The sequence below is a fragment of the Candidatus Pelagibacter sp. genome, assembly GCF_052049855.1.
In the GTDB taxonomy this organism is placed as follows: domain Bacteria; phylum Pseudomonadota; class Alphaproteobacteria; order Pelagibacterales; family Pelagibacteraceae; genus Pelagibacter.
On record NZ_JBNGZE010000002.1, the window covers coordinates 283047 to 337656 of the forward strand.

70 protein-coding genes and 5 tRNA genes (2 of these 75 only partly in view) are annotated in these 54610 nt (G+C 30.3%); 22 read left to right on the forward strand and 53 right to left on the reverse strand.

Translation table 11 applies throughout. The annotated features are described in order from the left end of the window. The 3 genes in view from topA to ACTT9X_RS03600 are tightly spaced (at most 7 nt apart) and all read left to right on the forward strand, a layout consistent with a single transcriptional unit that may run on beyond the window. Positions 1-1498, forward strand: partial view of a type I DNA topoisomerase gene (gene topA, locus ACTT9X_RS03590; RefSeq protein WP_440934314.1) — the 3' portion only. It extends 1088 nt beyond the left edge of the window; only the last 1498 of its 2586 coding nucleotides appear in the window; its start codon lies off the left edge, out of view; its stop codon occupies positions 1496-1498. Beyond that, a complete protein-coding gene (locus ACTT9X_RS03595) occupies positions 1495-1746 on the forward strand; it encodes a hypothetical protein (RefSeq protein ID WP_440934315.1) in 252 nt (83 codons plus the stop codon). The genes topA and ACTT9X_RS03595 overlap by 4 nt, the downstream gene beginning before the upstream one ends. A gap of 7 nt (positions 1747-1753) precedes the next feature. Further along, positions 1754-2215 carry a RidA family protein gene (locus ACTT9X_RS03600; protein ID WP_440934316.1) on the forward strand — a complete coding sequence of 154 codons (462 nt, stop codon included), beginning with the start codon at positions 1754-1756 and terminating at the stop codon, positions 2213-2215. Between the two features lies 1 nt (position 2216). Here ACTT9X_RS03600 and ACTT9X_RS03605 read toward each other — a convergent pair whose 3' ends face one another. Both ACTT9X_RS03605 and ACTT9X_RS03610 read right to left on the reverse strand, forming a co-directional pair. Then, the gene (locus tag ACTT9X_RS03605) at positions 2217-3515 is read right to left on the reverse strand and encodes a UDP-glucose dehydrogenase family protein (protein ID WP_440934317.1); all 1299 of its coding nucleotides are present in this window, start codon (positions 3513-3515) and stop codon (positions 2217-2219) included. Next, on the reverse strand, positions 3512-4327 hold the full coding sequence (locus ACTT9X_RS03610; protein WP_440934318.1) for a sugar phosphate nucleotidyltransferase: 816 nt from the start codon (positions 4325-4327) through the stop codon (positions 3512-3514). Before ACTT9X_RS03610 ends, ACTT9X_RS03605 begins: the two co-directional genes overlap by 4 nt. A 4-nt stretch (positions 4328-4331) precedes the next feature. Between ACTT9X_RS03610 and panC the strand changes: the two genes are divergently transcribed. After that, complete coding sequence (gene panC, locus ACTT9X_RS03615; protein ID WP_440934319.1) at positions 4332-5177, forward strand: pantoate--beta-alanine ligase; 846 nt, start codon at positions 4332-4334, stop codon at positions 5175-5177. Between the two features lie 2 nt (positions 5178-5179). Here panC and mgtE read toward each other — a convergent pair whose 3' ends face one another. Beyond that, complete coding sequence (gene mgtE / locus ACTT9X_RS03620; RefSeq protein ID WP_440934320.1) at positions 5180-6553, reverse strand: magnesium transporter; 1374 nt, start codon at positions 6551-6553, stop codon at positions 5180-5182. Between the two features lie 61 nt (positions 6554-6614). On the opposite strand from mgtE, the gene lipB reads away from it, so the two are divergent. Beyond that, entirely contained in the window at positions 6615-7232 is a 618-nt protein-coding gene (lipB, locus tag ACTT9X_RS03625; RefSeq protein ID WP_440934321.1) for a lipoyl(octanoyl) transferase LipB, read from the forward strand. On the opposite strand, the gene ACTT9X_RS03630 is transcribed toward lipB, so the two are convergent. From ACTT9X_RS03630 to ACTT9X_RS03835, 42 genes are all read right to left on the reverse strand, one after another. Then, positions 7210-8127, reverse strand: coding sequence for an RluA family pseudouridine synthase (locus tag ACTT9X_RS03630; protein WP_440934322.1), 918 nt, complete (start codon positions 8125-8127; stop codon positions 7210-7212). The two genes, lipB and ACTT9X_RS03630, sit on opposite strands and share 23 nt — an antisense overlap. Before the next feature lie 10 nt (positions 8128-8137). Continuing rightward, positions 8138-8581, reverse strand: a complete 444-nt coding sequence (rplQ, locus tag ACTT9X_RS03635; RefSeq protein ID WP_440934323.1) for a 50S ribosomal protein L17 — start codon at positions 8579-8581, stop codon at positions 8138-8140. Next, positions 8581-9609, reverse strand: coding sequence for a DNA-directed RNA polymerase subunit alpha (locus ACTT9X_RS03640; RefSeq protein ID WP_440934324.1), 1029 nt, complete (start codon positions 9607-9609; stop codon positions 8581-8583). The genes rplQ and ACTT9X_RS03640 overlap by 1 nt, the downstream gene beginning before the upstream one ends. Continuing rightward, positions 9609-10058 carry a 30S ribosomal protein S11 gene (gene rpsK / locus ACTT9X_RS03645; RefSeq protein WP_440934325.1) on the reverse strand — a complete coding sequence of 150 codons (450 nt, stop codon included), beginning with the start codon at positions 10056-10058 and terminating at the stop codon, positions 9609-9611. Before rpsK ends, ACTT9X_RS03640 begins: the two co-directional genes overlap by 1 nt. 2 nt (positions 10059-10060) lie before the next feature. Then, complete coding sequence (gene rpsM / locus ACTT9X_RS03650) at positions 10061-10444, reverse strand: 30S ribosomal protein S13 (protein WP_440934326.1); 384 nt, start codon at positions 10442-10444, stop codon at positions 10061-10063. 55 nt (positions 10445-10499) lie between these two features. Further along, positions 10500-11063 carry an adenylate kinase gene (locus ACTT9X_RS03655; protein WP_440934327.1) on the reverse strand — a complete coding sequence of 188 codons (564 nt, stop codon included), beginning with the start codon at positions 11061-11063 and terminating at the stop codon, positions 10500-10502. Beyond that, entirely contained in the window at positions 11064-12344 is a 1281-nt protein-coding gene (secY, locus tag ACTT9X_RS03660) for a preprotein translocase subunit SecY (RefSeq protein ID WP_440934328.1), read from the reverse strand. Between the two features lie 9 nt (positions 12345-12353). Further along, on the reverse strand, positions 12354-12806 hold the full coding sequence (gene rplO / locus ACTT9X_RS03665; RefSeq protein ID WP_440934329.1) for a 50S ribosomal protein L15: 453 nt from the start codon (positions 12804-12806) through the stop codon (positions 12354-12356). After that, positions 12806-13321 (reverse strand): 30S ribosomal protein S5, encoded by a 516-nt coding sequence (rpsE, locus tag ACTT9X_RS03670; RefSeq protein WP_023853717.1) that lies wholly within the window; start codon positions 13319-13321, stop codon positions 12806-12808. Before rpsE ends, rplO begins: the two co-directional genes overlap by 1 nt. Positions 13322-13323: 2 nt before the next feature. Then, complete coding sequence (rplR, locus tag ACTT9X_RS03675) at positions 13324-13680, reverse strand: 50S ribosomal protein L18 (RefSeq protein ID WP_440934330.1); 357 nt, start codon at positions 13678-13680, stop codon at positions 13324-13326. After that, positions 13680-14219 (reverse strand): 50S ribosomal protein L6, encoded by a 540-nt coding sequence (gene rplF / locus ACTT9X_RS03680; RefSeq protein ID WP_440934331.1) that lies wholly within the window; start codon positions 14217-14219, stop codon positions 13680-13682. Before rplF ends, rplR begins: the two co-directional genes overlap by 1 nt. After that, the gene (gene rpsH / locus ACTT9X_RS03685) at positions 14219-14614 is read right to left on the reverse strand and encodes a 30S ribosomal protein S8 (protein WP_075485249.1); all 396 of its coding nucleotides are present in this window, start codon (positions 14612-14614) and stop codon (positions 14219-14221) included. The genes rplF and rpsH overlap by 1 nt, the downstream gene beginning before the upstream one ends. Positions 14615-14625: 11 nt before the next feature. Further along, entirely contained in the window at positions 14626-14931 is a 306-nt protein-coding gene (rpsN, locus tag ACTT9X_RS03690) for a 30S ribosomal protein S14 (RefSeq protein ID WP_440934332.1), read from the reverse strand. A gap of 2 nt (positions 14932-14933) precedes the next feature. Next, complete coding sequence (gene rplE / locus ACTT9X_RS03695) at positions 14934-15488, reverse strand: 50S ribosomal protein L5 (RefSeq protein WP_440934333.1); 555 nt, start codon at positions 15486-15488, stop codon at positions 14934-14936. Beyond that, positions 15488-15733 (reverse strand): 50S ribosomal protein L24, encoded by a 246-nt coding sequence (rplX, locus tag ACTT9X_RS03700; protein ID WP_440934334.1) that lies wholly within the window; start codon positions 15731-15733, stop codon positions 15488-15490. Before rplX ends, rplE begins: the two co-directional genes overlap by 1 nt. Then, positions 15733-16101, reverse strand: a complete 369-nt coding sequence (gene rplN, locus ACTT9X_RS03705) for a 50S ribosomal protein L14 (protein WP_023853710.1) — start codon at positions 16099-16101, stop codon at positions 15733-15735. Before rplN ends, rplX begins: the two co-directional genes overlap by 1 nt. Continuing rightward, positions 16101-16337 (reverse strand): 30S ribosomal protein S17, encoded by a 237-nt coding sequence (gene rpsQ, locus ACTT9X_RS03710; RefSeq protein ID WP_440934335.1) that lies wholly within the window; start codon positions 16335-16337, stop codon positions 16101-16103. The genes rplN and rpsQ overlap by 1 nt, the downstream gene beginning before the upstream one ends. Beyond that, positions 16330-16521, reverse strand: coding sequence for a 50S ribosomal protein L29 (rpmC, locus tag ACTT9X_RS03715; RefSeq protein WP_440934336.1), 192 nt, complete (start codon positions 16519-16521; stop codon positions 16330-16332). The genes rpsQ and rpmC overlap by 8 nt, the downstream gene beginning before the upstream one ends. After that, the gene (rplP, locus tag ACTT9X_RS03720) at positions 16521-16931 is read right to left on the reverse strand and encodes a 50S ribosomal protein L16 (protein WP_023853707.1); all 411 of its coding nucleotides are present in this window, start codon (positions 16929-16931) and stop codon (positions 16521-16523) included. The genes rpmC and rplP overlap by 1 nt, the downstream gene beginning before the upstream one ends. Continuing rightward, the gene (gene rpsC / locus ACTT9X_RS03725) at positions 16931-17611 is read right to left on the reverse strand and encodes a 30S ribosomal protein S3 (protein WP_440934337.1); all 681 of its coding nucleotides are present in this window, start codon (positions 17609-17611) and stop codon (positions 16931-16933) included. The genes rplP and rpsC overlap by 1 nt, the downstream gene beginning before the upstream one ends. Continuing rightward, positions 17595-17993 (reverse strand): 50S ribosomal protein L22, encoded by a 399-nt coding sequence (rplV, locus tag ACTT9X_RS03730; RefSeq protein WP_440934338.1) that lies wholly within the window; start codon positions 17991-17993, stop codon positions 17595-17597. Before rplV ends, rpsC begins: the two co-directional genes overlap by 17 nt. A gap of 2 nt (positions 17994-17995) precedes the next feature. Then, positions 17996-18292 (reverse strand): 30S ribosomal protein S19, encoded by a 297-nt coding sequence (gene rpsS, locus ACTT9X_RS03735; RefSeq protein WP_023853704.1) that lies wholly within the window; start codon positions 18290-18292, stop codon positions 17996-17998. Further along, positions 18292-19131, reverse strand: a complete 840-nt coding sequence (gene rplB / locus ACTT9X_RS03740) for a 50S ribosomal protein L2 (protein ID WP_023853703.1) — start codon at positions 19129-19131, stop codon at positions 18292-18294. The genes rpsS and rplB overlap by 1 nt, the downstream gene beginning before the upstream one ends. Before the next feature lie 3 nt (positions 19132-19134). Next, on the reverse strand, positions 19135-19428 hold the full coding sequence (rplW, locus tag ACTT9X_RS03745) for a 50S ribosomal protein L23 (RefSeq protein WP_023853702.1): 294 nt from the start codon (positions 19426-19428) through the stop codon (positions 19135-19137). 1 nt (position 19429) lies between these two features. Continuing rightward, a complete protein-coding gene (gene rplD / locus ACTT9X_RS03750; protein WP_440934339.1) occupies positions 19430-20053 on the reverse strand; it encodes a 50S ribosomal protein L4 in 624 nt (207 codons plus the stop codon). Next, complete coding sequence (gene rplC, locus ACTT9X_RS03755) at positions 20053-20763, reverse strand: 50S ribosomal protein L3 (RefSeq protein ID WP_440926716.1); 711 nt, start codon at positions 20761-20763, stop codon at positions 20053-20055. The genes rplD and rplC overlap by 1 nt, the downstream gene beginning before the upstream one ends. Before the next feature lie 2 nt (positions 20764-20765). Further along, complete coding sequence (gene rpsJ / locus ACTT9X_RS03760; RefSeq protein WP_023853699.1) at positions 20766-21074, reverse strand: 30S ribosomal protein S10; 309 nt, start codon at positions 21072-21074, stop codon at positions 20766-20768. Next, positions 21074-23152, reverse strand: coding sequence for an elongation factor G (fusA, locus tag ACTT9X_RS03765; RefSeq protein ID WP_440934340.1), 2079 nt, complete (start codon positions 23150-23152; stop codon positions 21074-21076). Before fusA ends, rpsJ begins: the two co-directional genes overlap by 1 nt. A 6-nt stretch (positions 23153-23158) precedes the next feature. Beyond that, complete coding sequence (rpsG, locus tag ACTT9X_RS03770; RefSeq protein WP_440934341.1) at positions 23159-23629, reverse strand: 30S ribosomal protein S7; 471 nt, start codon at positions 23627-23629, stop codon at positions 23159-23161. Continuing rightward, on the reverse strand, positions 23629-24000 hold the full coding sequence (gene rpsL / locus ACTT9X_RS03775) for a 30S ribosomal protein S12 (protein ID WP_075485279.1): 372 nt from the start codon (positions 23998-24000) through the stop codon (positions 23629-23631). The genes rpsG and rpsL overlap by 1 nt, the downstream gene beginning before the upstream one ends. Positions 24001-24167: 167 nt before the next feature. Then, positions 24168-28340, reverse strand: coding sequence for a DNA-directed RNA polymerase subunit beta' (gene rpoC, locus ACTT9X_RS03780; protein WP_440934342.1), 4173 nt, complete (start codon positions 28338-28340; stop codon positions 24168-24170). After that, positions 28340-32428 (reverse strand): DNA-directed RNA polymerase subunit beta, encoded by a 4089-nt coding sequence (gene rpoB / locus ACTT9X_RS03785; RefSeq protein WP_440934343.1) that lies wholly within the window; start codon positions 32426-32428, stop codon positions 28340-28342. Before rpoB ends, rpoC begins: the two co-directional genes overlap by 1 nt. A gap of 56 nt (positions 32429-32484) precedes the next feature. Further along, positions 32485-32850, reverse strand: a complete 366-nt coding sequence (gene rplL, locus ACTT9X_RS03790) for a 50S ribosomal protein L7/L12 (RefSeq protein WP_145597943.1) — start codon at positions 32848-32850, stop codon at positions 32485-32487. A 5-nt stretch (positions 32851-32855) separates the two neighbouring features. Continuing rightward, positions 32856-33374, reverse strand: coding sequence for a 50S ribosomal protein L10 (gene rplJ / locus ACTT9X_RS03795; protein WP_440934643.1), 519 nt, complete (start codon positions 33372-33374; stop codon positions 32856-32858). 5 nt (positions 33375-33379) lie between these two features. After that, the gene (gene rplA, locus ACTT9X_RS03800) at positions 33380-34069 is read right to left on the reverse strand and encodes a 50S ribosomal protein L1 (RefSeq protein ID WP_440934344.1); all 690 of its coding nucleotides are present in this window, start codon (positions 34067-34069) and stop codon (positions 33380-33382) included. Then, positions 34069-34494, reverse strand: coding sequence for a 50S ribosomal protein L11 (rplK, locus tag ACTT9X_RS03805; protein ID WP_440934345.1), 426 nt, complete (start codon positions 34492-34494; stop codon positions 34069-34071). Before rplK ends, rplA begins: the two co-directional genes overlap by 1 nt. After that, positions 34494-35024, reverse strand: coding sequence for a transcription termination/antitermination protein NusG (nusG, locus tag ACTT9X_RS03810; protein ID WP_145597949.1), 531 nt, complete (start codon positions 35022-35024; stop codon positions 34494-34496). Before nusG ends, rplK begins: the two co-directional genes overlap by 1 nt. Then, the gene (gene secE / locus ACTT9X_RS03815) at positions 35024-35215 is read right to left on the reverse strand and encodes a preprotein translocase subunit SecE (RefSeq protein ID WP_440934346.1); all 192 of its coding nucleotides are present in this window, start codon (positions 35213-35215) and stop codon (positions 35024-35026) included. The genes nusG and secE overlap by 1 nt, the downstream gene beginning before the upstream one ends. Before the next feature lie 17 nt (positions 35216-35232). After that, positions 35233-35308 (reverse strand) — tRNA-Trp (locus tag ACTT9X_RS03820). A 10-nt stretch (positions 35309-35318) separates the two neighbouring features. Beyond that, complete coding sequence (gene tuf, locus ACTT9X_RS03825) at positions 35319-36509, reverse strand: elongation factor Tu (RefSeq protein ID WP_440934347.1); 1191 nt, start codon at positions 36507-36509, stop codon at positions 35319-35321. 46 nt (positions 36510-36555) lie between these two features. Next, a tRNA-Gly gene (locus tag ACTT9X_RS03830) sits at positions 36556-36629 on the reverse strand. 44 nt (positions 36630-36673) lie between these two features. Then, a tRNA-Tyr gene (locus ACTT9X_RS03835) sits at positions 36674-36759 on the reverse strand. A 129-nt stretch (positions 36760-36888) separates the two neighbouring features. Here ACTT9X_RS03835 and rlmB point away from each other — a divergent pair. From rlmB to ACTT9X_RS03905, 14 genes are all read left to right on the forward strand, one after another. After that, positions 36889-37632 carry a 23S rRNA (guanosine(2251)-2'-O)-methyltransferase RlmB gene (gene rlmB, locus ACTT9X_RS03840; RefSeq protein ID WP_440934348.1) on the forward strand — a complete coding sequence of 248 codons (744 nt, stop codon included), beginning with the start codon at positions 36889-36891 and terminating at the stop codon, positions 37630-37632. Between the two features lie 33 nt (positions 37633-37665). Continuing rightward, positions 37666-37741 (forward strand) — tRNA-Thr (locus ACTT9X_RS03845). A 217-nt stretch (positions 37742-37958) separates the two neighbouring features. Continuing rightward, complete coding sequence (locus tag ACTT9X_RS03850; RefSeq protein ID WP_440934349.1) at positions 37959-39299, forward strand: tyrosine-type recombinase/integrase; 1341 nt, start codon at positions 37959-37961, stop codon at positions 39297-39299. A 33-nt stretch (positions 39300-39332) separates the two neighbouring features. Next, positions 39333-39785, forward strand: coding sequence for a hypothetical protein (locus ACTT9X_RS03855; RefSeq protein WP_440934350.1), 453 nt, complete (start codon positions 39333-39335; stop codon positions 39783-39785). Positions 39786-39866: 81 nt separating this feature from the next. Further along, positions 39867-40301 (forward strand): hypothetical protein, encoded by a 435-nt coding sequence (locus ACTT9X_RS03860; RefSeq protein ID WP_440934351.1) that lies wholly within the window; start codon positions 39867-39869, stop codon positions 40299-40301. After that, complete coding sequence (locus tag ACTT9X_RS03865) at positions 40301-41032, forward strand: hypothetical protein (RefSeq protein ID WP_440934352.1); 732 nt, start codon at positions 40301-40303, stop codon at positions 41030-41032. Before ACTT9X_RS03860 ends, ACTT9X_RS03865 begins: the two co-directional genes overlap by 1 nt. Next, positions 41025-41282, forward strand: a complete 258-nt coding sequence (locus ACTT9X_RS03870) for a hypothetical protein (protein WP_440934353.1) — start codon at positions 41025-41027, stop codon at positions 41280-41282. The genes ACTT9X_RS03865 and ACTT9X_RS03870 overlap by 8 nt, the downstream gene beginning before the upstream one ends. Positions 41283-41461: 179 nt before the next feature. Then, on the forward strand, positions 41462-41671 hold the full coding sequence (locus ACTT9X_RS03875) for a hypothetical protein (protein WP_440934354.1): 210 nt from the start codon (positions 41462-41464) through the stop codon (positions 41669-41671). A 27-nt stretch (positions 41672-41698) separates the two neighbouring features. After that, positions 41699-42286, forward strand: coding sequence for a hypothetical protein (locus ACTT9X_RS03880; protein ID WP_440934355.1), 588 nt, complete (start codon positions 41699-41701; stop codon positions 42284-42286). Beyond that, entirely contained in the window at positions 42286-42579 is a 294-nt protein-coding gene (locus ACTT9X_RS03885; protein WP_440934356.1) for a hypothetical protein, read from the forward strand. Before ACTT9X_RS03880 ends, ACTT9X_RS03885 begins: the two co-directional genes overlap by 1 nt. Further along, entirely contained in the window at positions 42572-42733 is a 162-nt protein-coding gene (locus ACTT9X_RS03890; protein ID WP_440934357.1) for a hypothetical protein, read from the forward strand. The genes ACTT9X_RS03885 and ACTT9X_RS03890 overlap by 8 nt, the downstream gene beginning before the upstream one ends. Then, a complete protein-coding gene (locus ACTT9X_RS03895) occupies positions 42730-44604 on the forward strand; it encodes a DNA polymerase (protein WP_440934358.1) in 1875 nt (624 codons plus the stop codon). Before ACTT9X_RS03890 ends, ACTT9X_RS03895 begins: the two co-directional genes overlap by 4 nt. Before the next feature lie 8 nt (positions 44605-44612). Then, complete coding sequence (locus tag ACTT9X_RS03900; RefSeq protein ID WP_440934359.1) at positions 44613-44972, forward strand: hypothetical protein; 360 nt, start codon at positions 44613-44615, stop codon at positions 44970-44972. A 197-nt stretch (positions 44973-45169) separates the two neighbouring features. Further along, positions 45170-45712 (forward strand): hypothetical protein, encoded by a 543-nt coding sequence (locus ACTT9X_RS03905; RefSeq protein WP_440934360.1) that lies wholly within the window; start codon positions 45170-45172, stop codon positions 45710-45712. 1063 nt (positions 45713-46775) lie between these two features. On the opposite strand, the gene ACTT9X_RS03910 is transcribed toward ACTT9X_RS03905, so the two are convergent. The 6 genes from ACTT9X_RS03910 to ACTT9X_RS03935 form a co-directional block, all read right to left on the reverse strand. Next, a complete protein-coding gene (locus ACTT9X_RS03910; protein WP_440934361.1) occupies positions 46776-47450 on the reverse strand; it encodes a hypothetical protein in 675 nt (224 codons plus the stop codon). Between the two features lie 23 nt (positions 47451-47473). Further along, positions 47474-48538: a CDP-glucose 4,6-dehydratase gene (rfbG, locus tag ACTT9X_RS03915; protein WP_440934362.1), complete on the reverse strand. Its 1065-nt coding sequence runs from the start codon at positions 48536-48538 to the stop codon at positions 47474-47476. Next, positions 48519-48812 (reverse strand): hypothetical protein, encoded by a 294-nt coding sequence (locus tag ACTT9X_RS03920; protein WP_440934363.1) that lies wholly within the window; start codon positions 48810-48812, stop codon positions 48519-48521. The genes rfbG and ACTT9X_RS03920 overlap by 20 nt, the downstream gene beginning before the upstream one ends. Before the next feature lie 124 nt (positions 48813-48936). Then, positions 48937-49389 carry a Gfo/Idh/MocA family oxidoreductase gene (locus tag ACTT9X_RS03925; RefSeq protein ID WP_440934364.1) on the reverse strand — a complete coding sequence of 151 codons (453 nt, stop codon included), beginning with the start codon at positions 49387-49389 and terminating at the stop codon, positions 48937-48939. Further along, complete coding sequence (locus ACTT9X_RS03930; RefSeq protein WP_440934365.1) at positions 49386-50609, reverse strand: methyltransferase domain-containing protein; 1224 nt, start codon at positions 50607-50609, stop codon at positions 49386-49388. Before ACTT9X_RS03930 ends, ACTT9X_RS03925 begins: the two co-directional genes overlap by 4 nt. Then, complete coding sequence (locus tag ACTT9X_RS03935) at positions 50599-51417, reverse strand: DUF4422 domain-containing protein (protein ID WP_440934366.1); 819 nt, start codon at positions 51415-51417, stop codon at positions 50599-50601. The genes ACTT9X_RS03930 and ACTT9X_RS03935 overlap by 11 nt, the downstream gene beginning before the upstream one ends. Before the next feature lie 58 nt (positions 51418-51475). On the opposite strand from ACTT9X_RS03935, the gene ACTT9X_RS03940 reads away from it, so the two are divergent. Next, complete coding sequence (locus tag ACTT9X_RS03940) at positions 51476-52183, forward strand: sugar phosphate nucleotidyltransferase (protein ID WP_440934367.1); 708 nt, start codon at positions 51476-51478, stop codon at positions 52181-52183. A 3-nt stretch (positions 52184-52186) separates the two neighbouring features. Here ACTT9X_RS03940 and ACTT9X_RS03945 read toward each other — a convergent pair whose 3' ends face one another. Then, positions 52187-52957, reverse strand: a complete 771-nt coding sequence (locus ACTT9X_RS03945) for an NAD kinase (RefSeq protein WP_440934368.1) — start codon at positions 52955-52957, stop codon at positions 52187-52189. Between the two features lie 4 nt (positions 52958-52961). Continuing rightward, positions 52962-53047, reverse strand: a tRNA-Leu gene (locus tag ACTT9X_RS03950). 99 nt (positions 53048-53146) lie between these two features. Between ACTT9X_RS03950 and ACTT9X_RS03955 the strand changes: the two genes are divergently transcribed. Together ACTT9X_RS03955 and ACTT9X_RS03960 are read left to right on the forward strand one after the other, a co-directional pair. Next, the gene (locus ACTT9X_RS03955) at positions 53147-53953 is read left to right on the forward strand and encodes an HAD-IIB family hydrolase (protein ID WP_440934369.1); all 807 of its coding nucleotides are present in this window, start codon (positions 53147-53149) and stop codon (positions 53951-53953) included. A gap of 8 nt (positions 53954-53961) precedes the next feature. Beyond that, a protein-coding gene (locus ACTT9X_RS03960) for a glycosyl transferase (protein WP_440934370.1) crosses the window boundary here: on the forward strand, positions 53962-54610 show its 5' portion. The gene runs 572 nt beyond the window's last position; only the first 649 of its 1221 coding nucleotides appear in the window; the start codon lies at positions 53962-53964; the stop codon falls past the right edge of the window.

A 54610-nucleotide genomic window follows, 5' to 3' on the forward strand; every position in this document is an offset into this window, starting at 1 on the left:
AGACTCTATTAAAAAGTATTTAAGCTCTGACCAGCAAAAATTATATTCTTTAATTTGGTCTAGAGCTCTATCGTCTCAAATGGAAACAGCAAAATTTGACAGAAATACAATAACAATTGAATCTGAAGACGGTAAAACTATATGTAAATCAAGTGGATCTGTTTTGAAATTTGATGGATTTTTAAAAGTTTATTCAAATCAGAGCAAAGATGATGATGAGCAAATTTTACCTGAGATGTCAAAAGGACCAATTAATATAGAAGCTCTTATTGATGAACAACATTTTACCCAACCTCCCCCACGTTACTCTGAGGCGAGTTTGGTTAAAAAATTAGAAGAGTTAGGAATTGGAAGACCCTCAACTTATGCAAGTATCATTTCAACAATAGCAAATAGAGGTTATGCTGAAATAGTTAACAAAAGATTTTTTCCAACTGATAGAGGTAAATTAATTTCTGCGTTTTTAGAAAAACTATTTTCAAAGTATGTAGATTATAACTTTACAGCTGGACTAGAAGATCAGCTAGATGAAATAACTTCTGGAAAAGAGAGTTGGTTAAAAGTCTTAGAAATGTTTTGGAAAGATTTTAATAGTAATGTTTCAGAGGTAAAAGAAAAAAGAACTAGAGAGGTTTTAGATCTTTTAAATGAAAGTTTGGGAGCATTGATATTTGACACTGATAAAGAAGGAAAGATAGTTAGAAAATGTCAGTTATGTGACACAGGTTCCCTTAGTTTAAAAAATAGTTTTAGAGGAGGTGCATTTATTGGATGTTCAAATTATCCTGAATGTAAATTTACAAGACCATTATCAAAAACTAAAGCAGCTGCTCAGTCACAATTAGCAGAACCAAAATTTCTAGGAAAACATGAAAATGGGAATGATATTTTTTTAAAAAATGGGAGATTTGGTCCCTATCTTCAGTATGAAAAAGTTCTTGAAGAAAATATTAAAGAAGAAAAACCTAAAAAAAGAAAACAAACTAAAAAAAAGAAAACTGAAGTAAATGAATTATTGAAAAATGTGTCTATTCCAAAAGGTATTGAATTAGAAAGTATTGATTTAGATAAAGCAAAATTTCTATGTTCATTACCTAAATCATTGGGTATCAATCCAGAAAATCAAAAAGAAATCACTTTGAACACTGGTAGATTTGGACCATATCTAAAATGTGAAAATAAATCAGCTAGAATAGAAAATGTCGAAGAAATTTTTTCTATAGGTTTAAATAGAGCTATTACACTAATAGCTGAAGCAAAACCTGGGAGAATGTCTTCTTCTATCATAAAAGATTTGGGTGAACATCCTGAAGATAAAAAACCAGTCCGAATCATGAAAGGCCAATATGGACCATATATTAAATATAAATCTCTGAATGCAACAATACCAGAGGAAAAAGATCCAGTAGATTTAACAATGGAAGAGGCTCTTATACTAATTGAGAAAAGAAGAGAATACGATAGAAATAAAAAGACTAAAAAAAAGAAAAAAAAATGAAAAAAATATTGATAACTATAATAGTTTATTTGTTATCTTCTAGTGTTTCAATTGCTAAAGAAAATAATTGTTCGGGAATTAAAAAACTTTCAAAAGAATATCTAGAGTGTAAGGCTAAAAGTATTAAAGATAGTGCTAATAATGTAAATAATAAAATAAAAGAAGGTTCTGCTACCAAAACTGAACAAATAAAAGAAGGAACAAAAAAAATTTTTAATAATATTAAAAATAAAATTACCAAAAACTAAATTAAATATGAATTTTGAAAAAAAAATTGAAGAATTAAAAATTAAACTCCCGGAAGCTAAACCTCCTGTTGGATCGTATGTTGCAACAAAAATATCTGAAAATCTTTTATTTATATCTGGTCAAATCTCAATTGATGAAAATGGTGAGTTAATAAAAGGAAAAATTGGGAAAGATTTATCAGTAGAAGAAGGATATAAAGCAGCAGAAAGATGTGGTTTAAGTATTATATCGCAAGCAAAAGTAGCTTGCCATGGAGATCTTTCTAAAATTAAATCGTGTGTAAAATTAACAGGTTTTGTCAATTCAACTGATAACTTTACAGATCAACCAAAAATAATTAATGGAGCTTCTGATTTAATTGCTTCTGTTTTTGGTGAAGCAGGAATGCACACTAGAGCAGCAGTAAGTACAAATAGCTTACCACTTGGCGTGTCTGTTGAAGTTGATGCAATTTTTGAGTTAAATTAAATTATCTTCCGATACCAAAATATTTAAAACCTAATTTTTTAATTTTATTTGGTGAATAAATATTTCTCATATCGTAAATAATAAGTTTTTTATTTTTTGAAAATTTTTTGAAATTAATTGATTTAAAATCATTCCACTCTGTATGTATAATTACAATATCTGATCCTTTGATCGACTCTTGTATTGAATTAGAAAATTCAACATTTTTAAATTTTTTAAATTCTTTTTTTGATCCAGTAGGATCGTAATATTTAATTTTTGCACCTTTCTTGGATAAAAATGGGATTAATTTTAGGCTAGACGAGTCTCTCATATCATCAGTATTTGCTTTAAAAGTTACACCCAAAAAGGATACAACTTTATTTTTAATTTTATTATTTAAAATAAAACTAACTCTTTTGGATAATAAATCAGATCTTAAATCATTAGATCTGATAACGCTTTTTACGACTGATAAATTGGTTTTGAATTTATCAGCAGTTGAAACTAAAGCTTTGGTATCTTTTGGAAAACATGACCCACCGTATGCAGGTCCAGCTCTTAAAAATCTGCTACCAATTCTTTTATCTAGTCCAATTCCTATTGAGATATCCTCAATATTTATATCGGTTTTTTCACATAAATTTGATATTTCATTTATAAAGGTAATCTTTGTCGCTAAAAAAGCATTTGAAGCATATTTAATTAATTCAGCTGCTCTTCTTTTTGTAGAAAGAAATTTTGCACCTTTTGATATTAGTGGTGAATATAAACTTTTTAATATTCTCTGGGATTTACTATCATTTGATCCAACTACCACTCTATCTGGATAGATAAAATCTCTAATAGCCTCACCTTCTCTTAGAAATTCAGGATTAGATACTACTGAAAAAAATTTTTTATTTACTTTTTTAGATATAATTTTTTCAACCTCATCACCTGTTGTCACGGGCACAGTCGATTTATTGATTATAATTTTAAATTTTTTTATAGATTTAGATATTTCTCTTGCAGCAGTATATACTTGGCTTAAGTCAGCACTATTACTATTTTTTTTAGTTGGTGTTCCTACACATATAAAAACAATATCTGATTTTTTAACCGACTCTTTTAGGTTTGTTGAAAAATTCAGTCTTTTATTCTTATAGTTTTTTAAAACTAATTCTTCTAAACCAGGTTCGTAAATAGGAACAATACCCTTTTTTAAATTGTTAATTTTTTTAATGTCTTTATCAACACATATGACATCATTGCCTAAATCAGAAAAACAAACTCCACTTACTAAACCAACATAACCAGTACCAATCATACATAATTTCATATTTTTCCTATTTCTTTCGAGGAGTTGATGTAGCCTCTCATTGTTCCACAATCAAGATATTTACCTTCAAAATTATGAGCTATAAATTTTTCTTTATCATTTATTAATAGTTGAATTGCGTCAGTAATATGTATCTCTTTACCTTTACCAGGTTTAAGAGATCTAATTTTTTTAAAAATAGTTCGTGGTAATATATATCTTCCAATAACAGCATTATTTGATGGTGCCTTTTTTACTGATGGTTTTTCAACAACACCATCAATAACATAATTTCTTTTATCTAATTTTTTATTAATTTTATATATCCCCCATCTTGAAACGTTGTTTTTTTTTACTTTCATAGATGCCATTACTGAAGCTTGATATTTTTTATGAACCTTGATCATTGACTTAGAACAATTTTTTTTAATAATTAAATCATCTGGTAACAACATTAAAAAATATTTATTTTTAATATATTTTTTTGTCTTAAGGACGGCATCACCTGTGCCCTTTGGAATATTTTGAAAAACAAACTTAATTTTACTCTTATATTTAAGTATTTTTTTATACTCATTAATTAATCTAGGATCTTTTTTTTTTTTAATAATATTTTTATAAAATTGATCACTGTAAAAATATTTTTTAATCATTAATTTTTTAGTAGAGATAATAAAAACAATCTCTTTAATACCTGCATCAATGCATTCATCTAGAATATATTCAATTCCAGGTCTTCCATTGATGGGTAAAAGCTCTTTAGCAAAAACACTTGTTAAAGGTAGTAACCGAGTTCCAAGTCCAGCTAAAGGAATAATTGCTTGTTTAATCATTTAAATGTTTTACTTATTAAATATTTTTATACAAATGAAAATTTTATTAAACAATACGACATTATTTGAATCATTAAGGCCATTTAATGACCTGGGTTTTGTTCCTACTATGGGTGGAATACATAAAGGTCATTTATCACTAATAAATAAATCAAATAAACTTTGTAAAAAAACAATTGTAAGTATTTTTGTTAATCCAAAACAATTTAATAATAAAAAAGATTTAAAATCCTATCCACGAAATATCAAGAAAGATTTAAAAATTCTTAAAAAAAGCAAAAAAGTTGATTTTGTTTATCTTCCTAAATTTAAAGACATATACAAAGATAAAAAAAAATCAAAAATTACATTGCTAAAAAAAGATAAAATTTTGTGTGCTAAATTTAGAAAAGGTCATTTTGAAGGTGTTTTAGATGTAATGAATAAACTAACTAAAATTGTAAAACCTAAGAAGATATTTATGGGAGAAAAAGATTTTCAACAACTATATTTGGTAAAAAAAGAATTGGAAAAAAAATATAAAACTAAGGTTATTCCTTGCAAAACAATTCGAGATAAGGATAATGTAGCTCTCTCATCAAGAAATCTTCTTTTAAATAAATCTAATTTAATCATCGCAGCAAGGATTTATGAAACATTAGTAGATATTAAAAAAAATACTAAAAATAAGAAAAATATTCCAAGCTTTTTAAATCTTAAAAAAAAAGAATTAAAAAATAATTATAAAATTAAAATTGATTATTTAGAGCTAAGAAATATAAAAAACTTAAAACTTTCAAATACAAAAAATAATTCAAGATTGTTTATTGCTTATTATTTAAAAAACGTCAGATTAATAGATAACCTATAATTTTATAAAAAATATGCTCCTACGCCTAAAAAAGAAACAAAACCAATTACATCTGTAATTGTTGTCACAAAGACACTTGAGGCAATCGCTGGGTCGATATTCATTTTTTTTAGGGTAAAAGGAACCAGTATGCCAAATAATCCGGCTATGATCATTGTTAGTACCATTGATATTGCTATGATCAGAGAAAGGATACTATCTTGAAACCATAGCTGAACAATAAAAGCACTTATTGCTGCAAATATAATTCCATTTAAAATACCAATAGAAAATTCTTTAAATACATTTGATGAGAAATTATTTTGAGTTAAATCATTTGTAGCTATAGTTCTTACTGTTACTGCAAGTGTTTGCATTCCAGCATTTCCTCCCATCGAAGCTACAATCGGCATTAAGAAAGCTAATACTACCATTTGTTCAATGGTTGCTCCAAATAAACTAATACACCATGTTGCTAGAAAGGCAGTAAATAAATTAAGTAAAAGCCAATTGAATCTTCTCTTTGTTTTTTTTACAACTCCATCAGTAATTTCTTCATCTCCTACCCCTGCTAATCTTAAAGCATCTTCCTCGGCTTCCTCTTTCAAGACTGTTAAAACGTCATCGTTCATAATCATACCAACTAATTTATTGTTTTTGTCTACAACAGCAGCTGAATTCAAATTATAATTTTCAAATAAGTTAGCAACTTCCTCTTTATCCATTTCTACAGGAATTAATAATTGAGATTCTGACATAATTGTTGCCATTTTAGTATCTCTAGGTGTTGTTAAAACTCTAGAGGAAGGAACAGTTCCTATTGGTTTGAAATCTTCATTAACAATAAAAATTTCTAAAAACTCTTCTGGTAAATCTTTGTTTTCTCTTAAATAGTCAATTGTTTGACCTACAGACCAATTACTTGGTATAGCTGTAAATTCACGCTGCATAAGTCTAGCAGCAGTATCCTCTGGATAGCTTAAGCTTTCTAGTAGAGCAAATCTATCTTTAGGTGGTAAAGAGCTAAGGATTGCATTTTTATCCTCTTCAGGAACATTTTCCAATATAGATATAGCATCGTCTGACTCTAAACCCTTTAGAATACTAACTATAGAATCTGAAGATAAATATGTAATAATTTCCGATTGAATAGACTCATTCAATTCAACAAAAACGTCCGGATCAATATTAAAATTATTTAATTTAATTAAACTTTCTCTATCCCCTTCGCTAAGGTGCTCAATAATATCCGCAGCATCAGCAGGGTGCATTTCGTTAAATGAATTAGTAATAAATTGAGCGTCATTGTTAGCTATTTTGCTGGTAACAACTCTTATATATTCTTTATTAAATTCAAAATTTACTTTTTTATCTTTAGTTTTTTTAGTTAAAGACATAAATCTACCTATAATTTAGATTTGCACTATTAATACATAATAAAGATAATACAAATTATAAATGAACATAGAGATCAAAAAGTCAATAAAACCAGTAAATTATTTTGATGCTATTAATATATTAGAGTCAAGATTAAAGGATTTATATGAAAATAATGATCAAGAATTAATTTGGACTTTGGAGCATAATGAAGTTTTTACAGCAGGAACTTCTTATAAAGAGAATGAGATTATTGACAAATCCATTAAAATATTAGAAACGAATAGAGGTGGTAAAATTACTTACCATGGACCAGGTCAATTAATTTGCTATTTTGTTTTAGATTTAAGGAAAAAAAAAGATATCAGAAAATTTATAACAACTATTGAAAAAACAATAATTCAAACTTTAAAATTTTATAAAATAGAAACTTTTCCAGATAAAGATAATATCGGTATATGGTATAAATATAATAATGAAGTCAAAAAAATCGCTGCTATAGGTATCAGAGTTAGCAAATGGATTGCCTATCATGGTTTTGCAATAAATATAAATAATGATCTAGAAAAATATAAAAAAATTATACCATGTGGTATTTCAGACAAAGGAGTAACTAATTTAAAAAATATTTTAGATCAGGATTACTCAAATTTAAGTGATATATTAGTTAAAAATTTTATTTCAAACTTGAAAATCTAAGTCTTTTAGATTTTAAAAGTTTTTTAAAGTAATCAGGCAACAAAGCTGAATAAGTATGTTTTATATCATTAATTTTAAATTTAATTTGATATGAATGTAACATTAAATTTTTATTAATTCCTTTATTAGAATTTGATAATTTATATTTTGTATCTCCAAATATGGGATTTCCAATTGCATATAATTGTTTTCTTAACTGGTGTTTTCGTCCAGTAATGGGTTTTAATTCTAATAAACTTGCTTCAGAATTTTTATCAATAACTGTAAAAATTGTTTTTGCTTTTTCAATTATTTTTTTATCACCGTCGTACCTAATTAAATCATTATCCCATACACCAGATTTTTTATTAATTTCTCCTTGACATATAGCTAAATAGGTTTTGTGTACTTTTCTTAGTCTAAATAAAGAAGTAAGTAGTTGAGCGCTCTCTCTATTTTTAGCCATAATAAAAACTCCAGAAGTATCTTTGTCTAATCTATGGACAGAATATGGTTTTGTTCCTTCAAAAATTTCACTTTTAGCAAAAATATCAACTAGATTTTTTTTTGATTTAGTTCCACCTTGAACCGATATGCCTGATGCTTTGTTTAAAACTACAAAATTGTCATTGTTGTCAATAATTTGATCTTCATTTGATTTTATAATTTCTTTTGATGGTAAAAACTTAATTTTTTTGTGTTGAATTGTTTCTTTAAATTCAATGTTGAATATATTTATTTCATCTTTTGTTTTTACTTTAAAAGAACTTTTAACTTTCTTTCTATTGAGTTTTATTTTTCCTGTTCTTAAGTATTTCTCCACAAGTCCTTGTGGAATTTTGCCAATTTTTAATCTTAACCATCTGTCCAAACGCATATCATTACACGTTGAATCAACGATGTAAGATTTCTTCATGATTTAAGATTTAAGCTGTAGCTTGTTTTTTCTCTTCCGTTTTAGGAGATTCTTTGTTTGTATCTTTTTTTGGCTTATCAACTCTTTTTGCTTCAACGTCTCTATCAACAAACTCAATTATTGCCATTGGAGCATTATCCCCATATCTAAATCCAGCTTTAATTATTCTTGTGTAACCACCTTTTCTATTCTGATATCTTTTAGAAAGTGTTTTTTTAACTTTATTAGCTGATTTAATATCTTGTAGTTTAGAAACTAACATTTTAGTTGTCTGTAAAGTTTCTTTTTTACCTAATGTTATTATTTTATCTGCTTGAGGTTTTAAAAATTTTGCTTTTGGCAAAGTAGTTTTAATCTGCTCATACTTAATTAAAGAATTAAGCATATTTTTAAGTAGAGCTTTTCTGTGCTCCGATGTTCTATTTAACTTCTTATTTGCCAAACCATGTCTCATTAAATTGCTTCCTCCAATTTCTTAGACATTTCTGCAATGTTATCAGGTGGCCAGTTGGGTATTTCCATACCTAAATACAAAGACATTCCTGTTAAAACTTCTTTGATCTCATTAAGTGATTTTCTTCCAAAATTGGGTGTTCTCAACATTTCACCTTCAGATTTTTGTACTAAATCACCAATATAAATTATATTATCATTTTTTAAGCAGTTCATTGATCTTACAGACAACTCCAATTCATCTACTTTTCTTAATAAGTTTTTATTGAATTCAGGCTCTGATGAAACCTCTTTTACAGGAGCTTCAACTGGCTCATCAAAATTTATGAACATCTTAAGCTGATCTTGGAAAATTCTAGCTGAATAAGCAACAGCATCCTCAGCAGAAATTGATCCATTCGTTTCAACTTCCATAATTAATTTATCATAATCTAATGCTTTACCTTCTCTAGCGGTGCTTACTGAATATGAAACTTTTTTGACTGGGCTATAAAGTGAGTCAATAGCGATAAGACCTAACGGCGGTTCTTCAGGTTTATTTAGCTCTGCAGGAACATATCCTTTACCTGTATTTACATTCATCTCCATATGAAAAGTAGTATTTTCATCTAGGTTACAAATAACTAGATCTGGATTTAAAATTTCAACATCTGCAACTGGAGCTATGTCTGAAGCTTTTATTTCTCCTGGACCTTTTGCATCTAAAATTAATTTTTTTGTACCTTCAGAATTACTTTTTAATGCTAAAGATTTCACGTTTAATACTATATCAGTAACATCTTCTCTAACACCTTTTATTGAAGTGAATTCGTGTAATACTCCATCAATTTGAATAGATGTTACAGCCGCACCTCTTATTGATGATAATAAAATTCTTCTCAGAGAGTTTCCCAAAGTTAAACCATAACCTTTTTCTAAAGGCTCTGCTATAATCTTAGCATGTGTTAAGTCATCACTTATTTGAACATCTAATTTAGATGGCTTAATTAATGACTTCCAATTTTTTACATTAACATTTTCGACTTCCATTAAACTCTCCTTTTCTTTGGTGGTCTAGTTCCATTATGAGGCATAGGTGTAGTATCTTTAATTGACAAAATCTTAAATCCTCTTGCCTGTAGTGCTCTTAAAGCTGTTTCTCTTCCTGATCCAGGTCCTTTAACCTCAACAGATAAAGTTTTCATTCCATATTCAAGTGCTTTAGAAGCTGCTGAATCTGCTGCTATCTGAGCAGCATAAGGAGTTGATTTTCTTGATCCCTTAAATCCTTTCTGACCTGCGGACGCCCATGAAATTACATTTCCATTTGTATCTGCAATAGAAACAATTGTATTATTAAATGTTGATTGAACATAAGCAATTCCATTTAAAACATTTTTCTTAACCTTCTTCTTTTTTGAATAAGAACTTTTTAAACTTTTTTTTGAGGACTTTTCAATTTTCTGATCTTTATTTTCAACTTTATCAGCTTTAGTCATAACTATTTTTTAGTTGGTGTTAATTTTTTTCCAGCGATGGCGATTGCTTTTCCTTTTCTTGTTCTTGCATTACATCTAGTTCTCTGTCCTCTAACAGGTAATTTTTTTCGATGTCTTGTACCTCTGTAACAAGCTAAATCAACTAATCTTTTAATACTTAATGAATAATCTCTTCTTAAATCACCTTCTACTTTGAAATTTTGATCAATGTACTCTCTAATCTTTAGTATCTCATCATCAGTTAATTCATTTACTCTTTTGGCCTTTGGGATTGCTAAAGATGAACAAATTTGATTAGAGAATTTATCACCAATACCGTAGATATAAGTCAAACCTATGTGAACAAGCTTATTTTGTGGAATGTTTATACCTGCGATACGAGCCATAATTTTCGTGATAAATTGTGCCTTTTATATAAGAAGATTAATCAAAGTCAACGTATTATACATTGATAAAAGTGTCTATTTTCCTTGTTATTTCGTCTATTTCTAAACTCCCGTCAATCTCCTTAAAATTTGGATTTTCAGAGTAGAATTTTAGAACCGGTTGCGTTGTTTCCATGTACTTTTCATACCTACGAACAAGAGTATTTGAGTCATCATCAGATCTTTTTTCTATAATTCTTCTCTTCTCAACTCTTTTCATAATTATTTCCTTTTTTACATTTAGAAATAAAATTAAATCTATAATCTGATTTGAATTCTTTAGTAATTTATCTAAATTTTTAGCCTGACTTAATGATCGAGGATATCCATCAAAGATTAATTTATTCTTTTTTTGAGGGTCAGATACTAATTTTTCTATAAGTTTATTTACAATATCATCACTTATAAATTTTCCATTTTTCATATCATTAGTTATAACTTTACCAATTTCTGAATTTTTTTTTACTTCTTCTCTTAAAAGATCGCCAGTTGAAATTTGAAAAGCATTCAATTTATTTACTAAATATTTAGACTGAGTACCTTTTCCAGCACCAGGAGGTCCAAATAAAATTATATTCACTTATTTACCAAATTTAGTTTTTTTAATTAATTGTTCGTACTGGGAACTCATTAATCTTGTTTGAATTTGAGTAACAGTATCAATAGCAACCACAACTACGATTAAAATGGAAGCACCACCTAAGTAAAAAGGAATCGGATAATTTGCAATTAGAAATTCTGGCATTAAGCAAACCAAAGTTAAATAGAGAGCTCCAATCGTTGTTAATTTCGTCAATATATTTTCGATATAAAGAGCTGTGCTTTCACCTGGTCTTATTCCTGGAACAAAACCACCGTGCTTTCTAAGATTTTCAGCAGTTTCAGTTGGGTTAAAGGTTATAGAAGTATAAAAAAATGTAAAAAATATAATTCCTGATGCATACAACAGCATATAAAGAGGTTGTCCCTGAGTAAAATAAGAGCTCAAGTTTAAAAATGTTTCATTATTAGAAAATGAAAAATTTGAGAATGTAACTGGTAGTAATAGAAGTGCAGAAGCAAAAATTGCAGGAATTACTCCAGCTTGATTTATTTTTAATGGTAAATGTGATGTTTCTCCACCATACATTTTGTTTCCCATTTGTCTTTTTGGATAATTAATAAGAATTTTTCTTAATGCCCTTTCCATAAAAACTACAAAAAGAATTGTAACTATTAATAAAACAAAAATAGCTAGGATCATAAATGTTGAAACTGCACCCGTTCTACCTAATTCAAAAGTTGTAACCAAAGCTCTTGGAATTTCTGCTACAATACCAGCAAAAATTATTAATGAAATACCGTTACCAATACCTCTTTGTGTAATTTGTTCACCCAACCACATTAAAAATATTGTTCCTGCAACAATGGTTGTAACAGTTGTTATTTTAAAAAAAGCCCCTGGATTAATTACTAAATCAGCAGATGACTCTAAGCCAACAGATAGACCATATCCTTGAACTGTTGCAAGTAAAACTGTTCCATATCTTGTAATTTGTGTAATTTTAGCTCTACCTGTTTCACCTTGAGCTTTTAAATTTTTAAAATAGTCAGAAACCCCTGTTAAAAGTTGAACTATAATTGCTGAAGAAATGTAAGGCATTATACCTAATGCAAATATTGCCATTCTACTAACTGCACCTCCTGCAAAAACATTAAACATGCCTAGCAATCCTTTTTGATTACCATCCATCATTATTTTCAATTGTTCTGGGTCTATTCCTGGTAAAGGTACAAAAGTTCCAAATCTATAAACGGCTAATATTAAAATAGTAAATATAATTCTATTTCTTAAATCATTTGTTGATGATGACGCGCTCATATAAACAAACTATTTTTTTAATTGAATAGATCCACCAATTTTTTCTAGTTTTTCTATTGCTGATTTAGAGGCTAGGTCAGCTTCAATATTAATTTTATTTTTTACTTCCCCAGAACCTAAAATTTTTAATTTTTTTGAGTTTTTATTTATTAATTTAAGTTTTTTTAATAATTCTGAGTTTAATACTTCATTTGGATTAATATTTTTTTTGTCAATATAAGATTGAATTTTATCTAAATTTAGAATTGCAACATTCTCTTTTGATATTGGGTTGAAACCTCTTTTTGGAAGTCTTCTGTATAACGGCATTTGCCCACCTTCAAAACTTTTTATAGCAACCCCAGATCTAGATTTTTGACCTTTAACACCTCTACCTGATGTTTTTCCTTTACCCGAACCAATTCCTCTTCCAACTCTTATTTTGGATTTATTGATTTTTTCTCTATTATTTAAAGTAATCATTATCCTCTTTTTTCAATTATTTCTGAAATTTTTTTATTTCTAATTGCTGATATTTGTTTTGGTGAACTTTGTTTCATTAATGCTTTCATTGTAGCTCTAATAACATTATGCGCATTAGAAGTTCCCATAGATTTTGCAACAATATCTTTTACTCCTAAAACTTCACATACTGCCCTAACAGGACCACCTGCAATAATACCTGTTCCTTTAGAAGCGGCTCTTAGCACTATTCTTCCTGAACCATCTTTTGCCTTAACGTCATGATGTATTGTTCTGCCTTCTCTTAATGGTATGTGCGTAAGTTTTCTTCTTGCCATCTCATTTGCTTTTTTAATTGCATCTGGTACTTGCTTAGCTTTTGCGTGAGCTATACCGATTTTACCTGCTTGATTTCCAACAACTACAAGCGCTGAAAATCCAAACCTTCTTCCACCTTTAACAACCTTGGTAATACGATTTATGTGGACTAATTTTTCTAATATATCGTCTGTTTTTTTATCTTTTAAATTTTCCATATTTAAAATTCCATTCCGTTTTCTCTTAGTGTTTCTGCAAAAACTTTAATTCTTCCATGATATTTGTAAGAACCTCTATCAAAATAAATTTTGGTAATTTTTTTCTCTTGAGCTTTTTTAGCTAATTTTTGAGCAACCAATTTAGATAATTCTGTTTTGTTAACTTTATCGCCTGATTTAAGATCTTTTTCTATAGATGAAGCTGACAATAAAGTTATTTTTTTTGTATCATCTATTATTTGAGCTGAAATATTTTTTGATGATCTAGAAATACTTAATCTAAATCTATCTTTTGAAGCAACTTTTTTAACTTTATTGCTCACTCTAAATCTTTTTCTAATACTAGTATTTAATTTCATTACTTTTTCTTACCTTCTTTTTTAAGAACATATTGTCCTTTTTCTCGAACACCTTTACCTTTATAAGGTTCGATTTTTCTTAATGTTTTAATTTTAGATGCAACTTCACCTACTAGCTGCTTATCAGAGCCTGTGATTTTTAATGTTGTTTGTTTTTCAACAGCAATTTTAATGCCGTCTGGTATATCAAAATTAATATCATGGCTATAACCCAATTGTAAATTTAACTGATTTCCTTTTAACGCTGCTCTATAACCAACACCAACTAATTCTAAAGTTTTTTCATATCCTGTGCTAGAACCAATAACAGCGTTATTAATTAAACTTCTATTCATACCCCAAAGTCTTTTTGAGTTTTGATCTACTTTTTTTGGTTTAATAGAAATTTCTTTTCCTTCAATGATGTCTAAATTAAACATGTCGAGATCAACATTGATTGATTTTTTCCCTAGAGGCCCCTCTATATTTATAATATTTCCAGCTAAAGCAACTTTTACTTTTTCAGGGATCGATATGTTTATTTTACCTATTTTAGACATTAAAATACCTTACAAATTATTTCGCCACCAACTTTTTGTTTTCTAGCGTCTATATCAGTCATTACTCCTTTTGGAGTTGAAACAATAGCAATTCCTAAACCATTATTTATTTTAGGTAAGCTATCGGCAGATGAAAAAATTCTTCTTCCTGGTTTGGATACTCTTTCAAAAGCACTAATTACTGGATTACCTGAATGATACTTAAGTTCTAATGATAGTATTGGTTTTTTTTCTTCAGAACTTACTTTAAAATCTTTTATAAAACCCTCATTTTTTAGTATATCTGCAATTTTTGTTTTGAAATTAGATGAAGGTAACTCTACTTTTTTATGATTTCTAGCTTGAGCGTTCTTTACTCTTGCAATCATATCTCCTATTGGGTCACTTAAACTCATAATTTTCCTTTCTACCAGCTTGATTTAACTAAGCCAGGTATCTTTCCTTGTAATCCTAATTGTCTTAACGCAATTCTTGAAATTTTTAATTTTCTGTAAACACCATGTGGTCTTCCAGTAATCTCACATCTATTCATAACTCTTGTTTTAGCTGAGTTTCTTGGCATTTTAGATAATTTTTGCTGCGCTTTAAATCTTTCTTCTAATGGAATTTTTTTATCCATTACAATCTTCTTTAATGCTCGTCTTTTCTTATAAAGCCTATCTGAAAGCTTAATTCTTTTTTTATTTTTATTAACAGCGCTTAACTTTGCCATGTTTAATTATCTCCTTTTTTAATAAATGGAAAATTCATTTTTTCTAGTAATGCAAAACTATGCTCTTTATTTATTGCTTTAATAACTATTACTATATCTAAACCTCTAACTTTGTCTGCTCTATCAAAGCTTACTTCTGGAAAAATTATATGCTCTTTAATACCAAATGTATAATTACCAAATTTATCAAACCCTTTTGGTGACAAACCTCTAAAATCTTTAATCCTTGGTAATGCTATGTTCACTAATCTGTCTAGGAATTCATACATTCTATTTTTTCTTAAAGTTACCTTTAAACCAGCATTAGATCCTTTTCTAGTTTTAAAATTAGCTACTGATTTTTTAAATTTTGTTATGACTGGTTTTTGTCCAGTAATTTTAGCCATATCTTCTTCACATGATTTTAAAATCTTAGAATCTGTAGCATCTAAACCAAGACCCATATTTAAAACAACTTTCTCAATTCTTGGAGCCATATAAATATTTTTAAAACCAAACTGATCTTTTAATGCTGGTTGAATTTCTTTATTGAATATTTCTTTTAATCTTGGTGTCATTATTTTTTAGCCTCTTTTTTCTTTGCTGCTTTTTCATCAATTATTTTTAAGTTAGAAATATGAATGAAGCTTTCCTTTGGAAAAATTCCACCTTTTTTCTCTTTTGTTGTTTTAATGTGTTTTTTAACCATGTTTATTTCTTTAACTTTAGCTCTGTTATTAATTCTATCAATTTCAATAACTTCACCTTCTTTTTTTTTATCTTTTCCAGTTAAAACTCTTACTTTCAAACCTTTTTTAATCATTATAAAACCTCCGGTGCCAAAGAAATAATTTTCATTTGACCTCTGCTTCTTAATTCTCTTGTAACTGGACCAAAAATTCTTGTTCCTACTGGCTCCCCTTTGTCATCAACTAATACTGCTGCATTATTATCAAATCGTACTTTAGAACCATCATTTCTGTGAATTCCCTTTTTAACCCTCACAACTACCGCTTTATGGACAGATCCTTTTTTAACTTTTCCTTTAGGTATCGCCTCTTTAACTGCAATTACAATTGTATCCCCAATACTAGCGTATCTTCTTTTTGATCCACCTAGAACTTTAATGCACTCAATTCTTTTTGCACCAGTATTATCAGCTACTTGTAATTCTGTTTGAACACCAATCATTATTTAGCAATCTCCATAACTTGAAATTTTTTATTTTTAGAAAAAGGTTTGCTCTCAATAATTGAAACTTTATCACCAGTTTTAAACTTATTATTTTCATCGTGAGCGTTATAGTTTTTTCTAACTCTAATTACTTTTTTTAGAACTGGGTGAGAATATTTACGTTCTACCATAACAGTAACTGTTTTATTTGGTTTATCACTTATAACTACACCTGTAAGTATTTTTTTAGGCATTTGCTTTTCCTTTTAAAATTGTTTTTAATCTTGCTATTGTTTTTCTAGTTTCCCCAATTTTTGCTGGATTTGTTACTTGTGAATTCATTTTTTGAAATCTGAAATTAAAAAGATCTTTTTTAAGCTTATCAATATTCTTTACTAATTCGTCTTTTGATAATTTTTTGATTTCTTGTTTTTTCATTATGCAAATCTCTTAATTGTTTTAGTCTTTATAGGTAATTTTGCTGATGCTTTGTATAATGCTTCTTTTGCAATTTGTTCAGAAACACCATCAACTTCAAATAATATTCTTCCTGGTTTTACTCTGCATGCGAAGTATTCTGGTGAACCTTTTCCTTTACCCATTCTGACTTCAATTGGTTTTTTTGAAACTGGTATATTTGGAAATATTCTTGTCCAAACTCTTCCTTGTCTTTTCATATGTCTCGTTAAAGCAACTCTTGCAGCTTCAATCTGTTTTCCAGTAACTCTTTCAGGCTGTAAAGCTTTTAACGCATAAGCACCGTAATTTATAGTGCTTGCTCTTGTGGCATTACCGTGAATTCTTCCTTTATGTGCTTTTCTCCACTTTGTTCTTACTGGTTGAAGCATTATTGTTTTCCTTCCTTTGGTGTAACCTTGTTGGTCTCTTGACTGAATTCTCTTGCAAAAACTTCACCTTTATAAATCCAAACTTTGATTCCAATAATACCATAAGTTGTAAGAGCCTCTGCCTCTGCATAATCTATATCAGCTCTTAAAGTATGTGATGGAATACTGCCATCTCTCAACCACTCTGTTCTTGCAATTTCATTTCCGCCAAGTCTTCCACTAACAGATACTTTAATTCCTTTTGCACCCAATCTAATACATGATTGCATTGCTCTTTTCATGGCTCGTCTATAAGAAATTCTTTTAACAAGTTGTTGTGCAATATTTTCTGCTACCAAATAAGAATTTGTCTCAGGTTTTTTTACCTCTTTTATATTTAGATTTACTTCATTTGTAGTTAATTTTGAGAGATTATTTTTAATTTTATCTATATCACTTCCTTTTTTTCCAATGACAAACCCTGGTCTAGAAGTATAAATTGTAACATAACACTTATTAGAAGTTCTTTCGATCATTACCTTGGATACACCAGAGTTTATTACGTTTTTCTTAATATATTCTCTGATTTTAAAATCCTCGATTAAATAATTTCCAAAATCTTTTTTCTTAGCATACCATACAGAGTCCCATCCTCTGTTGACACCTAATCTAAAACCTACCGGATTAACTTTTTGTCCCATGTTTCTCCATTTGTTTTGCTTCTGATAAAATTATTGTAACAGTTGACCAAGGTTTTAATATTGGTGCTGCTCTTCCTTTTGCTCTGGGTCTAAATCTTTTCATAATTATTTTTTTTCCACAATAAGCTTCTTTAACTATTAATTTATCAATATCGTACTGAAAGTTATTTTCAGCATTAGCAACCGCTGAGCTGATAGTTTTTCTAACATCTCTAGTAACTCTTTTTTCTGAAAACTGTAAATCTCTAATTGCAACATCAACTTTTTTGCCAACAATGCTTTTGAGTATTGGATTTAGCTTTCTGACACTTGATCTAATACCGTTGTTAACAGACTTTACTGTTTTATCGTTAGTTTTATCAATTTTCTTTTTTTTACCCATAATTATTTCTTCTCTGCTGTTGCTGGCTTAGCTTTTTTGTCAGCTGGTGTATGGCCAAAGAACGTTCTAGTTGGTGCAAATTCCCCTAGTTTATGTCCAACCATATCCTCTGATACAGTTATTGGTATAAATTTTTTTCCATTATAAATTTGGAAACTAACCCCTACAAAATCAGGTAAAATTGTAGATTTTCTTGACCAAGTTTTAATAGGAATTTTTTTTGGATCGTCTTTATACTTATCAACTTTCTTCATTAAGCTTTCTTCTACGAACGGTCCTTTCCAAACTGCTCTAGCCATTACTTAGTATCCTTTCTCTTATTTCTTCTCTTAACTATAAATTTATCTGTTCTTTTATTATCTCGAGTCTTTAAACCTTTAGCAGATTGTCCTGTAGGTGATACTGGATGTCTTCCTCCAGCAGATTTTCCTTCACCTCCACCGTGTGGGTGATCAACTGGGTTTTTAACAACACCTCTAGTATGAGGTCTTCTGCCCAGCCATCTTGATCTACCTGCTTTTCCAATTTTAATATTTTTTTGATCTGGATTACTTAAAATTCCAATTGTAGCTAAAGCTCTTGAATCTATTTTTCTCACCTCACCTGACGCCAATTTTATTAAACTATAGTTTCCATCCAGACCACTGATAGTAACTGATGAACCAGCTGCTCTAGCGATTTTTCCACCACCACCTGGCTGTATCTCAACATTATGTATATTGATACCCACTGGAATATCTTGCAATGGCATACAATTACCTACTTTAATTTCTTTTTTGGAACCGCTTTCAACTTTATCTCCAACTTTAATTTTTTGTGGTGCTAAAAAATATGAGTGAGTACCATCCTCAAATTTAACTAACATAATGTAGCATGATCTATTTGGATCATATTCAATTCTTTCAACTGTGGCTTCCATGTCGAATTTTTTTCTATAAAAATCCACATGTCTGTACATTTTTTTATGTCCACCAGCTCTATTAATAGAGGTGATATGACCATTATTATTTCTACCTTTCATAGCATTTTTAGGTGAAACTAGGGTTTTGAATGGTTTACCTTTCCATAAACCAGTTCTATCAACTAAAATGGTACCTCTTGTAGATTTTGTATATGGTTTAAAAGTTTTTAATGCCATTTATTAAATTCCTGTTGTTAGATCAATGCTCTGACCTTTTTTTAAAGTAATTATTGCTTTTTTATATCCAGATACTTTTACTTTTTTGCCTCTGGTAACTTTTGTTCTGTTTTGTTTGTTTATAATATTTATCTTAGTCACATTAACTTTAAATATTTTTTCAATATTCTTTTTTAAATTTTTTTTATTTGCACCATCTGGAACTTTAAAAACAATTTTATTCAGTTCAGACAAGTTGGTTGATTTCTCAGTAACCACAGGTGATAGAATTTTGTCGTATAAATGAATTTTTTCCATTTTATGAATATCTCTTTTCTAGTTCTTTCACTGAACTTTCTGTGAAAACAACTTTTTTAAATCTAATAATATCGTAAGCACTAAAATGATTTACATCAGTAACTTTAACATTTGGAATATTTCTCACTGATTTTTCAATTTTTTCTTTGGAATTTTTATCCAAAATTATTAGTGAATTTGTAATTTCAAGTTTATTAATAATTGAATTCATTTCTTTTGTTTTTTTAATTTCAGAACTAAAATCATTTAAGATTAATAAATTTTTATTATTATTTTTTTCAGTAATTAATGAAGCTACGCTCTGTTTTTTTTCAGTTTTATTTAATTTTCTTTTCTTGTAAGCTAATTCACCTTTTGGTCCATGAGCAATACCACCGCCAACAAATATAGGAGCTTTTCTACTAGCATGCCTTGCACCACCAGTTCCTTTTTGGGCATATATTTTTGAAGTTGGTCCTTTTACTTCATTTTGTTGTTTAGTTTTGGCATGTCTTCCTTTGTAATTGGCATTTGTTTTATATAGAACAGCGTTAACTAATTTATGGTTAATTTTAGCAGAAAAAATCTTATCCAAAACTTCAATACTATCTTTTTTCCCGTCTATGCTAATTTTATCTAATTTCATTATTTTTTCTTTTTCTCAGGTGTTTTTTTAGCCTCTTCTGCAGCTGCTTGTTTTTCACCAATTGTCATTTTGCTTATATTTTTTACTGATTTTTTAACCATTACTTCAGAATTTTTTGAACCAGGTATTGATCCTTTTAAGTAAAGAAGTTCGTTTTCTAAGTCAGTTTTTATTATTTCAATATTTTGCATTGTTCTTAGCTTGTCACCCATATGACCAGCCATTTTTTTTCCTTTAAAAACTTTTCCTGGATCTTGACTATGTCCTGTTGAACCATGTGCTCTGTGGGATATAGAAACACCATGACTGGCTCTTAAACCACCAAAATTATGTCTCTTCATAGCACCTGCAAAACCTTTACCAATTGTTTTTGATCTTGTGTCTACAAATTTAATATCTTTGAATATTTCTAAACCAAACTCGTTTCCTTCTTTATAAACAGATGTGTCGTTTACTCTAAATTCTTTTAATTTTTTCTTAGCTTCAGTATTTTTTTTAGCAAAAACACCTTTCATAGCTTTTGTTAATTTTGAATTTTTAATTTTCCCGTATCCAAGCTGAACAGCCTTGTACCCTCTTTTTTCTTCTTCAATAACCTGAATAACTCTGGCTTTTTCAACCTTAAGCACAGTCACAGGAACTAACTGACCAGATTTATAGAACTCCCTCGTCATTCCTATTTTTTTTCCTAATAAAGCTATCTCGCTCATAATTAAATTTTTATCTCCACATCTACACCAGAAGCTAAATCAAGTTTCATCAATGCTTCTACAGTTTGTGGTGTTGGTTCAATGATATCTATTAATCTTTTGTGTGTTCTTGACTCAAACTGCTCTCTACTTTTCTTATCTATATGAGGTGATCTTAATACAGTGTATCTTTCAATTCTTGTAGGTAATGGAATAGGACCTTTAATTGTAGCCCCAGTTCTTTTAACTGTGTTTACAATTTCTTCTGTTGAAGCGTCTAGAACCTTATTATCGTACGCTCTTAGTTTTATTCTTATGTTTTGCTTTTCCATTATCCTGCTACCTTTTTAGTTACTTCGTCTTGAACGTTTTGAGGAACTTTAGAATAATGATCAAAGAACATTGAATATTGTGCTCTTCCTTGTGACATTGATCTAAGATTATTTATGTAACCAAACATATTGGCTAGAGGAACCATAGCTGTAATTACAGTTGCATTTCCCCTTTGTTCTTGAGTGCTAATTTGCCCTCTCCTACTGTTTAAATCACCAATAACGTCTCCCATATAATCTTCAGGAGTGACAACTTCTACTCTCATAATCGGTTCTAGAAGTTTTAATCCACCTTGAGCACAAGCCTCTTTAAAACATGCTCTACTTGCAAGTTCAAAGGCTAAAACGCTTGAATCAACATCGTGATGTAAACCATCAACAATAGTTACTTTGTAATCAATCATTGGGAAACCTGCCAAAATTCCACTATCAGAGACAGTTTCAATACCTTTTTCAACACCAGGAATAAATTCTTTTGGAATAGCTCCACCTTTAATAGCACTTTCAACTTCTCTTCCTTTTCCTGGTTCTTGAGGTTCAACAAATAATTTAACCTTAGCAAACTGACCAGCACCTCCACTTTGTTTTTTATGTATGTATTCATACTCAGCAGATTTTTCTATAGTTTCTCTATAAGCAACTTGTGGAGCACCTACGTTTGCCTCAACTTTAAATTCTCTTTTCATTCGATCAACAATTATATCTAAATGAAGTTCACCCATACCTTTAATAATTGTTTGACCTGACTCTTCATCTGAAGAAACTCTGAATGATGGATCCTCTTTAGCTAATCTTGCTAATGCTTCACCCATTTTTTCTTGGTCCCCTTTTGTTTTTGGCTCTACAGCAATTTCAATCACTGGCTCTGGAAATTCCATTGGCTCTAATAAGACTGGATTTTCTTTGTCACATAAAGTGTGACCAGTCATAGTATTTTTTAATCCGGCTAGTGAAACAATATCACCTGCATTAGCTTCTTTAATATCTTCTCTTGAATTAGCATGCATTAAAAGCATACGACCAACCCTTTCTTCTTTATCCGATGAAGAGTTGTATACCGCAGTTCCAGACTTAATTGTTCCAGAATAAATCCTAACAAATGTTAAAGATCCTACAAAAGGATCGTTTGCAACTTTAAAAGCTAAACCGGAAAAAGAAGAACCATCATCAAATTTCATTTCTATTTCATCCTCTGATCCAACTTTTGTTCCTTTAATTGAGCCTATATCAACTGGACTTGGTAAGTAGTTCACAACTGCATCTAGTAAAGGTTGAACACCTTTATTTTTAAAGGCAGATCCAGTTAAAACTGGAACAAAACTAAAATTCAATGTTCCCTTTCTTATACATTTTAACAAATCCTCTTCCTTAATTTCGTCTCCATTTAAGTAAGCTTCCATTAATTTTTCATCTTGTTCTACAGCAGTTTCAATTAATTCTGTTCTGTACTTTTCAGTTATTTCTTTAAGATCATCAGGAATATCTTTGTATTCCCATTCTGCACCCAAGGCCTCATTTTTCCAAACTTGAGCTTTCATTTTAACTAAATCAACAACTCCAATTAAGGAAGCCTCAATTCCAATAGGAACTTGCAATACTAATGGCTTAGCACCTAATCTATCTTTAATCATGTCTACACATCTAAAGAAATCAGCGCCTGTTCTATCAAGCTTATTTACAAAACAAATTCTTGGAACTTTATATTTGTCTGCTTGTCTCCACACTGTTTCAGATTGTGGTTCTACACCTGCAACACCATCAAAAACAGCAACTGCACCATCTAAAACTTTTAAAGACCTTTCTACTTCAATGGTAAAATCTACGTGACCAGGAGTGTCTATAATATTAATTCTATGATCATTCCAAAAACAAGTGGTAGCCGCAGATGTAATAGTAATTCCTCTTTCTTGTTCTTGCTCCATCCAATCCATTGTTGCAGCACCATCGTGTACTTCACCAATTTTGTGACTCTTACCTGTGTAGTACAGAACTCTTTCAGTAGTAGTTGTTTTACCAGCATCTATATGGGCCATGATCCCAATATTTCTATATTTATCTAATGTATGAGTTCTAGCCATAATTTATTACCACCTAAAATGTGCAAATGCCTTGTTAGACTCTGCCATTTTATGGACATCCTCTCTTTTTTTAACAGCAGCACCTTTTTTTTCATAAGCATCATAAAGTTCATTGAAAATTTTATCTGCCATATGTTTATCTTTTCTTTTTCTTGCTGAATCAACTAACCATCTTATTGCCAAAGCTTGTGCTCTTTTACTTTTTACCTCAACAGGAACTTGATAGGTTGCGCCACCAACTCTTCTAGATCTAACTTCTACAGTTGGTTTTATATTATTAATTGCTTCATTAAAAATATTTATTGGTTCATCTTTTGTTTTTGTTTTTATTTTATCAATAGCGTCATAAACTATTTTAGCAGCGATACCTCTTTTACCATCATACATGATGTTGTTGATTAATTTTGGAATAATAGTTGATTTAAATTTTGGATCTGGAACAACATTTTTTTTTGGCTGAGTTTTTTTTCTAGACATTATTTACCTTTTTTTGTTCCGTATAAAGATCTTCTTTGTTTTCTATTAGCAACACCTTGTGTATCTAGATTACCTCTTAGAATATGATAACGAACACCTGGTAGATCTTTTACCCTACCACCTCTAATCAGTACTACCGAGTGTTCTTGAAGGTTGTGACCTTCACCAGGAATATAAGCTGTGACTTCAAATCCATTTGATAATCTAACTCTAGCAACTTTCCGTAATGCAGAGTTTGGTTTCTTAGGGGTTGTTGTATAAACTTTCACGCAAACACCTCTCTTTAGAGGTTGTTTTTGTAAGGCAGGAACTTTATTCCTTGCAACTGGTTTAACCCTTTTTTTTCTTAACAACTGATTAATAGTTGGCATAAATTTTTTTAAATTAATTAATTTATTTTTAGATGAAAATAACTGACAGGTTATTTTGTGGCAGCGTTTAGTGCTGTTAGAAGCACTACATTCCAACCAAAAACACCGCCAAATTACTTATTAATAGCTCTTTGTCAAACTAAAACTGCAATTTTTAAGTGATTTTTTTACTGATTTGTCTGTGTTTCTTCAGGTTCAGAAGCCTCTAACTTATCTTGCTCCGCTAAGAAGTTTTTATCGTCTTCTAGAGCCTTATTGTTCCATCTGTTTTTAATATTACCAGTTCCAGCAGGAACTAATCTTCCAACAATAACATTCTCTTTTAAGCCGTTTAAAGGATCTACCTTTCCTTTAATTGCAGCATCTGTCAATACTCTCGTTGTTTCTTGGAAAGATGCCGCAGAAATAAACGACTCTGTTTGAAGTGAAGCTTTGGTAATTCCCATTAGAACTCTTTCTCCAACTGCTGGCGTTTTGCCCTCTGCAACTAGTTTTTCATTGATATTATCAAACTTAATTCTATCAACGACTTCACCAGGTAAATAACTTGAATCACCAGATACTTTAACTTCAACCTTTTTAAGCATTTGTCTTAAAATAGTTTCAATATGCTTATCATTTATTATTACACCTTGTAATCTATATACTTCTTGAACTTGATTGACAAAATATTCTGTTAATTCTTTAATTCCTAAAATTCTTAAAATATCATGTGGCAGTGGTTGCCCATCTAAAAGATACTCTCCTTTTTGAATTTTTTCACCTGGATTGAAATTGATATGTTTACCTTTTGGGATTAAATAATTTGAAGGTTCTGATCCATCTTCAGGAACAATAGATACTCTTTGTTTACCTCTTACTTCTTTTCCAAATACTACACTACCATCATTTTCAGCAATGATTGCACTATCCTTAGCTTTTCTAGCTTCAAATAACTCAGCAACTCTTGGAAGACCTCCAGTAATATCTTTTGTTTTTGTAGTTTCCTTTGGTAATCTTGCAATTACATCACCTGCATAAACTTTTTGACCATCTTTAACTGATAAAATCGAATCTGGTACCAAATAATATCTAGCTTCATTATCGTCAGCTTTTTTAATTACATTTCCTTTTTCATCTCTAAGAGTTATTCTAGGTTTTAAATCAGTACTTTTTGATTGGCCTCTCCAATCAATTACTGATTTAGAAGAAATTCCTGTTGCATCGTCAGTGGTTTCTTGAATTGATACACCGTCAATTAAATCTACATAACTAGCTGTACCACTTTTTTCTGCGATAACTGGAGTTGTATATGGATCCCATTCACATATTTTAGTATTAGCTTTTACTTTGTCCCCGTTATTAAAAAATAACCTCGAGCCATAAGCAACTTTATATACTGCTATCTGAACACCTTTGTCATCCTCTATGGAAAGCTGAGTATTTCTTCCCATAACAATCAAATTCTTTTTAGAATCCTCTAAAATATTTGAATTTATAATTTTTAAAGTTCCATCACTTTTAGTAATTATCTGAGAATCTTGCTTAACTGAAGCTGTTCCCCCTACGTGAAACGTTCTCATTGTTAATTGTGTTCCTGGCTCTCCAATTGATTGAGCTGAAATCATTCCTATAGCTTCACCAACATGAACCATCTTACCTCTAGATAAATCTCTTCCATAACAAGTAGCACAAACACCCTCTTTTGAACTACAGGTCATTACAGAATAAACTTTTATTGATTTTACACCTGCAGCATCAATCTTATCGCAGCCAGCCTCATCAACCATCTCAGATTTTTTTATTATTACTTCACCAGTTAATGGATTTTTGACTTCAGCAGCTGTAACTCTTCCCAATGCTCTTTCTGACAAACTTACAACAACATTACCACCCTCTAAAATTTCAGAAAGCTCAATAAATCCTGGATTATCGCATTTAACTTTAGTTATTGTTAAATCTTGTGCTACATCACAAAGTCTTCTGGTTAAATATCCAGAACTAGCTGTTTTTAGAGCTGTATCTGCTAATCCTTTTCTAGCTCCGTGAGTAGAATTAAAGTACTCTAAAGCAGTTAATCCCTCTTTAAAGTTTGAAATAATTGGACTTTCAATAATTTCCCCTGAAGGTTTAGCAATCAAACCTCTCATACCGGCTAATTGTTTCATTTGAGCGGCAGATCCTCTTGCTCCACTGTCAGCCATCATAAATACAGAATTTATTTTTAATCCTTCATCAGTTTTTTCTGTGGCTGAAATTCCCTTCATCATTTCACCGGCAACTTTATCCGTACACTTAGACCAAGCATCAACAACTTTGTTATATTTTTCACCTCTTGTAATTAAACCTTCGGCATATTGGGTTTCATAATCTGCAATTAGTTTTTTTGTATCATCGATCAATTGAGTTTTATTTGCTGGGATTACAAGATCATCTTTTCCAAACGAAATTCCTGCTTTAAATGCATGTTTAAATCCTAAATCTTTCAGTTTATCACAGAAAATTACAGTTGTTTTTTGACCACAAAATCTAAAAACAACATCAATTATTTCTGAAACTACTTTTTTAGGCAATAACCTATCTACTAAAGAAAACTTAATGTTGCTATTCTTGGGTAATAAATTTGCTAATAAAAATCTTCCAGCTGTAGAAGTATATTTTTCCATTTTTTTGTTACCTTGATCATCTACAGTCTCAAATCTTGAAATAATAGTGCTATGAACATTTATTTGACCAGATGATAATGCAAATTCAATTTGATCTGAATTTGTAAAGTATCCTGCTGGTTTGTCAGATATAGGCTCTTGGGACAAATAGTAAATTCCTAAAATCATATCCTGACTTGGAACGATAATTGGTTTACCGTTTGATGGAGAAAGAATATTGTTTGTAGATAACATTAAAATTCTCGCTTCTAATTGTGCTTCTAAACTTAATGGAACGTGAACTGCCATTTGGTCACCATCAAAATCAGCATTAAATGCTGCACAAGTTAAAGGATGTAATTCAATTGCATCACCTTCAATTAATTTCGGCTCAAATGCTTGAACTCCAAGTCTATGAAGTGTTGGCGCTCTATTTAAAAGCACAGGATGTTCTCTAACTATCAATTCTAAAGCATCCCAAACTGCATTAGTTTCTTTTTCAACTAATTTTTTAGCTTGTTTAATTGTTGAAGCTAAACCTAATTTATTTAATCTTGCATATAAAAAAGGTTTAAATAATTCTAAAGCCATTTTTTTCGGTAATCCACATTCATGGAGTTTCAAATCTGGACCAACAACGATTACAGATCTTCCCGAATAATCAACTCGTTTACCTAGAAGATTCTGTCTAAATCTACCTTGTTTACCTTTCAGCATTTCTGCAAGAGATTTAAGTGGTCTCTTACCTGTTCCTGTAATTACTCTACCTCTTCTACCATTATCAAATAGAGCATCTACCGACTCTTGAAGCATCCTTTTTTCGTTTCTTACAATAATATCTGGAGCTTTAAGATCCATTAGTCTTTTTAGTCTGTTATTTCTGTTAATTACTCTTCTGTATAAATCGTTAAGATCTGAAGTAGCAAATCTTCCACCATCCAGAGGAACTAAAGGTCTTAATTCAGGTGGTATAACTGGAACTACCGTCATAATCATCCACTCAGGTTTTTGACCTGTTTCTAAAAACGATTCTATTAGCTTTAATCTTTTAATTGCTCTTTCCTCATTAACCTTTGATTTAGTTTCTTTAATAAAACTAACAAGATTTTTTCTTTCTAATTCTAAATCTAGGTTTTTCAACATTTCTAGTACAGCTTCCGCACCTATACCCGCCGTAAAACTCTCTTCACCAAATTCGTCTTGGTATTTTGCTAGCTCTTCCTCATTTAAAAGTTGATTTTTTTGTAAACCAGTTAAACCTGGTTCGATTACTATAAAGTTTTCAAAATAAAGAACTCTCTCTATCTCCTTTAGTTTCATATCTACCGCTAATGCAATTCTGCTTGGAAGAGACTTTAAAAACCAAATATGTGCAACTGGGGTAGCAAGATTAATGTGGCCCATTCTCTCTCTTCTCACATTTGATTTAGTAACTTCAACACCACACTTCTCACAAATAATTCCTCTAAATTTCATTCGTTTATACTTACCGCATAAACATTCGTAATCTTTTATAGGTCCAAAAATTCTTGCACAGAATAAACCATCTTTTTCAGGTCTAAATGTTCTGTAATTTATTGTTTCAGGTTTTTTAATTTCACCAAATGTCCAAGATTTGATTTTTTCAGGGCTTGCAAGTGAAATTTTAATGCTATTAAAATTTTGAGCCTCTGAAATTTCGCTACCCTTAAATAAATCTGTTAATTCTTTTTTCATTAATTAAGCTCCACATTTAATGCTAATGATTTTATCTCTTTAACTAAAACGTTAAATGACTCTGGTATACCAGACTCAAAATTTTCCTCACCTTTCACTATAGTCTCGTAAACTTTGACTCTTCCTGCAACATCATCTGATTTAACAGTTAAAATTTCCTGCAATGTGTAAGATGCGCCATAAGCTTCAAGAGCCCACACTTCCATTTCACCAAATCTTTGACCACCTAACTGAGCTTTACCACCAAGGGGTTGTTGAGTTACCAGACTGTAAGGTCCAGTAGATCTTGCATGAATTTTATCCTCAACCAAGTGATGGAGTTTTAGCATATAGATTATTCCCACAGTCACAGGTCTATCAAATTTTTCTCCTGTTCTTCCATCCCATAAATAAGTTTGCCCTGATCCTGGTAAATTTGCTAATTCAAGCATCTCAGTAACATTTTTTTCTTTAGCACCATCAAAAACAGGTGTTGAGATTGCAATACCATTTTGTAAATTTTCACAAAGATCTTTAAATTCACTCTTACTTAACTTGTTTACTTTTTCATTGAAAATTTCTTCTCCATAAACAGATTTTAAGAATTTTTCAATTTTTTCAGTTCTCTCAATTTTTTTATTATTTTCATTTACTAAGTTTTTAACTTTTTCACCAAATTCTTTACATGCCCAACCCAAATGTGTTTCTAAAATTTGTCCAACGTTCATCCTGCTTGGAACACCTAATGGATTCAATACAATATCAACTGGTCTACCGTCTTCTCTATATGGCATATCTTCAACAGGAACAATTTTACTTACAACTCCTTTATTGCCATGTCTTCCTGACATCTTGTCACCAGGTCTTAATCTTCTTTTTATAGCAACAAATACTTTTACCATTTTCATAACGCTTGGTAATAAATCATCACCACTTCTGATTTTTAAAACTTTATCCTCAAATCTCTCCGTAATATCTTGTTTAGCTCTATTATATTGATCTTTTAATTTAGTTAATGTTGCTTCATCATTAACATTTCCTACTGTAATTTTGAAAACATCATTAATTGATAGCTTGTTAATTGTATCAAAATCTAATTTAGTTCCTTCGGATAAATCTTTTACTTTTTTGGTTAAGGATGATCCTGATAAGAATTGTGAAGCTCTTTGTTTAATACTTCTTTCTAGTATTTCTTCTTCAACAATTTTATCTTGTTGGACTTGCTCTATTTCAGCTCTTTCAATAGTTATTGATCTTTCATCTTTATCAATTCCATGTCTATTGAATACTCTTACATCAACTACTGTTCCGCTTGATCCTCTAGACATTCTTAGAGATGTATCCGTTACATCAATAGCTTTTTCTCCAAAAATTGATCTTAATAATTTTTCTTCAGGACCAGAGGCTGAATCTCCTTTTGGAGTAACTTTACCAACTAAAATATCTCCAGCATTTACCTCTGCACCGATATAAACTATTCCTGATTCATCAAGGTTTTTTAAAGCCTCTTCATTTACATTTGGTATATCTCTTGTAATTTCCTCTTCACCAAGCTTTGTATCTCTAGCCATTATTTCATATTCAACAATATGAACAGATGTAAAGACGTCATCTGTTACACATCTTTCTGAAATTAGAATAGAGTCCTCAAAGTTATAACCTTGCCACGGCATGAATGCCACGGTAACATTCTTACCTAAAGCAAGTTCACCTAATTTTGTTGAAGGACCATCGGCGATAATGTCTCCAGATTTAACTTTATCACCAACTCTAACAAGCGGTCTTTGATTTATACAAGTATTTTGATTTGATCTTTTAAATTTTTGAAGGTTATATATATCTACTCCTGATTTAGCAAAATCAGTTTCCTCAGTTACTTTTATAACAATTCTTTTACCATCTATTTTATCAACAATACCATCACGCTTAGCAACTATAGTTACACCAGAGTCTAGAGCAACATCGCTTTCAATTCCTGTACCAACAAGTGGTGACTCAGGTTTTAATAATGGAACCGCTTGCCTCATCATGTTTGATCCCATTAAGGCTCTGTTTGCATCATCATTTTCTAAAAATGGAATTAAAGATGCTGCAACTGAAACTAATTGTTTTGGTGATACGTCGATGTAATCAATTGAATCAGGCTTAGCTAAAAGAAAGTTTAGATTTTGTCTGCACGAAACTAATTCCTCAGTAATTTTTCCATTTTTATCAAGCTTTGTATTTGCTTGAGCAATTGTGAATTTTGTTTCTTCCATTGCAGATAAGTATTCGACTTTATCTTGAACAACACTGTCTTTGACTCTTTTGTATGGACTTTCTATAAAACCATACTTATTGATTTTTGCATATGTAGATAAACTATTAATCAAACCAATATTTGGACCTTCAGGTGTTTCAATTGGACAAATTCTTCCATAGTGAGTTGGATGGACGTCTCTAACTTCAAAACCTGCTCTTTCTCTTGTTAAGCCACCTGGACCTAATGCAGAAACTCTTCTCTTGTGAGTAATTTCAGATAATGGATTTGTTTGGTCCATAAATTGAGATAGTTGTGAACTTGCAAAAAAATCTTTCAATGAAACTGTTAATGGTTTTGCATTAATTAAATCTTGTGGCATAGCTGACTCAACATCTAAAGTTGTCATTTTTTCTTTAATAGCTCTTTCCATTCTATAAACACCAATTCTAGCTTGGTTCTCAACTAGCTCTCCAACAGAACGAACTCTTCTATTTCCTAGGTGATCAATGTCATCAACATCATCTTTACCATCACGTAAATCTAACATTTTATGAATAATTGATATGATATCGTCATTTCTCAATATGGTAATTTTATCAGAACACTCTTGGTTTAATCTTGAGTTCATTTTAACTCTTCCAACATCAGACAAATCATATCTGTCTGAGCTAAAAAAAAGATTATTAAATATTTGAGTTGCTATCTCTATCGTTGGGGGCTCACCAGGTCTTAACATTTTATAGATTTCTGTGATAGCTTCATCTTTAGTATTATTTTTATCAGCTAAAATAGTTGTAAGTAGATAAGGCCCTTTGTTAATAGAGTTTGTAACTGAAATTTGAAGTGTGTGTATATTTGCACTCAAAATTTGTTGAATTATTGTATCATTTAACTCAGTACCAATTTTAAATACACCGTCCTCGTCTTCATTGATTTTGACGTCTCTGTGTAAAAATTTACCAAACAAAGACTCTCTAGAAACTAGTATGTCCTTCAAACCATCATTAGCTAATTTTTTTGCATTTAAAAAATTAATCTTATCACCTAATTTAATTACTACTTCACCAGTTTTTGCATCTATTACTTCTTCTGAGAAATTTTTTGCTTTGTAGTTTTCAGGATTAAATTTAGTTTTCCACTTTTCTGTTTTTGGATCGAAAATATACTGTTCACTTTTATAGAACTCATCCACTATTTCTGATTTAGTATAACCTAGAGCTAATAGTAAAGTAGACGAAAAAATTTTCTTTTTTCTGTCAATTTTAAAATATAGAAAATCCTTAACGTCATATTCAAAATCTAACCACGAGCCTCTATTGGGTATTACTCTACAATTAAATAAAAGTTTCCCACTTGCATGAGTTTTTCCTTTATCATGATCAAAAAATACACCTGGACTTCTATGCATTTGGTTTACAACTACTCTTTGAACACCGTTAGTTATAAAAGTTCCACTATTAGTCATCATAGGAACTTCTCCCATATAAACTTCTTGCTCTTTAGCTGATAAAATATCTTTTGTATTATTTTCTTGATCTATTTCATAAACCACTAATCTTAAAGTACACTTTAGTGCTGATGAATATGTAAGACCTCGTGCAATACACTCTTCAACATCAAATTTTGGTTTTTCCAATCTGTATGAAACATACTCTAAAGTTGCTTTATCGTTTAAGTCCTCAATAGGGAAAATACTTTTAAATACTCTGTCGAATCCTTTGGCAAGTTCAGCTGCTTCAGCATTGAATTCAGTTAATTCTTTATAAGAATTTTTTTGTACTTCGATTAAGTTGGGAATAGATAAACTTTCTTTGAGTTTACCAAAACTTTTTCTTATATTTTTCTTTTCAGTAAAAGATAATTGCATTTATGTTTATAAATACTGATTAAAAATAATCAGTATTCGAATTCTTTCTATTTAATTTATTTAAGTTCTACTTTAGCGCCAGCAGCTTCTAACTTAGCTTTGATCTCTTCAGCGTCTTTTTTGTTTACACCAGATTTAACTTCTTTTGGTGCTCCCTCTACAAGATCTTTAGCTTCTTTTAAACCTAATGAAGTAGCTGCTCTTACTTCTTTAATAACATTAATCTTTTTATCACCTGCAGAAACTAACATAATTGTAAAATCATCTTTATCTTCTGCTGGAGCTGCACCACCTGCTGCAGCTGGAGCTGCTGCTGCCATTGGAGTTACTCCCCATTTTTCTTCTAATTGTTTTGAAAGTTCAGCTGCCTCTGCAACAGTCAAACTTGATAAATCTTCAATAATTTTGTTTAGGTCAGGCATATATATTACTCTTTGGGTTGTGTTTCAGAATTTTCTGCGGACAAACTACTCATTTTTTCTGAATGTGCAAGCAAAATACTGATTAATTTAGAAGCAGAAGCATTCAAAATACCTACAATATTGGCTCTTGCCTCATCTAGAGTAGGTAAACTTGCTACATTTTGGACACCAGCCGAATCTAAGACCTCATTATCCATTATTCCACCAACTAATTTTAAGTTATCGTTATCTTTTGCAAATTTTGAGAGAATCCTTGCAGACATTATAGCGTCCTCACCAAATGCAACTGCTGTAGGACCAGTAAATAAATTGGATAAATCTTTACACTTTGTTTTTTCTAATGCTAATTTTGTAATTCTGTTTTTTGTAATTTTGAAAATTATACCATGCTCTCTCATTTTCGCTCTCAATTCATCCAATTGCATCATATTTAAACCTTGGTAATGAGTAACCATAACAGCTTTGCTGTTTTCAAACTTACCAATCATTTCTTCAATATAATTTTTCTTTTGTTCTTTATTCATCATAATTATATTGATTTCCCTAATTTAACTTTGTATGAAACACCCATTGTTGATGTAGCAAAAACACTTCTAATTAAATCACCTTTTAAAGTGTTATTTGATTTTTCTTTTTCTAAAGCATCTAAAATTGCATTGAAGTTTTTAAGTAATTTATCATCACTAAAAGATTTTTTACCAATGCTAACCCCTATGTTTCCATCTTTATCATTTCTAATTTCTACTTGACCAGATTTAGCGTTAGTAACCGCTTCTTTAATATTTTCAGAAACTGAACCAAGCTTAGGATTAGGCATCAAACCTTTTGGTCCTAAAACTTTTCCTAATTTAGAGAGTTTAATCATCATTCCTGGAGTACAAATTAATTTTTCAAAATTTAATTCTCCTCCCTTAATTCTTTCAACAAATTCATCACCTCCAACAATATCTGCACCAGCATCATTTGCGTCTTGAGCTTTATTATCTTCACAAACAACAGCAACTTTAATTTTCTTACCTGTACCCCCAGGTAGATTTACAACTGTTCTAATATTAACTTCACTTTTTTTTTGCTTATTATTTATGTTAAAACTTAAATCTAAAGACTCATCGAATTTTGTAGTGCAGTTTTTCTTTAGTTCAGGTAATAATTTTTCAATAGACTCGGCATTTAAGTCTTTTGTATTTTCAGACAGTTTTTTATATCTTTTAGATGCCATTATTCTTTTACCTCAATACCCATAGATCTAGCTGATCCTGCTATAATTTTTACAGCTTGTTCTACATCATGTGCGTTTAAATCATTCATTTTTTCTTTTGCAATACTTTCTAATTGTTTTTTAGAAATTGAAGCAACAATATTTCTTCCAGGTTCTTTAGATCCACCTTTAAGTTTTACTGCTTCTTTTATGTAAAAAGATGCTGGAGGTGATTTAATTTTGAAGTCAAATTTTTTATCTTTATAAACAGTAATCTCAACAGGAACAGGCTTACCTGCCATTGATTTAGTTTTATCGTTAAATGCTTTACAAAACTCCATAATATTAACACCTCGTTGACCCAATGCAGGACCAACTGGGGGAGCTGGATTAGCTTGACCACCTTTGATTTGCAATTTTATAAATCCACTAATTTCTTTTGCCATTAACTTACCTTCTCAACCTGATTATATTCTAAATCTACAGGTGTAGGACGACCAAATATAGAAACAGACACCTTAAGTCTAGCTTTTTCTTCATCAATTTCTTCAATCATACCAGTAAATGATGCAAATGGACCATCTACAACCTGAACTTTTTCACCTACGCTGTAATCTACGCCAGATTTTGGCTGGGCAACACCATCTTTGATCTGACCTAAAATTTTCTCTACTTCTTTATCTGAAACTGGAACAGGAATACCTTTTGTACCCAAAAAACCACTAACCCTCTTTATATTCTTAATCATGTGATAAATATTATTATCCATCTCACTTTTTATTAGTACATATCCAGGAAAGTATTTCTTTTTTCTTTGAATTCTTTTGCCTCTCTTCACCTCAGTAACATCATGTGTAGGTACAATAATCTCCTCAAACTTATCAGAAATTTTAGCTTTATCTGCCTCCTCCTTAATTAAGGAAGCTACTTTATTCTCGAAACTAGAGTGAGACTGAACAATGTACCAATTCTTCATTAAATACTCACTTTAAGTAAGAGTTCTAAGAAAAATTTCAAAACCTGGTCTAAAAGAAGAAAAAATAAAGACATAACAACTGCCATAGCGAAAACCATTAAAGCGCCTTGTAATGTCTCCTTCCAAGTTGGCCAAGTAACTTTAAAAGCCTCTTGTTTAACTTCTTGAATAAATTTAATTGGGTTTCTCATAATTTATAAGCTCAAATTGGCAGGAGCGGAGGGACTCGAACCCTCAGCCTCCGGTTTTGGAGACCGGCGCTCTACCAATTGAGCTACACTCCTATTTATAGAGTTACTCTATAATTTTAGTTACTACTCCTGCTCCAACAGTTCTTCCACCTTCTCTAATAGCAAAGTTTAATTTCTCTGCCATAGCTATGGGCGTAATAAGTTTAACAGTAAATTTAGCATCATCACCTGGCATAACCATTTCTGTACCAGCTGGTAATTCTACTTCACCTGTAACATCTGTTGTTCTAAAATAAAACTGTGGTCTATACTTAGTAAAGAATGGTGTGTGTCTTCCACCCTCATCTTTTTTAAGCACATATGCTTGAGCCTCAAATTTAGTGTGTGGAGTAATTGAGCCAGGTTTACAAAGTACTTGACCTCTTTCGATATCAGTTCTTTCAATACCTCTCAACAAAATTCCAACATTGTCTCCAGCTTCACCTGAGTCTAAAAGTTTTCTAAACATCTCAACTCCAGTACAAACCGATTTTTTAGTTTCTCTAATTCCAACTATTTCAACTTCTTCTCCAGTTTTAATTACTCCTGACTCAACTCTACCAGTTGCAACTGTTCCTCTTCCAGAAATTGAGAATACGTCCTCAACTGGCATCAAGAATGGTTTATCAACCTCTCTAGCTGGTTGTGGGATATGTTCATCAACAGCTTTCATTAATTCTAAAATTGAATTTTTTCCAATTTCATCATCTCTTCCTTCAACTGCTGCTAATGCAGAACCTTTAATGATAGGTGTTTTGTCTCCTGGGTATTTATATGAAGTTAAAAGCTCTTTAATTTCTTCTTCAACAAGTTCAATCATTTCTTTATCGTCAACTTGATCTACTTTATTTAGGTATACAACAATTGCTGGAATACCAACTTGTCTTCCTAAAAGAATATGTTCTCTTGTTTGTGGCATCGGGCCGTCAGCTGCATTAACAACTAAAATTGCTCCGTCCATTTGTGCAGCACCAGTGATCATATTTTTAACATAATCAGCGTGACCAGGACAATCCACGTGAGCATAGTGTCTTTTTTCAGTTTCATACTCAACATGTGCTGTTGAAATTGTTATGCCTCTCTCTTTTTCTTCAGGCGCTTTATCAATCTGATCATAAGCAACTGCAGTTCCACCGCCAGATTGTGCTAATACATTTGTAATAGCGGCAGTAAGAGTTGTTTTACCATGGTCGACATGACCAATAGTCCCAATGTTACAGTGGGGTTTATTTCTTACAAATTTTTCTTTTGACATTACGTTTATACCTCAGTTTTTTTTGTTTCTTCTAATTTTAATTTCTTGGAGCGGGTAAAGGGAATCGAACCCTTACATCCAGCTTGGAAGGCTAGCGTTCTACCATTGAACTACACCCGCACAACCCCAAGAGTAACACTCCATGTTATCTAAAATTTATTAAATGGTGGAGGGGGAAAGATTCGAACTTTCGAAGACCGAAGTCAACGGGTTTACAGCCCGCCCCATTTGACCGCTCTGGAACCCCTCCTTTGGGGAAGTGTCCCCTTGTTCAATAAAGCTTCAAATAACAAGCGTTTTATATATTTTATTTATGCAAATGCAACACGTGATTTAATAGGAAAATATTAAAAAAACCATGTAAAATAGATGCTAATTTATGAATAAATCATCATTTTTCATTGTTGGTCAACACGCAGTTATTGAAGCTCTAAGAAATCCTAAAAGAAAGGTTTTAAGGGTCTTTTTGACTGAGGAGTCTAAAAAAAATATTCATAGGAAAAATCCAAATAAAAATGTTTTGGAAGACGTAAAAGTTTACTTTAAATCCAAAAAAGAATTAGACAAATATACATCAAAAGAACAGTTAATGCATAATGGATATGTAGCAGAGATTGAACATTTTGATCAACCGGATCTAAAACAATTTATAAAAGGTAAAAATAATTTAACTTTTGTCTGTCTTGATGAAGTTACTGATCCAAGAAATATTGGTTCATTAATAAGAAGTGCCGCATCATTTAATATTGATGGATTGATAATTAAAGAGAGACATTTTCCTCGTGATAGTAAATTAATGTATAAATCAGCAAGTGGTTGTATCGAACATATGAATATATTCCAAGTGACCAACATTAATTCAACGTTAAAAAATTTAAGAGAAAAAAACTTCTGGGTTTATGGTTTTGATGCAAAAGGTCAAAAAGATTTCACAGATATAAAGTGGGAAGGAAACAATATTCTCCTTTTTGGCTCAGAGGGCTTTGGTATGAGAAAGCATACTGGCAAATATGCTGATTTTTTTGTAAAAATAAATATGAATGAAGATATTGAAAGTTTAAATATCTCAAATAGCGCAGCAATCGTTTTTCATCACTTAAGTTATATAAAAAAAAGAGGTTGATTATTTATTAAATAGTTAATAATTATTGCACATGCCCTTGTAGCTCAGTTGGTAGAGCAATTGATTTGTAATCAATAGGTCCGCGGTTCGAATCCGTGCGGGGGCACCATCACAAACATTTAGTTTCCTAACTTTTCTGATCATTAGAAAGAAAAATGATGATGAGAACAGAACGAAACAAAGAACATACAAAGGAAGAAAGAAGAACTTCTTGTAGTGAATTTGTAGTGAATGCATTTTTATACGATCAATGCGTTCGTCGTATGTTCTGATTGCTTGTCCTTTTTCTTTTTTAAACTAACTATGAAACTAGACAAGGAAACATTATGGGCAAACTTACTGACGCGATCTGTCGTTCATTAAACAGATTAGATAAAAAATATTATAAACCTGGGAATTATCCTGGAGTGCAATTCTGGGTGTTAACCTCTGGAACTAAAACCTGGTACTACCAATATAGAACACCAAATAAAAAATATCCTGTATCAAAAAGATTAGGTAACTATCCGCATGTTGGGTTAGTCGAGGCCCACAAAAAAGCAAAACAATTAGCACAAAATATCTTCAATGGAATCTACCCAGAAGAACAAGAGAAATCTGACATAATGAAAATGCAATTAGGTGAAGCTCTAAAGAACTATTACATTGATGAGTTAACAGAAGCGAATAGACATAGACCTAGCACCATCAAAAACATTAAAGCTATCTTTAAAGTTTGGATATTTAGAAACACTTATGACAAAGAAATTTTAAATAAGTTGTTACGTGCAGATGATATTCAGTACAAAAAGCTTTCATCAATCACACCGAAAATGTTCAAGAATCTGTTTCAAATAGTAGGATCAAAGTCCCCTACTACTGCAAACAGATTACAAAATTATTTACGTAAATTCTGGAATGATTATGTCAAAGAAGCTGACAATCCGTTCTTAATGAAAAAGAAATTTATGTATGATGAGAATGTTTATTTAGATTTTCTTGATCCAACAGAGCTCAAAAGAGTTATGAAAGTATTGGTCCAGGTTGATCAAAGAACAGGAAGATTGAACAAAGATTATTACATCAAAAGAAAGCTTAACCCTGTTTCATGTTTATTGCTTGCCTTTCTATTAACAACAGGACGTAGAACAGAAGAAGCTTCATCACTTACCTGGAACCAATATCTAAAAGGTGATGAACCAAGAATAAGATTATTTGAAACTAAAACATCAAAGAAAAATCAAAAGCTTATCTTTGGCCTGGGTGATGACGCAGTAAAAGTTTTAAATTTGATTTTAAAAGACAGGTTAAATAATCCAGATTCCAGATTTTATTTTCCTGTTAACGATCCACGTAACAACTGTATTTTTCCATCAAAAGATTATGGAAGAAAACTTGCAAATGGAAAATGTAAATCACTGCACATAATTGATCCCGATAAAACCTGGGACAAGTCATTGAAGTTAGGTGGTGTTGAAAGACATATGAAAGTTTATGCTACACGTCACACCTTTGCTACAAACTTTTACAGAGAAACTAGAGATATAAAAGCTCTTGCAGAAGCATTGGGAACAACAGAAGAGATCGCATTAAAGTACGCGAAACTTGTAGGACAAACTGTTGTTGATGGTATCAATAAAATTAAATTCTTTGATGAGGACAAAGTAATTTTAAAACAAGTTAATTGAGCCTGGTTCCTGGTTCATATATAAGGGTTGCATATGGGCAAAGACAAATGGGCAAAAGTTATTAGTTATTTACGATCATCTAATCGCGATCCAGATAAAGTTTTAAAATTATTAAAAGGTAATCAAAAAGGTAAAGAAACTAATTACGATATTAATAGATCATCTTACGCATTAAATATAATTGCAGTTATCACACAGAAGATGAGAGATCCAAAAAACAAAGGCAAGACTAGAGCTCACATAATTAGAACCTGGGTTAAATCAGATGACTTTAAAAGTTTTTATAACCTTATGCGTCACGAAGAAAATCTTAAATGGTCCAGGGATAGTGTTGAGAAATACGTAAAACAAATAAATGATTTATGGTCCAAACCAAACCAACAACATTGGAAAAAATATTTTAAGATGACAGGTGGATACTTTCTTGTTGATGATAAAAAATTAAAAGGAAAAAGTATCTCAAATAAATTATTTAAGATGAAATAATACCGACGATCGGGAACGATCGTCTATAATCACTTCCCGCATATATTCTATTTCAAAGTAATCCGATCTATATAATCGGATATGAAAACAAAAATTATTAAAGATCCAACTTTTACTTATTACTCAAAGGGCGGAAATGTCGAGAAAGCTATTCCTGGCAGAGGTGATGGCGAAGCTAAAAAACAATTAGCAGATTTAGAAAAAATTGAATTCGACGTATTCCAAAACTTAACAGATCAAATACAGGAAGATTTTGAAAACGAAAAGCAACCTGGTGAAAGCTTTATTGATTGGTTGAAATCTAAACCAGATTCTTATTTCAAAAGAATAGAATTAAACAAAGGTGGTAAAGTTATTTCAATCAGTGACTACCTAAAACAAAAAGAAGATATCCCTATCAAGAAGATTGATCTTGCTAGTTACTTCACACCTGGAAAAACTTTGTCATCACTTACAGAAGCAGAACGAGATGTAGTTAATCAATTATTGAGAATGTCGTTAGGCAAAAAGGATTAATGAACCCAAAAGAATACAAACAAATGATGGAGTACCTAACAAGACCCTCTACCCCATTAGAAAAGAAAATATCAGAAGAAAAAATAAAAAAGAATAAACCAAAACAAATGACGTTACCTGGCATGGAGGTACCGCAAACACAATTAAAACCATTAATAGATTTAGAAAAATTAATAGAAGAAAACGAAGATCCTATTGTAACAAACAGAGGCAAACAAACAGAAGCACTTATCAACACAACAAACAAACACATCAAAGATCAAATTAAAAAAGGAAACATCAAAAAAGAAGATCTGTTGTTAAAGCAAGATTCAAACGGATTGATGGTTAATAAAAATAAAACTATCGCAATCAGAGATAGCTTTATGGCTAAACAATTTAATAGAGCATTAGGGGTGAATGATGAACCCCAGGCAACACCAGAACAGGTTGGAAAGTTAGCAGAGAGATTAGAACGTAACGCACAAATGACAGGTGGCAAAGGTCCGTTCACAAAGATTGCAAATAACCTGGGAAAGAAAAAACCTGTAACAAAAACAAAACTTCCAGAATTTAAAATTGAGCCAAGTATATTCCCTGTAAATAGTTTTGTAAGAACGGCCCCCGATCCAGAAACAATTAGAATGGAACAGAGGTTTAATGAGCTAGTTAGAAAAGACCAAGAAGAAAAAATAAAAAATCAAACTAGTGGAATCGGTGGATTGTTAGGAGGGAAAAAAGCTTATGAATAAATATGAGCTAAAATATATCCTCGAACAACAATCATCTATTGTAGATCGACTTACAGATAGTCTAGGCAAACAATCAACACACATACAGGAATTGTGGACCGAGATTGGTTTAAAGAATACCAAAATAAATAATCTTACCCAAGTATTAGGAACAAAGAACGAGGAAATAATAAAACTAAAAAACATAATCAAATCTCAATCAGAGAAAAATTTAGCGGAATATCATTTCCCAGAACTAGTGGATAATTAAAATGACAATAAAAATATATACAAAAACAAAACACCATAAGACTAACAAGAGTACGTATATCCCGAGAATGTATGGAGTAATTGAGGGACCTGTACATCAAATGATGAAATTTTTTCCAAAGGAATTCGAGTTTATACGACATGAATCAAAGAGATCATTGAGAGCACCAAAGAAAACAGATGAGTAATAAAAAATTTTTACGACCTAAAGAAGTTGAAGAAATCTATTCGATTAAAGTTTCAACACTAGCAAAACAACGACGGGGACGATACGGCCTGCCCTTTGTAGTCGTTGGTCGTAAGAAGAACGCACAAAGAGGCGGTGTAATTTTATACAACGTTGATGACATCAACGACAGGTTAAACGATCAAAGGAGATCGACGTTGTAACAACAACCATAGACGAGGTAAAAATATATGGGCTTTAATAAGGAACTATCTAAAAAGATTGCATTGGAAACTATGGGAACCGAAAGCGGTCCCGCAGATACCCAAGGCATAGAAATAAAATCACCAGGTAAAATGCATTGGTTCACGGTCAAGGGTCAATCGTTTGATGAGCTAACACAAATAACAACAACACAATTATATGATCCAGATGGTGAGTTAGAAACTTACATAATCCAGGCAGATAATAAATCTTTAAGAGAAAAAATAATTAACAAAGCAGATGACAACGTAACTGTAAAAGTTATTGCACGTTGCGTTAATTGGTTTGGAACAGAGTTTTTATGGTTACCCGCAATCAAGACAGGTGGTAACTCAAAGCTAGCTTCACAAACGGCGAAAAAAGCTATTGAAAAAGGTTTAGACGGAAATTGGATCAAGGCCAAATGGAAAGACAATTCAACAGGTTGGCAATCCTGGTCCCACCCTGGCGCTGATAAAGAACCTGAATGGTCCAATATGAGTGATGAAGAAATAATTGATCAAGTATTTGATGGAAGAATAATTGAATCATTAGATCACGAAGCCTTAATCAGAAACGTTGGAGGTAAGGTATAATGGACAAAGGTTCAAAATGGTTAGAAGAAAATAAAAAACATTATCCTAGCAAAGAATATTTAAGAGATTTAAGTCATAAGACACTTTTAAAATATTGGTTTAATTGTTGGCAGAATAAAGATCCCCAGGAATATCAAGATATGGAATGGGATTGGGAAAATGAATTACAAAAATTTACAGACAACCCAATAGAACAAACTCAATCAGCAATAAAATATAATCCCGAGATATGTCCATGTTGCGGTGACGTTAAAGAAGAATACCTGGAGGCGCTACGTGAAGAAGATGAGTAAAAACCAAGAAGCCTGGGTAACTATGCAATTAGAAAACGCAAAGAGAATTCACATACTGCGTTGCAAAGTTTGGGACCTAGAAGAAGAGCTTAACAAAGAAAGGAACAAAAATGGTGAGAAGAAAAAAGATAATCGAGGAGTTAACGGCATATGAGATTCTTAAAATATGTAGAAGATCAATTCGAAAAGGTGTTAGCCGTAGATACAGAATTCCTGTTCGATACGACAAAGACAATCCCAGAGAAAGTAATATGTTTTGTTTATACTGACATATTCACGGGTGAAGTAACTAGAAAATGGGTTTATGGTAAAAAGGATTACACACCGCATTTTGATTATGAAAATATTTTATTAGTTACCTACAACGCAACGGCAGAGATTGGATCTTACTTAAAACAATTACATGGACGGCCTAAAAATATCTGGGACGCATACGTTGAAACTTCACGACTTTATAAACCAATGCGTATGGGTAAAGGTGCATTAACATTATTAACAACGGCAGAGAATTACGGCATAGAAGATAAACTTACTGTTGTTGAGAAAGAAAGGAATCTGGATTTAATTTTAAGAAGAAACGAATTTAGTCATTTACCTTTTGATTATACTTACACTGAACAAAAACAAATATTAGATTACTGCCAATCAGATACAGAAATTTTAAGACAGGTATTTGTTAAACAAGTCCTGGATATAGAAACAAAGTTAAACTTAAAAACAGAAGAAGAATTTGAAAGAGAACTCTGGCAGATAATGAACAGAGGTTATGCGATAGGTTGCGTGAGCCTAGTTGAAAGAAACGGAATACCTGTTGATACAAATTTGATACATAAATTCAATGAAGCCTGGCCCAAGGTTAAAGACAATTTAATCAGAAAAATTAATAAAGAAATAAATGTATTTACAGATGATCTAGTTTTTAATCATAAAAAATTTGATGAATTAATTATAAAAAATAATCTTCATCATAGATGGCAAAGAATGAAATCTGGTCACTTCACTACAAATAAAAAAGTAATTAAGAACCATTTAGATTGTGAAGATATTAAAAAATTTAATGAGATAAGAACTTTCCAAAATATGACAAAGCTAACTTCATATGCGCCTGGATATGATGGAAGAGTAAGAACATCTATTAATATGTTTGGAACGGTTACAGGTAGAGCTTCGCCGTCCTCGGCCAAGTATCCGTTCAGCGCGAGTAAGTGGGCCAGGAATTTTATTAAACCGAGTTATGGTTCTTATTTAGTTTATATTGATTACACATCACAGGAACCAGGAGTAATGGGCTACTTATCCAAAGATGAAAATTTAATTAATGCTTATCAATCTGGTGATATCTATATCCACACTGCAAAGCTATTTGATATGGTCCCAGAAAATGCAACAAAACAATCACACCCAGAGGAACGAGGAATATTTAAAGTTTTATATTTAGCAAACTCATATGGCCAGGGTCCGAGAGCAGTTGCAGAAGCTTTAAAGTGCAGTGTTAGTCACGCAAAATTCTTACAGAAAAAATACAGAGAAATTTATAATAAATACTTTACATGGATCGAGGGATTTATTGAGGCGGGATTACATAAGAAATATTTAACAACAATCTATGGCTGGCAAAGACATATAAAAGATTTATTTCAAACTAAAGATGGAAAGCGAACTGATATTAGAAGAAGTTTATTGAATTGGCCTATCCAATCACACGGGGCAGAAATTTTAAGGAAAGCTCTAATTGATTTAACAGATGAAAATTTTGAAGTATGCGCACTAGTACACGACGCAGTATTAATTCAGATTCCTATTCCAGAATTTAAAACAAGACTTGAAGAAGCAAAACAAATAATGGTTAATGCTTCCATTGACGTTGTTGGAGGACCGATAAGAGTTGATCACGAAGTAATAAAAACTAATTATGTTCAAGAGGGAAAGGATCAAAAATTATTTGATGAGATTATGAAAGAAATTAATACGTACACCCGATCTGAACAAAAGGTACACCCCAATCGAGAACACCGCCCTATATAATTAATAATATGATTAATAAAAATAATAATATAGATTCCGCACAAACCTATGATGGTGTTACATTTACAAGAGGTCCAATGCACATAAATCACTTTTACGAAATATCTAAATGCGGAGTTAACGCATTGAGATTGTATCAATACATAAGAACTATCCAGGGGTTAAGATATCCTGGAAACCAAGAGAGCTCACATCTACCTGTTAAAGTTGATAACAAAAAACTTTATTTATGGTTCGGTGTTGGTCCCAATAAGAAATGGGAAGCAATTAAAAAACTAGAAGCAAAAAAGATAATCAAAGTTAGACGTGGTGGTAAAGGAAAACTGCCAACCGTTTGGATAGTGTTACCAAAAAAGAAATTAAACTAGGTACACCCGATCTGGGGATTGTATTTTAATTTATGGGATTTATTATTAGGTCACTAACAATATCTTACCTTGTCTAAAGATTAAGATTGTATCCAGGTGCTTATGCCCATAGGTGCCTGGATTTACTTTTCACGGTCCATGTTAGGTGGGGACGGATTCAAAGTAAGCGGTTACGTTAAATGTCCGATTAATTTCTTATGAATGAAAACAGATTTCAATTATCCAGAAAAGAATTCGCAGATAAACTAGGCATATCAACAGATAATTTAAAAAAGAAAATGAAACGAGGACACTATCAATCTTCGTACATTAAACGTGACGGAAAATATTATTTCGCCGTACAAGAGGCAGTGCGTCCAAACCAAGATTTATCCCTAGGTACAAATGTCCCCAGGAAGAGGAATCGTGGCAATCATTTTAAAGGCAAATATCCTAATAGAGCTTTCCAAGAAAAGAACGAATTAAGAATGTTGGCAAAGCTAAAACACAACGTTGATCCAGAGGTCCAAGATTTATTACCCGAGGCCGTTGAGCTAGCAAAACAGAAGAAGCGAGAACGACTACAATCCGCGCTTAACGAACCTGTAAGAACTAAAAATTATGGAATGGGAATATTCAGTATGTCGAACCCTGGTTATGGATCGAAACAATACCTGTCGCCTGTTGCACATAACCTGGAACCGAATAAATTTAGAAAGACCAATCGAGGGAGTACACGTACCCGTAAATTATATTGGTAAATTCAGTCCAACCCGATCTGGATTTTTCTGGATTTTTTGTAGGCAAAAGTAAGCAAATGTTAACCACCAAAAGTTACCTTATGTCACCCAGGGTTATTTGCGATTAGTTAGATATACCAATATTAATTTAAGATTTTTCAGAGGGGTACTGCGACAAGAAATAGGAAGCTAACCTCTCGCCTACCTGTGACAGAATTCGATCCAGATATGTTGGACTTATTTGGACTTTATTTGGACCGAAATTGTGTACTGATGTGTACTTGCCCTGGTCCGTGATTAGGTGGCCTTTACCTGTTTTGCGTTTGCGTGGTAACAGGATTTACAGATCGAGCCTGTTGAATATTCGAACTCTGAAAACATAATTGTAAAATCTGTTCTAGCAATCTCTTCGCGATCCGATCCACAGAAGATACAACGATCATGGCTCACGTTGTCGAACAGGGATTTGTGGTTCTCTTTACCAGAAGCATTTTGCCAAGAAGCCATTTGAAATATTTTTTCTGAAAAATTTTTTACCTTTCAATTTAAAACATAATTTAAAATTTAGACTTTGTGAATCCTAAACTATCCAGGATCAAGAAGTTTTGTGGGTCCCTTTGTGTTTGATTGTTAGTATATACACAACATATAATCTAAAGGTTATCTCTGACGAGGAAAGTCGATTAATGGAATCCAGAGCCACGTACAAAGCCATTGGGACCCCTCGTGGCACTTGCACTTATGCAAGTCGAGGCGAGCAACAGCGAGCCTCCTAGAGCTTATTCTAGCAAAAATTCAGAGGTAAAAATCCGCATAAAGATTCAGTTTTTTGTTTTAAGTTTGTATTACTTTTTAAAAAAGTTAATGATTGCAGTTGTTGATTTATTTAACTTTTATTTTTTGAAGTGTAGTGAATTTGTAGTGAATTTATTTTACTTGCTTGACGGGGATTCCAGAAGTTACTAATATCAACGTTAATGAAAGGAAATTTTAAGAAGCTTTTTGATTTGTAATCAATAGGTCCGCGGTTCGAATCCGTGCGGGGGCACCATATTTTATAAAATACATTACATATTTTTAAGAACTAAATAATATTAAATTTATTATCAGGTAGTTCTTTATAATTGTACCTAGAAAATAAAACTTTTTCATTTTTAATTGTATTTTTTAAATTTTCTTCGGTCCAATTAATTTTAATTTTGTTAGAAACATTTATTTTTTGTGTATTATCTAAAACCGATAAATTTAAACCCAAGTCCCAGTCTTTGTTCAGTGAAATCAAATCCTCTTTTAAATTTTCTATTTTAAGTACTCTTGCATTGGTAGGAAAAATATAAGAATTGTAAAGATAGGTTAGAAAACCAGGGTATTTAATATTAATGTTTTTTACAAATTCATTGAAATCATTTTTAGGAAAATTATTCAAAGGAGATAAAATATGCCAATCTTTAGAATATAATTTTCCAGTTTCACCAAAATTCATACGATTGAAAAAATGTAAGTATTTAAAAAAACTTTCGTACCATGTTAACGGGTGTCGTACAGTGCAGAAAAATCTATTTTTATTTTTAAGATTAAAATTAAAAATCTTTAAAAAACTTGAGTTATATCCAGCTAGAAAATCGTAGTTGGCATGTTTATTAATTGGATTTGATCTAATCATTTTAAAACCACTTTTTTCAAAAACTTTCCAGACCCAGTTACCTCCAGTTTTAGGTATATGTAAAAAATAAATATTTTTTTTAATAACAAAACTCATTTAAAATTTAGTTTATAACTTTTTTATTTTTTTTTAAATTCAAAATAATTCTTGATTTGATCTAAAGAAAAGTCATAAATTTTTTTTGGATTTTCATTATACTCTTTGAACCATTCTTCAGTAAGTTTTAATGCCATAGAAATATTGATCTTAGGACCCCAATTATATTTTCTTTTAATTTTTTTATTAGATAATTGTAGTATTTTTGTTTCATTAAATTTATTTTTATTTTGAAAAGTATATTTAAAATTTATTATTTTTTTTAACATATTTACCAAACTTATTACTTTTATATTTGAATTTTTATTTGGACCTACATTAAAGATAAAAGATTTATTTTTTAATTTTTTATGAGTTCCACAGATTATTAAAAGCATAGCATCTATTACATCGAAAATATGCTGCCAAGGTCTAATGGCATTGGGGTTTCGAAAAACTATTTTCTTTTTTTTTTTTATAGATAAGAATAATTCCGGAATTAATCTTGAATATTCAAAGTCCCCTCCGCCAATTATATTTCCAGCTCTAAGAATAATGACATTTTTTGTATTTTTGAAAAAAGATTCCTTATAACTATTTGCAATAATATCTTGAGATGATTTACTAGAGCTATATGGATCTAATCCACCTAAACCAGCGTCTTCATTTAAAATTTTTCCCGAAAGATTTCTGTATACTTTATCTGATGTAAAAATTAATATTTGACGAACTGATGGAAGCTTTTTTGTTAATTCAAATAATTCTACAGTCCCCAAAACATTAGTTAAGTATGTTTCCTTGGTATTTTTATAAGCGTCTAAAACAATTGGTTGTGAGGCTAAATGAATAATAATTTCAGGTTTGAATAATTTTATTTTTTTTTCATAATTATTAATATTCAAAACATTTCCATAAATTGTTTTAATTTGTTTTTTATATTTCTTTTGATTGGATAAATACCCTCTATCTTTTTTAATTTTAGAAAATCCCAGGATTTTTGCACCAAATAATGATAACGATATTGATAAATAAGATCCCACAAATCCTGTGTTTCCTGTAACTAAAATTTTTCTTTGATTAAAAAATTTTTTATAAATTTTGTGGTTCATTTTTTTTTTCTATTTTATTCCAAAAATATATGAAATTTTTTTCATAGTTATAATTTAATTTATAACTATTTAATGTATCTTTTAGATAAGAAAAAAGAAAACCTACTCTAGGGTCTTTTTTTTTAACAATAGTTTTTAAAAAAGGGTTGGAAGATATAAAACAATTTTTTTTATTATGTATAAATTTAAATTTATTTAATTTTGAATACTTTACCTCAAGCTCGATATTATTTTTCATACCATCTGACAAAATAATTTGAAAATAATTGTCCATTTTTTTTACCTTATTAATATCAAAAAATTTTAGTTCATAAAAAATTCTAAAAAAATGGATAGAGTAAAATCTAATTAAACCTCCACCTTCAGAATGATTATATTTCCAAGATTTATTTTTATTATTAAATTTTATATTCCATATAATTTTGAATTCTTGATTTGTAGATATTTTTTTTTTTAATATATCTATACCATTTAAGATACTTGAATAAAAAACCTATACTAAATTTAATTCTATTTTTTTCTAAAAATTTTATTAAATTAATTGACTTTGATGGATTGTTACTTAAAGGTTTTTCTAAAAATACATGTTTAGGATTCAAAATTTTAACAAATTTTCTTAAATTAGAATCTTGCTTATTTGGATTTTGGGCAATAATCAAATAATCAATTTTGTCAAAAATTTCTCTAATTTGTCCATACCAAATTATTTTATTTAAATATTTTTTAAGTTCAGATCTGTATTCAATTTTTTTTTTATATTTAAAATTTAAATAAATTTTATTTGATAGCCTGTAAACAGCAGGTAAGTAGCCATAAGATCCAAATCCTGAGCCAATAATTAAAGTATTCATTTAAAATCGCTTTTAGATATTATATCAACTATCTTTCCTTGATATTTCAATTTTTTTCTTAAATAATTATTTATCTCTGAACTAATATGCCATGCCAAGTTTAATATAACTTTTTTATGTTTTTCTCTTCTTAAGAAAAATTTTTCTTCAATGATTTTAATATTTGTACCTGGTGCAAACTTATTATTTTTGAGTGAAGAATTTTTTTCATAGATATTTGTAATGGAATTTGAATCTAGATTTAATAAATTTAGAATTATCGAAGCTCTACCAGGAAATGCTTTTGCTGGAATGGGTCCGTGTTTTTTTACCAATTTATTTATTTGTTTTATTTTCTTAAATTTCCACTGATTAATTCTAGACTGTAAAAATTTTACTTCATTTATGATTTTTTTTTCTATTTTTAATTTTTTTTTAGTTTCACTTATACTTTTGTAAGATTTGCAAAAATTTTTTAAATAAACTCTTATATTGCCATTATATCTTTTAACAAACTTGTAATTAATTAAATTGATACCAATTCTTTCTGAAATTTTAATAAAGGAATGTAGACTGTAAGTTCTAGGATGTTCGTGATAAAAAGTATCAAACTGATTTTTTTTAATAACTTCTCCAAAGTAATGATTCTCAATAATTATCAAAGTCTCTTTATCACAAATATTTTTTAAAGATGATAATAGACTATTTAAATCTTCAATATGTGCGAAAACATTTGTAAAAGTAATTATATCTATGTTACCAATTCTCTTTTTAATCTTTTTTGAGGAAGCTATGTCAAAATAATAGTTAAAAATTTTATGTCCTTTTTTTTTTGCCTCTAAATAAGCACCAGTTGGCTCAATTCCAAAAGTCTTGCACCCTTGTTTTTTAAACAAGCTCAGTAAAGTTCCATCATTGCAGCCTATATCTAAAACTTTTTTTCCTCGAATTTTAGTAAAATATTTTTTTGAACTCAAAACTAAATCCTTCATACCTTCTATAACGTCTTTAGTATTTGAAGATCTATAATGATACGATTTTGGAAATAAAATTTTTTTTTCCACATTATATTTTTGAAAAGCTGTTAAACAACTTTTACAGTAAGAAACCTGTAACTTATACAATTTACTCTGATTAGGTTTTTTTGTCAGATCATCACATAATGGCTGGTTGCCAAGGTTTAAAAAATTATATAACTTTTCCTCACAAATTTGACATTTTTTTATAATTTTATATTTCATTTAAGTTTTCTTTAATTAGAGTATAGGGCCAGGTTTTAATTTTGAGATTTTTTTCAAAATAATATGAAAAATATCTCTCTGCTAAGAAATCGTAAAGACGTTCTTTTCCATATCCAGATAATTTGACTTTTGAAAAAAATTTTTCACACTCGAAAATCCATTTAAATAACTTTTCATATAGTTTTAGAATATTTTTTTTTTGACATATAAACATTTGTAATGGATAAAAAGAGTAGTTGTTATTTATATAATTTTTAAAATCATCATAGTCATCCTTTTCTAAAAGATTTGCTGAGTCGTTTAATAAATTATACCCATGAAATAAGTCAAAATGTAAATTAATACTTACTTTTTTCCTATTAAATAATATTTCTGGGTTTTTTATATAATTTCTAAAACCTTTTTTAATTAACTTTGAAAGCTTTAGATTTTCTAAAAAGATTTTTTCAGGTAGCAAAACATTAAAGTCACCTTCTGGAATTAATCTTTGAATATTATCTTTAAGATTTATAATATTTATATCATTTTCTCTTGCATTAATCCAAAATCTTCGATAGTGATTTATTCCAATCCAGTCATTATCTTGTAAATTATTAAACTCATTACACCACAACCAATAATGTGAAGATAATGTTCCATAATTTTTATTTTTATGTGAAATATTTTTACCAAGAGAGTCATTTAACCAATTATCTGGAAATTTACTTAAATCTTTAGATTTAGCTCCAGATATAATTATTTTAATATTCAAATCATGAAGAAAAAGAAAATTTTTTCCTGTTATACAATAATGATTAATTTTTTCCATGCTAGGTTATCAAATTATTTCTTTATTAAAACTATTTATACTTTAAAAATCATTATTAATGAAATTAGTTATTCTTGCTGGAGGCTATGGTACAAGACTTGTTGAAGAAACAAAGGTTAAGCCTAAACCTTTAGTTAAAATTGGAAACAAACCAATAATTTGGCACATAATAAAGATCTACTCATACTATGGAATTAATGAATTCATAATTTGCCTTGGTTATAAAGGTAATCTACTTGTTAAAGAATTAAATAAATTAAGTAAAAAAGAAAAATGGAGTATACGGTATGTGAATACTGGTTTGAGAACCATGACAGGAGGAAGAATTCAAAAAATAAAAAAATTTATAAATAATGATGAAAACTTTTGTCTGTCTTACGGAGATGGTTTGTCTGATGTGAATATTAAAAAATTAATAAAATTTCATTTAAAAAATAAAAAAATTGCAACCCTAACTGCTGTTAAATACAAAAATCCAAAAGGAATTTTATTATTAGATAATCGATCTAAAATTAAGAAAATTAAAGAAAAACCAATAGAATATATAAATGGTGGTTTCTTTGTATTATCAAAAAAAATTTTTAAATTTCTTAAAAACTCAAGTACTATATTTGAAAAGGATTGTTTGCCAAAATTAGCTAGCAAAAAAGAATTAATAGCATTCAGACACAAAGGTTTCTGGGGATGTATGGATACATTGAGAGAAAAAAAGGAATTAAATAAAATTTACAAAAGCAAAGAGAAAGCTTGGAAGGTTTGGGTTTAAAATTTATTTAATTTCATTTCTTATTTGTTCAATTTTTATTTTTTTTTGCAAACTTCTATTTTTATCATAAAGTAAATTAAATTTTATCTTATAATTTGTTTTAACAGTTATTGTTTTTGCATTTCTTACTTCTAAATTATCTGCGACAGCGCTGATAGGTCTTTTAGATGGATTTAAATTTTTAATAATAATTTTTGATTTATCATTAACAATTTTTCCTTTCCATCTTCTAGGCCTAAACGCACTTATTGGAGATATAGATAATTTTTTGGAATGTAAACTTAAAATAGGTCCATGAACAGACAGATTATAAGCTGTGCTTCCTGCTGGTGTTGATACTAATACACCGTCTGAAACTAATTTTTTGATAATTTGTTTTGAACCTTGTTTAATTGAAATTGATGCAGCCTGTCTACTTTGTCTGAGCACCGAAACTTCGTTTATTGCTATGGACTTCTTAATCTGGTTGTTTTTATTTTTAACAATCATTTCCAAAGGTGAAATTGAAACCAAATTTGCTTTTAATAGATTTTTAATAATATCTTTCGAAGAAAATTTATTCATAAGGAAACCATAGTTTCCTGAATTGATACCATAAAATTTTTTTTTATAACTTTTATTCTTTTTAAGTGTTTGAAGCATAAAACCATCACCACCTATTACAATTACAAGGTTATCTTTTTTAAAAAAATTAGATTTTATTTTTTTTGATAATAAATATTTTATTTTCAAAGATTTTTTATTTTTGTCCGAAATGATTTGAAGCTTACTCATTTAGTGGTGCCCTCGGCCAGACTCGAACTGGCACTCCGCAAGCGGCAAGGATTTTAAGTCCTTTGTGTCTACCAATTTCACCACGAGGGCATTAATGAATTTCATGAGTGTTTATGCTAATATTTATAATTGAACAAGCTTAATATGTAAAATTGTTATTTTCACAGAAACTTTTATAGATATCAATCAATGGAAAAAGTATTTAAAGTTTTAATATTTACTGATCTTGATGGTTCACTTCTTCATAGAGATACTTTTAAGTTTGATGAAATAAAAGACTATTTAAGACTACTAATTACAAGGGGTATTTTTATAATACCTAATACTAGTAAAACAGAGCAGGAAATTTTAGAATTTAATTACGACTTAGGTTTGAGTTTGCCATTTATTTCTGAAAATGGATCATCTATTAATGGCCTAGATTTATTAAATAAAGATTTACCCCAAGAATTAATTCTAAGCAGAGAAAAAGAGATTCTTTTAAATATTTTTAAAAAGACTGTTTCATTAACTTTACAGAATAAATGTAAATGGTTATCTGGAATGGATACTAAAAACCAAAGTTTAATTTTAGGTTTAGAACATAAAAAACTGAAAATGGCTTTAGATCGCAAATACACTGTTCCCTTTGTATTTAATGGAAACAAAAATGAAAAAAAAGAATTAATAAAAATTATAAAAAAAAAAGGTCTTTGCCTACAAGAAGGTGGTAGGGTTATTCATTTAACTGATAGAGTAAATAAAGCCAAAGCCCTGCAGGTATTTGTCAGATTTTTTAAAAAAAATTTTAAAAATGTGAAAACAATAGCAGTTGGAGATAATTATAATGATTTGGACATGCTTAAAGCAAGTGATTTTCCTTGCCTAGTATTCAATGACAAATTCACTTTGGATGAAATTCCTATAAACAATTTAATAGCAACAAATAAGCCATCACCTGAAGGCTGGGCAGATGTGATCAAAATGGCTCTAGTTAAAATAAATAAAATTAAATAAAATATTATATGAGTGATTTTTCACAAAATGGCATTATCTCTACTCTTCATGACTTTGGAACAAAGTCAACTAAACACATAGAGCAAGAACTTTTAAGTTTTTCAAAGGAGCGAAAAATGGAACTTATTTTGCCGTGTCTTTATAGTGAATTAAATGGAGATGCGTTACCTAAAATAGTTTCTGAAATTGCTAAAACTAAGTATTTGCATCATATTATAATTGGTTTAGATCAGGCTAATGAAAAACAAGCAAGAAAAGCTTGGACTTTTTTTGAAAAATTAGAAACTTCATTTACAATATTATGGAACGATGGTCCAAATTTAAAAAAATTAGATAAAGAATTACAAAAAAAAGGTTTAGCACCTAATGAAAAAGGTAAGGGCAGAAATGTTTGGTACTGTATTGGTATGTCTATAGCAAGAAACAGTGCTAGATCCGTTGCTTTACACGATTGCGATATAAAAACATATGATCGTAGAATGTTAGCAAAATTATTTTACCCAGTAGTAAATCCTTTATTCAATTTTGAATTTTGCAAAGGTTACTATCCTAGGGTTGCGGATAACAAAATGAATGGAAGGGTAGCAAGACTATTGGTATTCCCATTGCTAACTGCTTTGGAAAAAACTATTGGTAATAGTGAGTATTTAGATTTTA

What these genes read in the sequence shown, in the direction of transcription:
- ACTT9X_RS03595 (WP_440934315.1), top strand. Translation starts at nt 1,495, where the DNA reads ATGAAAAAAATATTGATAACTATAATAGTTTATTTGTTATCTTCTAGT.
- ACTT9X_RS03600 (WP_440934316.1), top strand. Translation starts at nt 1,754, where the DNA reads ATGAATTTTGAAAAAAAAATTGAAGAATTAAAAATTAAACTCCCGGAA.
- ACTT9X_RS03605 (WP_440934317.1), bottom strand. Translation starts at nt 3,515, where the DNA reads ATGAAATTATGTATGATTGGTACTGGTTATGTTGGTTTAGTAAGTGGA.
- ACTT9X_RS03610 (WP_440934318.1), bottom strand. Translation starts at nt 4,327, where the DNA reads ATGATTAAACAAGCAATTATTCCTTTAGCTGGACTTGGAACTCGGTTA.
- panC (WP_440934319.1), top strand. Translation starts at nt 4,332, where the DNA reads ATGTTTTACTTATTAAATATTTTTATACAAATGAAAATTTTATTAAAC.
- mgtE (WP_440934320.1), bottom strand. Translation starts at nt 6,553, where the DNA reads ATGTCTTTAACTAAAAAAACTAAAGATAAAAAAGTAAATTTTGAATTT.
- lipB (WP_440934321.1), top strand. Translation starts at nt 6,615, where the DNA reads ATGAACATAGAGATCAAAAAGTCAATAAAACCAGTAAATTATTTTGAT.
- ACTT9X_RS03630 (WP_440934322.1), bottom strand. Translation starts at nt 8,127, where the DNA reads ATGAAGAAATCTTACATCGTTGATTCAACGTGTAATGATATGCGTTTG.
- rplQ (WP_440934323.1), bottom strand. Translation starts at nt 8,581, where the DNA reads ATGAGACATGGTTTGGCAAATAAGAAGTTAAATAGAACATCGGAGCAC.
- ACTT9X_RS03640 (WP_440934324.1), bottom strand. Translation starts at nt 9,609, where the DNA reads ATGGAAGTCGAAAATGTTAATGTAAAAAATTGGAAGTCATTAATTAAG.
- rpsK (WP_440934325.1), bottom strand. Translation starts at nt 10,058, where the DNA reads ATGACTAAAGCTGATAAAGTTGAAAATAAAGATCAGAAAATTGAAAAG.
- rpsM (WP_440934326.1), bottom strand. Translation starts at nt 10,444, where the DNA reads ATGGCTCGTATCGCAGGTATAAACATTCCACAAAATAAGCTTGTTCAC.
- secY (WP_440934328.1), bottom strand. Translation starts at nt 12,344, where the DNA reads ATGAGCGCGTCATCATCAACAAATGATTTAAGAAATAGAATTATATTT.
- rplO (WP_440934329.1), bottom strand. Translation starts at nt 12,806, where the DNA reads ATGATTACTTTAAATAATAGAGAAAAAATCAATAAATCCAAAATAAGA.
- rpsE (WP_023853717.1), bottom strand. Translation starts at nt 13,321, where the DNA reads ATGGAAAATTTAAAAGATAAAAAAACAGACGATATATTAGAAAAATTA.
- rplR (WP_440934330.1), bottom strand. Translation starts at nt 13,680, where the DNA reads ATGAAATTAAATACTAGTATTAGAAAAAGATTTAGAGTGAGCAATAAA.
- rplF (WP_440934331.1), bottom strand. Translation starts at nt 14,219, where the DNA reads ATGTCTAAAATAGGTAAAATAAACATATCGATCCCTGAAAAAGTAAAA.
- rpsH (WP_075485249.1), bottom strand. Translation starts at nt 14,614, where the DNA reads ATGAGTTTAAGTGACCCAATAGGAGATATGATTGCAAGAGTAAAGAAC.
- rpsN (WP_440934332.1), bottom strand. Translation starts at nt 14,931, where the DNA reads ATGGCAAAGTTAAGCGCTGTTAATAAAAATAAAAAAAGAATTAAGCTT.
- rplE (WP_440934333.1), bottom strand. Translation starts at nt 15,488, where the DNA reads ATGACACCAAGATTAAAAGAAATATTCAATAAAGAAATTCAACCAGCA.
- rplX (WP_440934334.1), bottom strand. Translation starts at nt 15,733, where the DNA reads ATGATTAAAAAAGGTTTGAAAGTAAGAGTTTTAACTGGAAAAGATAAA.
- rplN (WP_023853710.1), bottom strand. Translation starts at nt 16,101, where the DNA reads ATGATTGGTGTTCAAACAGAATTACAAGTAGCTGATAATACTGGTGCA.
- rpsQ (WP_440934335.1), bottom strand. Translation starts at nt 16,337, where the DNA reads ATGCCTAAAAAAATACTTACAGGTGTAGTTATAAGTGATAAACCAAAT.
- rpmC (WP_440934336.1), bottom strand. Translation starts at nt 16,521, where the DNA reads ATGAAAAAACAAGAAATCAAAAAATTATCAAAAGACGAATTAGTAAAG.
- rplP (WP_023853707.1), bottom strand. Translation starts at nt 16,931, where the DNA reads ATGCTTCAACCAGTAAGAACAAAGTGGAGAAAAGCACATAAAGGAAGA.
- rpsC (WP_440934337.1), bottom strand. Translation starts at nt 17,611, where the DNA reads ATGGGACAAAAAGTTAATCCGGTAGGTTTTAGATTAGGTGTCAACAGA.
- rplV (WP_440934338.1), bottom strand. Translation starts at nt 17,993, where the DNA reads ATGGGTAAAAAAAAGAAAATTGATAAAACTAACGATAAAACAGTAAAG.
- rpsS (WP_023853704.1), bottom strand. Translation starts at nt 18,292, where the DNA reads ATGGCTAGAGCAGTTTGGAAAGGACCGTTCGTAGAAGAAAGCTTAATG.
- rplB (WP_023853703.1), bottom strand. Translation starts at nt 19,131, where the DNA reads ATGGCATTAAAAACTTTTAAACCATATACAAAATCTACAAGAGGTACC.
- rplW (WP_023853702.1), bottom strand. Translation starts at nt 19,428, where the DNA reads ATGGAAAAAATTCATTTATACGACAAAATTCTATCACCTGTGGTTACT.
- rplD (WP_440934339.1), bottom strand. Translation starts at nt 20,053, where the DNA reads ATGAAATTAGATAAAATTAGCATAGACGGGAAAAAAGATAGTATTGAA.
- rplC (WP_440926716.1), bottom strand. Translation starts at nt 20,763, where the DNA reads ATGAGCGAGATAGCTTTATTAGGAAAAAAAATAGGAATGACGAGGGAG.
- rpsJ (WP_023853699.1), bottom strand. Translation starts at nt 21,074, where the DNA reads ATGGAAAAGCAAAACATAAGAATAAAACTAAGAGCGTACGATAATAAG.
- fusA (WP_440934340.1), bottom strand. Translation starts at nt 23,152, where the DNA reads ATGGCTAGAACTCATACATTAGATAAATATAGAAATATTGGGATCATG.
- rpsG (WP_440934341.1), bottom strand. Translation starts at nt 23,629, where the DNA reads ATGTCTAGAAAAAAAACTCAGCCAAAAAAAAATGTTGTTCCAGATCCA.
- rpsL (WP_075485279.1), bottom strand. Translation starts at nt 24,000, where the DNA reads ATGCCAACTATTAATCAGTTGTTAAGAAAAAAAAGGGTTAAACCAGTT.
- rpoC (WP_440934342.1), bottom strand. Translation starts at nt 28,340, where the DNA reads ATGAAAAAAGAATTAACAGATTTATTTAAGGGTAGCGAAATTTCAGAG.
- rpoB (WP_440934343.1), bottom strand. Translation starts at nt 32,428, where the DNA reads ATGCAATTATCTTTTACTGAAAAGAAAAATATAAGAAAAAGTTTTGGT.
- rplL (WP_145597943.1), bottom strand. Translation starts at nt 32,850, where the DNA reads ATGCCTGACCTAAACAAAATTATTGAAGATTTATCAAGTTTGACTGTT.
- rplJ (WP_440934643.1), bottom strand. Translation starts at nt 33,374, where the DNA reads ATGAATAAAGAACAAAAGAAAAATTATATTGAAGAAATGATTGGTAAG.
- rplA (WP_440934344.1), bottom strand. Translation starts at nt 34,069, where the DNA reads ATGGCATCTAAAAGATATAAAAAACTGTCTGAAAATACAAAAGACTTA.
- rplK (WP_440934345.1), bottom strand. Translation starts at nt 34,494, where the DNA reads ATGGCAAAAGAAATTAGTGGATTTATAAAATTGCAAATCAAAGGTGGT.
- nusG (WP_145597949.1), bottom strand. Translation starts at nt 35,024, where the DNA reads ATGAAGAATTGGTACATTGTTCAGTCTCACTCTAGTTTCGAGAATAAA.
- secE (WP_440934346.1), bottom strand. Translation starts at nt 35,215, where the DNA reads ATGAGAAACCCAATTAAATTTATTCAAGAAGTTAAACAAGAGGCTTTT.
- tuf (WP_440934347.1), bottom strand. Translation starts at nt 36,509, where the DNA reads ATGTCAAAAGAAAAATTTGTAAGAAATAAACCCCACTGTAACATTGGG.
- rlmB (WP_440934348.1), top strand. Translation starts at nt 36,889, where the DNA reads ATGAATAAATCATCATTTTTCATTGTTGGTCAACACGCAGTTATTGAA.
- ACTT9X_RS03850 (WP_440934349.1), top strand. Translation starts at nt 37,959, where the DNA reads ATGGGCAAACTTACTGACGCGATCTGTCGTTCATTAAACAGATTAGAT.
- ACTT9X_RS03855 (WP_440934350.1), top strand. Translation starts at nt 39,333, where the DNA reads ATGGGCAAAGACAAATGGGCAAAAGTTATTAGTTATTTACGATCATCT.
- ACTT9X_RS03860 (WP_440934351.1), top strand. Translation starts at nt 39,867, where the DNA reads ATGAAAACAAAAATTATTAAAGATCCAACTTTTACTTATTACTCAAAG.
- ACTT9X_RS03865 (WP_440934352.1), top strand. Translation starts at nt 40,301, where the DNA reads ATGAACCCAAAAGAATACAAACAAATGATGGAGTACCTAACAAGACCC.
- ACTT9X_RS03870 (WP_440934353.1), top strand. Translation starts at nt 41,025, where the DNA reads ATGAATAAATATGAGCTAAAATATATCCTCGAACAACAATCATCTATT.
- ACTT9X_RS03875 (WP_440934354.1), top strand. Translation starts at nt 41,462, where the DNA reads ATGAGTAATAAAAAATTTTTACGACCTAAAGAAGTTGAAGAAATCTAT.
- ACTT9X_RS03880 (WP_440934355.1), top strand. Translation starts at nt 41,699, where the DNA reads ATGGGCTTTAATAAGGAACTATCTAAAAAGATTGCATTGGAAACTATG.
- ACTT9X_RS03885 (WP_440934356.1), top strand. Translation starts at nt 42,286, where the DNA reads ATGGACAAAGGTTCAAAATGGTTAGAAGAAAATAAAAAACATTATCCT.
- ACTT9X_RS03890 (WP_440934357.1), top strand. Translation starts at nt 42,572, where the DNA reads ATGAGTAAAAACCAAGAAGCCTGGGTAACTATGCAATTAGAAAACGCA.
- ACTT9X_RS03895 (WP_440934358.1), top strand. Translation starts at nt 42,730, where the DNA reads ATGAGATTCTTAAAATATGTAGAAGATCAATTCGAAAAGGTGTTAGCC.
- ACTT9X_RS03900 (WP_440934359.1), top strand. Translation starts at nt 44,613, where the DNA reads ATGATTAATAAAAATAATAATATAGATTCCGCACAAACCTATGATGGT.
- ACTT9X_RS03905 (WP_440934360.1), top strand. Translation starts at nt 45,170, where the DNA reads ATGAATGAAAACAGATTTCAATTATCCAGAAAAGAATTCGCAGATAAA.
- ACTT9X_RS03910 (WP_440934361.1), bottom strand. Translation starts at nt 47,450, where the DNA reads ATGAGTTTTGTTATTAAAAAAAATATTTATTTTTTACATATACCTAAA.
- rfbG (WP_440934362.1), bottom strand. Translation starts at nt 48,538, where the DNA reads ATGAACCACAAAATTTATAAAAAATTTTTTAATCAAAGAAAAATTTTA.
- ACTT9X_RS03920 (WP_440934363.1), bottom strand. Translation starts at nt 48,812, where the DNA reads ATGGACAATTATTTTCAAATTATTTTGTCAGATGGTATGAAAAATAAT.
- ACTT9X_RS03925 (WP_440934364.1), bottom strand. Translation starts at nt 49,389, where the DNA reads ATGAATACTTTAATTATTGGCTCAGGATTTGGATCTTATGGCTACTTA.
- ACTT9X_RS03930 (WP_440934365.1), bottom strand. Translation starts at nt 50,609, where the DNA reads ATGAAATATAAAATTATAAAAAAATGTCAAATTTGTGAGGAAAAGTTA.
- ACTT9X_RS03935 (WP_440934366.1), bottom strand. Translation starts at nt 51,417, where the DNA reads ATGGAAAAAATTAATCATTATTGTATAACAGGAAAAAATTTTCTTTTT.
- ACTT9X_RS03940 (WP_440934367.1), top strand. Translation starts at nt 51,476, where the DNA reads ATGAAATTAGTTATTCTTGCTGGAGGCTATGGTACAAGACTTGTTGAA.
- ACTT9X_RS03945 (WP_440934368.1), bottom strand. Translation starts at nt 52,957, where the DNA reads ATGAGTAAGCTTCAAATCATTTCGGACAAAAATAAAAAATCTTTGAAA.
- ACTT9X_RS03955 (WP_440934369.1), top strand. Translation starts at nt 53,147, where the DNA reads ATGGAAAAAGTATTTAAAGTTTTAATATTTACTGATCTTGATGGTTCA.